The organism is Ruegeria sp. YTSC199, from assembly GCF_059609725.1.
Genome location: NZ_JBXWMF010000019.1, coordinates 1 through 57,364 on the forward strand (window position 1 = coordinate 1; position 57,364 = coordinate 57,364).

The following is a 57,364-nucleotide window of genomic DNA, read 5'->3' on the forward strand; positions in this document are numbered from 1 at the left end:
CGTCTCAACCGTCTTTCCAGTCCGTCAGGCCGTCTCTCCAACCCGTCAGCACCGCCTCAGCAGCGCCGGTGAAGGGGGTTCTAAGTATAACCAGCACTAGCCGCAAGCAGAAAAAACAAGAAATCTGCAAAAAATCGCGAAATCAAATTTAATTCAAATAAATCAATGTTTTGAATTGCTTCAAATTGAACCAAGCGCGCGTTTTTGTAAGGGGCACACCCCGAATCTCGGCTTTTACACAGAATTACCCACAGACTCGGTAGCGAGTCAGGCGGAATCGACCTCACGCGGCCGATTCAGCAAACCCGCACCCGGAAGACGCAACAGCAACAAGCCAATGATCAGGGACAAATAGACCAGCGGTTCGATCTGAAATCCCTTGGCCAGCATGACGTAGTGCAGCCCCCCCAGAACCGCTGCCGGGAAGACCAGACGTTGCAGACTGCGCCAACGAGGCCCCAGTTTGCGCAGGGACAGATTGTTCGATGTCACCGCCAGCGGCAGCATCAGGGTGAACGCGGCCATGCCAACCGTAATATAAGGACGTTTGACAATATCAGCCCAGATCTGGCTGGGCACTTGAACATCCAGAACCAACCACACCAGCAGGTGCAGGCTGACATAGGTAAATGTCAGTACGCCAAGGGCACGGCGGAACTTCAACAGGTTCAGCCCGAGGAACCGCCGCAGCGGAGAAATCGACAGCACTGCGATCAACAGTTGCAGCGCCAGTTCTCCGTACCGGTGTTCCAGCGCCTCGATCGGCTCCACGCCCAAGCCACCGGTCAGGGCCTGATAGAACAGCCACGGTGCCGGGAGCACCCCCAACAGATACACCGCCCAGACGGGAATACGACGCAATATCTGATTCACCCGTTGCATAGGCTTAATAGTATTCCGCCAGATCCATGCCCTCATACAGGCCCGCGACTTCTTTCTCGTAGCCATTGAACATCAGCGTCGGAACCCGCTTGGCAAAGAGACCACCGCCGATCTGACGTTCCGAGGCCTGAGACCAGCGCGGGTGATCCACGTTCGGGTTTACATTACTATAAAAGCCATACTCGCGAGGGTTGGACATGTTCCAACTGGTGGGCGGCTCGATATCGGTCAGGGTGATCCGCACGATCGACTTGATCGACTTGAAGCCGTATTTCCACGGAACCACCAGACGCAGCGGCGCGCCGTTCTGGTTCGGGATTGGACGACCGTAGATGCCGGTGGCCATGATGGTCAGCGGATGCATGCCCTCATCCAGGCGCAGACCTTCGCGATAGGGCCAGTCCAGAATCGGATATCGCACGCCCGGCATCTCATCGGGGATCACGGCAGTTTCAAAAGCCACGTATTTGGCGCCATCCTGCACGCCGACCATATTCAGCAGATCGGCCAGTTCGAACCCGTTCCACGGAATCACCATCGACCAGGCCTCGACACAGCGGAAGCGGTAGATGCGTTCCTCAACCGTCATCTCGGACATAATGTCTTTGAAGTCATACTCGCCGGGATTGTCGACCAGACCGTCGATCTTGATGCTCCAAGGTTCGGTTGTCAGCGCACCCGCATATTTGACCGGATCGTCTTTGCCGGTCCCGAACTCGTAATAATTGTTGTACGAGGTGATCTCTTCCCACGTGTTCGGTTCCAGAGCCTCCTGCGCCGAGGCCCCACGCGTCATCCCCGCCAGTCCGACTCCTGCCAGCCCGGCCATGACTTGCCGCCGGTTCAGAAACGCCACCCGCGGGGTGACGTCGGCCTGTGTCAGTGAATTGGTCCAGCGATGCGCCATGTATGTCTCCAGTCGTCAAACTTACTCGGGTATGAGGTAATCCGCTGATAGCACAGAGCCAAGGAAACAGGCGTCACGATTGAGAGACGAGATTGTAACGTATCGGGCGCGGCCACAGTTCCGCAGCTCCGTCAACGCGATTCCAAAATGACACATAGCGGCATGGCATTTGACATCGCTTTGGAAAAGCACTGGCGCAGCCTGTACGGCTTCGATACGCCGAAACATAGACGAATACCGATCAGAGATTATTGCAGTGCTGTTTGCCCAAGCCTTCCCTTTGTCCCTTTCCATTTTCTGGCGCATGGCGGTTGTCTTGCCGGTCATGCTTATCGGTCTAGCCATCTATAACCTGTTCGGAACCTTGGTTGGGCTATTGCTGGGCCTTATTTTCCCGCCATTTGCATTCATTGTAACCTTCCTGATCATGGCCTCTTCCAGCGTCGTCCCGACCCTGATCGGGACAAGGATGGGTCTGCAGGTCAAAGGTGTGAAACCCAGCACAAGCATCAAGGGGCTGTTCACCCCGGCGGTGATCTACGGCGCCGTCGAGGGCGTGAGCGTAACCCTCATCCTGGGCGTGGTTATTGCGGCCTCGGTTTTCGTGATTTCACCCGACGTTCTGCAGCAGAGTGAGGTCGCCGACCTGGCGCTTGAATATGTGGACCCGTCCTGGGCACTTCCGGGGTTGCTGGGGCTGCTTGCGGTCTTTTTGTCCATATGCTCGATCCGGGCCAGCCTGCTTGTGCCGATCACATCCGCTTCGATCGGGCGGGACCCGGACGGTATGCACTATACGCCTTTCCGGCATTTTCGGGCGTCGTTCGGCCCGTTGTTTGCGCTGACCATCTTCAGCTACGTGGGGATGTTCGTCCTGCATGCGCTTCTTATCGCGTTGTTGATTGCCATGGACTATTTCGGGTCGTTGCAGGCTGACCTGCAAGAGCTTGAAGACATGACAAAGGGCATGGCATCCATCCGGCCCATCTGGTCGCTGATCGGTCTGTTCGTCGTCTATATGCTGATTGGAACCTGGGTTTTCAGCCTGCAATGCGCAGGCGGCGTTCTGGGGTATCTGCGTTTGCGCGACACAGCTCCGAAACTGGCCGAGGTGATTGAGGCCAATCTAAAGCCCGAGCAAAGCGCCGAGGACGCCCCACGGATGAGCGCGGAAGACCTGCGCGCCCTGCGCAAAAGCCGCCAGACGGGCAACTATTAAAACCGATCTGCGCGCGCTCGGGGGCGTGACGGTGGCGGCACCTGCGGCCAACCCGGACTTTACAACGCTTGCAGCAAAAATGCAGGCTGATCCTCAGGAACTGAAGACGAAAGCGGATGGCCTGCGCATCCGAACAGTTGAAGAACCTCAGAGGGAGAAGACGAATGTGTGACATTTGCGTAATGAACGCCGTCAAGGACCGTATGCTGTCGCGGCGCGGGTTTTTCAAAGCCGCTGCTGCCACCGGCGTAGCCGCCGCAACCGGAGCTGCCGCGCCCGCGGCACTGGCTGCAGGTCACGGCGGTATCGAGGACATGACCCATCCGCTCAGCGCCGATTTCCCGACGTATTTCGGAGAGCCGGGATACGCGTCCGAACAGGTATTCAATTTCGCGGACCATGGCTTCAACGTGCAGCGAATGATAGTGAATGAACACACCGGCACGCATATTGATGCACCTTTGCATTTTTCCGTCGATGGGGCCTCGGTAGAGGAAATCCCGGTCTCGGATCTTGTCGCTCCACTCTGTGTCGTGGACATCGCGGCCCGCGCAGCCGAAGACGTGGATACGCTGCTCACCCCAGACGACCTGAGGGCGTGGATGTCGGCCAATGGCGACATTCCGGACGGCGCTTGTGTCGCGCTGTATTCCGGCTGGGCTGCCAAGGCCGATAGTGACGCTTATCGCGGGTTTGACGGTCAAGCACAGCATTATCCCGGTTTCCACGTTGAGGCTGCGCAGATGTTGATGGAAGAAACCGGCGCGCGCTCGATTGCATCGGACACCTTGTCTCTGGACCACGGCATTTCTACGGATTTCGCCACGCACTATGCCTGGTTGCCAACCGGCCGCTTTGGGATCGAAAACATGGCCAGTCTGGATCGGGTACCTGCCGCCGGCGCCACGCTGGTCATCGGCGCCCCCAAACATGTCGGCGGCACGGGCGGTCCGGCACGAATATTTGCACTGATATAAAGCCGTTTCAGGGCCCGCTTTCCAAGCTTCCAATATGACCAAGACCAAAGACCATCCTTTGCCAAACCTTGCCCTGATCAGCCCCGAGGCACAGGCTTTTGCCGCCCAAGCTTCGAGCCGCGATCTGAGCCTGCCCCTAAACGAATTTCGAGCCATGTTGCGCGAGCAAGGCGAAAAGGGGTGCGCTTTGGTTCTTGAAAAAACCGGCGTCACCCTGTCCGAGCAGACAATCGCAGGCGTTCAATGCATGATCATCACGCCACCTGAACCGCGTAATGGCCACAAACTTGTCTACCTGTTCGGGGGCGGCTTTACCTTGGGCAGCCCGTTCGAGGATCTGCCGATTTCCGCCTCGCTCGCGGATAAAACCCGTGCCGTTGTGATTGCGCCCCACTACCCGCTGGCCCCAGAACACCCCTACCCGGCAGCACTTGACGCCTGTACCGCGGTGATCTCTTCCGTTCTGGCCGGAACACCCAGCGCTTGCCTGTGCGGGGAATCCGCTGGCGGCAATCTGGCGCTGGCGGCGCTTCACCGGCTGCGTGCGACCAGCGGGCCGCAACCAAGGGCATTGGCCCTGCTGTCGCCATTTGTCGATCAGCACAATCCCGGTGACAGCGGCCGGGCGGATCGGGACCCGTTCCTCAACCAGACCGAGGTCGAGTTTTTCCGGTCCTGCTACGCACCGGGTAAAACCGACCTGACACATCCCGACATTTCACCGATCTATGGCCCGTTCGACGCCGATTTTCCACCCGTCTTCCTGACCAGCGGAACCCGCGATCATCTGCTGAGCGGTTGCGTGCGTCTGGATCATCTCCTGCGCAATGCGGGTGCGGACTGCACTCTGCGCATCTGGGAGGGCATGTGGCACGTGTTCGAATTTTACCCGGATATCCCCGAGGCGGAAGCGTCCCTGACGGAAATCGCGGAATTCCTGAACCAGCAATTTGCCGGGACATAAGAAAAAGACCCGCCGGGGTGGCGGGTCTTTCTGTTTTCGGGCCTTCGTTAGTGCACCACGGCGTCATCCGGGCGGGGCCGTTCCGACGTTCCCAGCCGGTCACCGATGATCAGGCCATCTGTTCCGGCCGTGACCGGAACGGTCTCACCATCCTTGATCTCGCCGGCCAACAAGGCTTCGGCGAGCGGGTTCTGCAAGGCGCGCTGAATCACGCGTTTCAGCGGACGTGCACCAAAGACCGGGTCATAGCCTTCATTGGCCAGCCATTCCTTCGCGCCATCGTCCAGCACCAACTCGATCTTCCGGGCGGCCAGACGTTTCTGCAGGCGTGCCATCTGGATATCGACGATACCATCCATATCGGCCCGCTTGAGCCGGTCAAAGATGATGGTCTCGTCCAGACGGTTCAGGAATTCTGGCCGGAAATGCGCCCGGACCGCATCCATCACATCGCGTCGCGCCTGCGCGCTGTCCGCTCCTTCGGGCAACTGGCTGAGCGCCTGAGACCCAAGGTTCGAAGTCAGAATGATCAGCGTCTGTTTGAAGTCCACGGTACGACCCTGACCATCGGTCAGAACACCATCGTCCAGAACCTGCAGCAGCACGTTGAACACATCCGGATGCGCCTTTTCGACCTCATCGAACAGCACGACCTGATAGGGTCTGCGCCGCACCGCTTCGGTCAGAACGCCGCCTTCGTCATAACCGACATAGCCCGGAGGGGCACCGATCAGACGGGCAACCGCGTGTTTCTCCATGAACTCGGACATGTCGATACGTACCATCGCGTTGTCGTCGTCGAACAGGAAGTTCGCCACCGCCTTGGTCAGCTCGGTCTTACCCACGCCGGTCGGCCCGAGGAACAGAAACGAGCCCAGCGGGCGACCCTCGTCATTCAGCCCTGCACGCGCACGGCGCACGGCGTTGGCAACGGCGGTCACCGCCGCATCCTGACCGATCACGCGGGAATGCAGATCGTCTTCCATCCGCAGCAGCTTTTCGCGCTCACCTTCCAGCATTTTCGAGGTCGGGATACCGGTCCAACGTTCGACCACCGAAGCGATCTGTTCCGGACGCACCGTTTCCTCGGCCATCATCTGGCTGCTTTCGGCGTTCTCAGCCTCGGTCAGCTTTTTCTCAAGCTCAGGGATGACGCCATAGGACAGCTCACCCGCTTTCGCCAGATTGCCTTCCCGCTTGGCGATCTCCAGATCAGCCCGCGCCTTGTCGAGCTGTTCCTTCAGATCCCGTGCGCCTGCGAGCTTGTCACGTTCGGCCTGCCATTGGGCGGTCATCTCGGCGGATTGCTCCTGCAGGTCAGCCAGATCCTTTTGCAAGGTTTCCAGACGATCTTTGGAAGCCGCATCATCTTCAAGCTTCAACGCCTCTTCCTCGATCTGCATCTGCAGGATCTGGCGATCCAGTTGATCCAGCTCTTCCGGCTTGGAGTCTACCTCCATCCGCAACCGCGACGCGGCCTCATCGACCAAGTCGATGGCTTTGTCCGGCAGGAACCGGTCGGTGATATAGCGATGTGACAAGGTCGCCGCCGACACCAGCGCCGAGTCCGAGATGCGCACTCCGTGGTGCAACTCGTACTTTTCCTTGATACCGCGCAGAATGCTGATCGTGTCCTCGACGGTCGGTTCGGTGACCATCACAGGCTGGAACCGACGCGCAAGGGCCGCGTCTTTTTCAACGTATTTGCGGTACTCGTCCAGCGTGGTCGCGCCGATACAATGCAACTCACCCCGAGCAAGCGCAGGCTTGATCAGGTTGGCGGCGTCCATCGCACCGTCGGATTTCCCGGCACCGACCAGCGTGTGCATCTCATCGATGAACAGGATGATCTCACCAGCGGCCTCGGTGACTTCGGTCAGAACAGCCTTCAGGCGTTCTTCGAACTCGCCGCGGTATTTCGCACCGGCGATCAGCGCGCCCATGTCGAGCGCCAGCAGCTTCTTGTCCTTCAGCGATTCCGGCACGTCACCGTTGATGATGCGCAGGGCCATACCCTCGGCGATTGCAGTCTTACCGACACCGGGTTCACCGATCAGAACCGGATTGTTCTTGGTGCGGCGTGACAGAACCTGCATCGAGCGGCGGATTTCCTCGTCACGCCCAATAATCGGGTCGATTTTGCCTTCAGCCGCAGCCTCGGTCAGATCGCGCGCGTATTTCTTGAGCGCATCATACCCTTCTTCTGCCGACGCACTGTCAGCGGTGCGGCCCTTGCGAATGTCGTTGATAGCCTCGTTCAGTTTCTGGGCAGAAACGGCACCAGCTTCCAATGCCTCCTTGGCCTTGGATTTCACCATGCACAGCGCCATCAACACGCGTTCGACCGGCACAAAGCTGTCGCCCGCCTTGGTGGCTATCTTTGCAGCCTCGTCCAGAACCTTGGCGGTCTGGCCGTCCATGTAGATCTGGCTCGCATCGCCGCTGACCTTCGGAATCTTGGCCATCGCGGCATCCAACGCTTCGACCACGCGATTGGGGGCGCCGCCAGCGCGTGTGATCAAGTTGCTGGCAAGCCCCTGATCATCATCCATCAATGCCTTTAAAATATGTGTGGGCTCCAACCTTTGGTGCCCCTCGCGCAGCGCTATCGTCTGCGCCGCCTGCACGAACCCTCGTGCCCGCTCGGTGAACTTGTTCAAGTCCATACTTTTCTCCTTCTCTCAAGCGCCCCGATTGTGATGCGCCCGCTTGGCGGCACGCGTCGGTCTAGGCCTCGCATTCAATCTGGTGAATTTCTAAACTCTTTCAAGACATAGCATACGCAAAAACCTCTGTGTTTTCTTCTCTCTCCACGCACAATGAGCCGGTTGCCGGAATCAACTCGAGGGAACACGTCGCAATGCCGGGAGAGCCCAAAAGGCCGAAATGACGGAAACTCATCAAAACCTTTGGCCTTGCCCGGAGATTCACGCTCAATTGGTTTCGCGTCCTTGACAGGAGAGTTTGGGTTGAAAGTTAGCGCCGTCACGATGGTTAAAAATGATCATTGGTACTTATCGAAATGGATTGAGTATTATGGCCAGCTGCTCGGAACGCAAAACATGAATATCATTGGTCATGGCAACGACGACGTTCATTCTGAACTGGCGAAAGACTGCTACCTGATCAGAATTCCGCGCAATCAGTTGCCGGGGGATTTTGATAAACAACGCTGCCGGATGCTCACCGATATCTGCGCTGTTCTTCACAATTCGCATGATTGGGTGCTATGCGGAGACCTGGATGAAATCGTGCTGTCGACACGGCCCGAGCAGACCTTGCTTCAGGTTTTGGAAAGCCAACTGCCGCAAAGCGTCGTGGGGGCGGTGGAGTTCGAGGTCGAGCCGCTGCCAGAGGACCGGATGCAGCTCAGGATTTCGACGCGCTGTTCCAAGCCCTTTGCCTTGAGCAAACCGATCAAGTTTTCCCTGGGCGCACACGGGGCCTTCCATCCTTGGGTCCACGCCCCCGAACTTGCGCGGATTCACTTTCCACTGGCCAACAGGACATCCATACAACAGCGATCTGACGCTCTGGAGGCCGATTTCGAGACGTTGCGCGAAGCACCGGTGCAGGACAGCAGTTACCGCCACAACGCTTTGATCAAGTGGGGGGCGCGCAACGCCGCAAAGTCAACTCGTCTGCGCAATGCGAGACAGTGACACGCCCGTTCCCCCGAGCAATACCGTGCTGAAAGCCGTGCCACACCTTACCAACTCGATGAAGATCGTCGAAGGCAAAGAATATCGTGTAACGCTGCGTAGGCTGAGGAGTATCAATATCCTGGCAGAAATGGCTGACAGGCTGACGTCGCTTTTTTCCTGGGATCGGTCACGCCCGGGGCGGTCTATCGCCGAGGAACGGTAAAGACTGAATAGCCTCCGGTTGCCGCCACCTGCCGCGCACCATACATCTCGACCAAGGATTTCGCCGCATCGCTTCCTGTCGGGCAGGATACAAGATCCGCGGCATCATCTAAGAAATCGATTGTAAAGGCTGTTTCCCCGGTCAGCTGACAATCGTCATCGGTTGAACGATATCCGCGCACAAGACGCAGATCATCATTTGTTGGTGACACGATGAAAGTGTCTGCAGCCTCTGTCTCCAGCGGCATGTCCTGACACGCCGCCAATACCAGAACGAGTCCAACTCCAATCCGTGCTTTCATATTCTCCCCCATCTGAAATGCGCCATTGAATGTCCGGCACCATATCACAGTCCGGTTTTTGCGGGTTGATTTTCATCACCCTTCGGTCCCGCATGGACAGAGGCGCCCGAACCCGCTAGGACGCAGACGTTTGCCAAAAAGGAGCTTGCCCCATGTCCGATGAACGCCTGATCGTTGCCCTTGATGTCCCGAACGCCCTGAAGGGTTTGGCCATGGCCGAGCGACTGGGCGACGCGGTGTCCTTCTACAAGATCGGGCTGGGGATGCTGACCGGTGGCGGTTTGGCCCTGGCCAATGAGCTGAAACAGGATCATGGTAAGCGCATCTTTCTGGACATGAAGCTGTTCGATATCGGCAACACGGTGGAAAACGCCGTACGGGGGCTGGCGCAGTTCGATCTGGATTTCCTGACCGTGCATGGTGACCCGCATGTGGTGCGCGCCGCCAAAGAGGGGGCTGCGGGCAAGGACCTCAAGATTCTGGCGGTGACCATCCTGACTTCGCTGAACCGGGACGATCTGGATGCCAGCCTGCTGAAACAGGGCGACGTGCAGGATCTGGTTGTCGAACGCGCGGCCAAAGCACTAGAAGCCGGCGCCGATGGTGTAATCGCCAGCCCGCAGGAAGCCGCCTTGATCCGCGCTCTGCCGCAGGCCGAGGGCCGCCTGATCGTCACACCTGGCGTCCGCCCGGCTGGCGCAGCCCTCGGCGACCAGAAACGTGTGGCCACCCCGGCCAGCGCCATCGGCAACGGTGCCGATCACATCGTTGTCGGACGCCCGATCTATCAGGCCGAGGATCCGAAAGCGGCCGCTGAGGCGGTTCTTGCAGAGTTAAATTCCTTGACACAGGACTGAAGCACCCCGCCAGATCGGCGGATTTTCGCGCCAAAAAGTGCCGTCAAATGGTTGACCTCGCGTCACTTTCCGGCTGATCCGCGCCAAATCGTCCCTGTGCCCGAAAACACACATGAAAAACTCGAGTTTTTCTTCTGTGACCTGGGTCCTATCGAAACCCGTGATTTTGAGCGATTCTAGGGTCGTGATACTCCCCGCGGACCGTCTCTTCCTGAGGTCCGTCACCTCCCCCCGCCTCTTCGCGGGGGGTCTTCTTCCGAACATCACTGTAACTTTTGCATCCGCTGGCACTTTGCGCAGCAGTCGGGGCTGGTATAAGTAAGCCGCTGATTGGATCGCACGGAAGGCGGGAAAATTGCATGCCCGGTCTCTGCCGAGATTGCCTGACCACATTTACCGACGAACGGCGCTGCCCTGCCTGCGGCAGCCCGCGAGTTAAAACACATCCGGAACTGTTCGATCTGACCATCGCGCATATGGATTGCGACGCCTTTTATGCCTCGGTCGAGAAACGCGACAATCCTGAACTGGCCGACAAGCCGGTGATCATCGGAGGCGGCAAACGGGGTGTTGTGTCCACCGCCTGCTATGTCGCGCGCATTCGCGGGGTGCGCTCGGCCATGCCGATGTTCAAGGCCCTGCACCTCTGCCCCGATGCCGTGGTGATCAAGCCGCGCATGTCGGTCTATGCCGAGGTCTCGCGCGAAATCCGCAAGATGATGGATGAACTGACCCCGGTGGTCGAACCGTTGTCATTGGACGAGGCCTTCATGGACCTGTCCGGCACCGAACGCCTGCACGGTGCACCGCCTGCCGTGATGCTGGCGCGGCTGGTGAAACGGATGAAAGATGAGCTGGGCGTGACCGGCTCGATCGGCCTGTCGCATAATAAATTTCTGGCCAAGGTCGCGTCCGACCTCGACAAACCGCGCGGGTTTTCAGTGATCGGTCAGGCCGAGACGGCGGACTTCCTGTATGACAAACCGGTGCGGCTGATCTGGGGCATCGGCCCGGCCGCACAGGAATCTCTGGACCGCGCAGGCATCCGCAGCTTTTCCGACCTGTTGCGCTGGGACCAAGAGGCGCTGACCGCGCGGTTCGGATCTATGGGTTACCGGCTGTGGCATCTGGCCCGCGGGCAGGACAAGCGACGCGTCTCGGCGCACGAGCCGATGAAATCGATCAGCAACGAGACCACGTTCTTCGAAGACACCGCCAGTCTGGACATTCTGGACGGCCACTTGTGGCGCATGTCGGAAAAGGTAGCCGACCGCGCCAAGGCCAAGGCGCTGGCCGGACGGGTCATCACGCTGAAACTGAAACGCGCCAATCACAAGATCATCACTCGCCGCCTGTCCCTGCGGGACGCGACGCAGATCGCCGACCGGATTTATCGCACCGCACGGGGGTTGTTCGATCAGGTCGGGGATCAAGGCCCCTATCGTTTGCTGGGCGTTGGCCTGTCCGATCTGTGCGCTGAATCGCAAGCGGACATATCAGGTGACCTGCTGGACCCCGGCGCCACCCAGAGGTCACAAGCTGAGCGGGCCACCGATGAGATCCGACGTCGCTTTGGCAGCGATGCGATTGTGAAAGGCCGCGCCCTGCGCTGAGGTCACTCGGCGGCCAGATGCAGAGATTCCTCGCCGATACCGGCAATGTCCCGAATGATCTCGCGCAGAATCTCCTGAAACGCAGCGAAGTTCTCATTCGGCTCGATTCGGACTTCGTCCATATACAGCGCCCGGTCGATCTCGATCTGCACCGCGTGCTGATCACGGGTGGGGCGGCCATAGGTCTGGGTCACGTAAGCCCCGGCAAACGGCGTGTTGCGTGCAACGTTAAGCCCGGCGGCGACAAAGGCCGCCTCGATCCGATCCACCACATCGACCGACGCCGACGCCCCGAACCTGTCGCCCAGCACAACGTCCGGCCGTCTGGTTCTTGGATTGCTGACCATGGCAACGGCCTCATGCGGCATCGAATGGCAATCGACCAGTATCGCCTGCCCGAACGCCTTGTGCGATTCGGCGAGCAGGGATTTGATGCGGGCGTGATACGGGCGCCAGATGGTGTCGATACGCAGGCGGGCCTCATCCATCGTCAGCTTGCCGCGGTAAATCGCACGTCCATTCGCCACCACGCGGGGAATCACCCCCAGCCCAGAAGCCACGCGCGGGTTGTGCCCATGACGGCGCGCGCCCTGAATCAGTGCCGGGTCCAGCTCTTCGGCGCTGCGGTTCAGGTCCAGATAGGCACGCGGCATCACAGCCGAGATCAACGGCGCGCCAAAATCAGCCGCCGCGGAAAACAACTGATCCACAAAGGCATCTTCCGAGGATCGAATCACGTTTTCGCTCAGAACTGAGCGGCTGAGCATGGTTTCAGGGTAATTCCGGCCACTATGCGGAGAGGAAAACACCACGCAGGACGTGCGGCTGGTGGGCATATCCAATACATAGGGCGTGTTCTGCATGGTGACTCCTTGTTCGGTTTCAACATAGACCGGAAAATAGTTCTACCAAACCCCTTGAACCCCTTTGCGACTCCTTTTATAGACCCCGCTACCGGCGCGGGGATCCGCGCCCCATTTCGTTATGGGGCAGGGCACGCAAAGGTTTCAGTGGGCGGTTAGCTCAGCGGTAGAGCACTTCGTTGACATCGAAGGGGTCACAAGTTCGATCCTTGTACCGCCCACCATCGTTTCACTGTTCCGGAATTCCGGGGCACCCGACTAACCCAGGCGCTGGCCACGTCCTTGATGAAGGCGCCGCAGATTGGAGACAGACCAATGAAGGTCAAGAACTCGCTCCGCTCGCTCAAGAACCGGCACCGTGATTGCCGGGTTGTGCGTCGCAAAGGCCGCGTCTACGTGATCAACAAGACGCAACGCAAGTTCAAAGCTCGCCAGGGCTGAGAATTGCACATAAATGTTTGAAAGAACCGCGCCTCTGAGCGCGGTTTTTTTTGTTTTTCAACTATAGATTTTTTTCTGTGCTCAGCCCCGTTGAAGGCAAGGCAAGTTTGATTTTGATATTTCGCGTTGTGATAGAGCGTTCTCGTGTTAACGTTCTCCGGATTTTCGATGACGGGAGGTCAACTTGGCCGACGGTGAAATACTCGGAACGACCCTGACCGATATGGTCGCGGATATTGGTAGGAGCGTGGCGCAAGCCGCCGAGCAACTGAGCCTCGACCAGTTGAACGCCCTAGAGAACTACCCGCAGGAACTTCGCGACATGGGCATCCCACCAGTCTTCTATCACATGCAGGATGTCGATGTGGAGTTGAAAGTCGTAATGGAGATTAGCAGTAAAACGGAAACAGGCAAGCGACCTGCAATCGTCTCCTTCTTCTTTGGACCGAAATTGACCCAGACCGATACGGTCGACACCAAAAGCGCATCGACCATGCGCATGCGCTTTGCTCCGGGCCCAGTAGATGACAGCAGGTCAACGGGGGGTACCGATGGCACGTAAGACGGTTAAGGCCCCCAAGAGGCCACCTATTGATGTACGTGTCACCGAATTGCCCGAAGCCTTTACGACACTGCTGCAGTCACTTGCTGACCGCCTTACCGCAATGGAGCAGCGCGAGGCCACTTTGCTTCAGACAATCTCGGACTTGGAGGATCGGATTGACGATCTGGAAGAAGGTGGCGGCGGCATGCTGATGGGCGCGGGGTCGCCGGTCATAAGCCCGTTGGCCGGGGGCCGGTCAGAGATGTCTTCGAGCGACGATGACACTCAGGTTGTCAACGCTCAGGAGTTTTCACAGGCGCTGGGCGAACAGATCCTCGCCGGTTCAGACGGCAGCAGCGAGTTTACCATCGACAACGTAAAGGTCGAGGCCGTGGTGGGGCTGGGCCAAGAAGGCAGTAAGGCCCAAATCGCAACCAACGCCAAGAAACAGGCGGTCAGCCAGAACGCATCGAAAGTTACTTTTTCGGTCCGAAGGCGGTCAAAAACGCAAATCATCGAGTGAACACAAATATTTCAAAAGGAGTTTGAACAATGAGTATCGGGCAGGAACTTCTGAACGTTCCCTTTGCAGAAATGGTTCAAAAGCTGGCACTTTCGGTCGCTGAGTCACAAAGCGAACTGGATCGTCATTCGACCGATATGGCCAAATATATGGCCGATCAGAAAATCAAGCTTCCCGATCTCTCCAATCCCGAGGGCCCCGCCAAGGAATTCAGCCTCGTGTCGATGGGATTCCTCCCCGCATTCTATGCGGTGCAGGAGGCCGAAATAGAAGTCAAAATGGCGATCTCAATGACCAAACAGAAAGAGACGTCTGGCAGCGCTTCGGTCAAAGGCGGCTGGGGGCCTGTGGCAGCGCAAGTCAACGCCAGCTATTCCTCGCGCTATGCCTATAGTCAGGAAGGTGCAAGCAAGCTGACCATCAAACTCGCCCCGGCCGATCCGCCGGTCATGCTGCAGAAATACATGGAAGCTGTAACACAGGTCATGCTGACCAAAGAACCACTGCTCGGGGAGGATCCAGATCCTGAGCCGGCGCCGTCGCCCGCACCGCCGCAACCGGAAGGAAGACAGAGCAGACAGCGTCGATCCTAACAGCAGCGCGTGCAGCATGAAAGGCCAGCGACGTTTTGACCAACTAAATTTGTCGGATTTCCTTGCATCCCTCTCAGAATCGTTTAATTGACCAAATCAGTCGGATTAATACCCGCCACGATTTTCAATGTTGGGACACATGATGCTGAAATCCTCTACCTGCGTTGCCGTCGCGCTTACGGCTTTGATCGCAACCTCTGCCGCTGCCGAAGGTGAGCTGAACCTTTATTCCTCGCGCCACTACGACACCGACGAGAACTTGTACGGTGACTTCGAAAAGGCGACCGGCATCACCATCAACCGTATCGAAGGCAAGGCTGATGAGTTGATCGCCCGTATGGAAGCCGAAGGGGCGAACTCGCCTGCCGATATCCTGCTGACCGTCGATACATCGCGTCTGGCGCGGGCCAAGAACGCGGGCATTCTGCAATCGATCGACAGCGCGGTTCTGGAAGAGCGCATTCCCGCCAATCTGCAGGACGTCGATAATGAATGGTTTGGCTTTTCCCAGCGGGGCCGCATCATCTTTTACGACAAAGAAAACGTGACCAACCCACCGGCCACCTATGCCGATCTGGCCAAACCGGAATACAAGGGCCTGATCTGCATCCGGTCGTCCAGCAACACCTACAACCAGACCCTGCTGGCCTCGATCATCACCCATGAGGGCCCCGAGGCGGCCAAGGCATGGGCCGAAGGCATCGTCGCCAACATGGCGCGCGACCCGCAGGGCGGCGACACCGACCAGCTGCGCGGCATCGTTTCGGGTGAATGCGACATCGCAGTGTCGAACACTTATTACTTTGCCCGCGCCATCCGCAAGGACGTCAAGGGTGTGTCCGCTGACATCGACTCGATCGGCTGGGTCTTCCCCAACCAGGACAGTACCGGCGCGCATATGAACCTGTCCGGCGCCGGTGTGGCGGCAAACGCTCCGAACAAGGATAACGCGACCCTGTTCCTGGAATACCTGGCCAGCGACTCGGCTCAGAAATACTTCTCGGCCGGCAATGACGAGTTCCCGGCGGTCGAAGGGGTCGAGCTTGTGGACTCTGTCAAGGCATTGGGTGAGTTCAAGGCCGATGAGGTGAACCTGTCTGAAGTTGCAAAGAACCTGCCCGAAGCACAGAAGATCTTCAACGAGGCTGGCTGGAACTGACTTAGATAAAAAAACCCCGAGCAGTGGACTGGGCGCAGAGATTTCTGCGCCCTTTCTTATTGCGTAGCGCGTATTTTTAGCCAATAATCTCATATACGAACGTGATTCCCATATTTGAGCCATGCTGGACGATCTCTCAAACCGCCTTGCCAACCGACTGAATGAGCTGCGCCGGGGCCACGGATGGTCGCTGGACCAACTGGCCGAACACAGTGGCATCAGCCGCGCCACCCTCTCGCGGATGGAGAAGGGGGATGTCAGCCCCACCGCGGAAACGCTGGGGCGGTTGTGTGCCGCATATAGCTTGCCGATGTCACGCTTGCTGATGATGGTCGAGGACAGTTTCGACCCACGCGCGCCCTTTGAACGGCAACCGGAATGGTGCGATCCCGAAACCGGGTTTACCCGCCGGTCGGTGTCTCCGCCTGCCACCGGTCTCAGCGCCGAGGTTCTGGAAGGCCATCTGCCGCCCGGCACGGTGATCACCTATGACACCCCGCCGAAGCCCGGCCAGGAGCACCATCTGATCATGCTGGATGGTGCCTTGATGCTGACGGTAGACGGGGTGGCGCATGATCTAAACGCCGGCGATTGCCTGCGCTATCACCTTTCCGGCCCGACCCGGTTTGAAACAACGCCCGCCCGAGGGGCGCGATACCTGCTGGTGCTGATATGATCGTGCGTCTGGACGACAGCGGCTTTAACGAAGCCTTGGAGGGTCTGACGGATATCCTGCACGCCTGTGTGCAGGACGGCGCCAGTATCGGGTTCATCCTGCCCTTCACTCTGGATCAAGCCCGCGCCTATTGGCAGAACCGTGTGCAGCCGAATACTCAAACCGGCGCATTAGATCTGTTCGTCGCCCGCGACGGCGGGCGCGTTGTGGGCACGGTGCAGTTGATCCCGGCGGCGATGCCCAACCAACCGCATCGCGCCGATGTGGCCAAGCTGCTGGTCCACCCAGAGGCCCGGCGCCGAGGGCTGGGGCGGGCCCTGATGGCCACGCTGCAAGACCGCGCCACCCAGTTGGGTCGAACACTGTTGGTGCTGGACACGCGCAGCACTGACCCGTCGCTCATCCTGTATCAAAGCCTGGGGTTTCAGGTCGCAGGAGAGATTCCGAACTATTGCCGAAACCCGCTCGAAAACCGGTTGGAGCCCACAACCTATATGTTCAAGGATCTGAGCTAGGCCGAGCTTCTTCGCACATTGGCGGCGAAGCAATAGCCGATACCATGCACCGTCTTGATGAATGTCGGCGCGGCGGGATCGGGTTCGATCTTCTTGCGCAGCCGCGCCACATGCACGTCTATGGTTCGATCACCAACAATGGTCTCACGCCCGCGCGCCTTGTCCAGCAGTTGATCCCGGGAAAGGACCATATGCGGGTTGGTCACAAAAGCCAGCAGCACATCGAATTCCGTGGTCGTCAAAGGCGTGGCTTCGCATGCACCGGTTGCCGTCAGGGTGCGTTCATTCACGTTCAGCACCCAATCGCCGAATTTGATCTGAGACGTCTCGGCCCCATTGGCCCCTTTCTCTTCGGGCCGGGTCCGACGCAGAACAGTGCGGATGCGAGCCAGCACCTCGCGCGCCTCAAAAGGTTTGGTGATGTAGTCATCGGCCCCAAACTCCAACCCGACAACCCGGTCGAAAATCTCATCCCGGCCCGACAAAACGATGATCGGAATGTCGGAACTCACCCGCAGCTCGCGTGTGATATCGAATCCGTTGCGCCCGGGCAGGCCGATATCCAGCAGGATCAGGTCGATCTCGGATTTCTCCAGAATCGCATCCATCGCATTTCCGTCTGCGGCACAGCTGACCCGGCAGCCCTGCTTTTCAAGATAGCGCTGCAGAAAGGACGTGATCTGTGAGTCATCATCGACGACAAGGATATGTTCTTTAACCATAATCGAGTCCAGGCGGGCTTGTTGAGCTGGCGCAAAACAGTTGTAGCTGCTGCCGCCCGGCCCTTGCAAGAACGTGGCTGACCTGTCCAACGGTGTCAGAATCGCAGGAACTGCAACCCGTGGCCCAGCGGCAATGCTTCGGTTTCAGCCGGAATGACAGCCAAGCCATCCGCTTGCGCCAGCAACGCGACCCGACCGCTATAGGACGGCGCCATCAGGCGCAACCGAGGGGTGCCGTCGGGCGACGTGCCCTCGATCACGACCGGGCGGTATTCCTGACGCCCGGCGCGACGTTCCAGCGGCTCGGCCAGAACCGCCTGTTCCGGCGTGCGCGAAGCGTGGTGCAGACCGGCCCGGCGCGCCATCATGTGCGATCCGATTATCTGCCAGGTCACATAAGCCGAGACCGGATTGCCCGGCAAACCAACATAGAGCGCGTCGCCCCGGCGGCCGAACATGATCGGTTTACCCGGCTTCATTGCAACCTTCATCACATCGGTCTGACCGCCGATTTCGGCAAACAGGCGCGGCATGTGGTCTTCGTCACCAACCGATACGCCGCCCGTCGTGACGATCAGATCGGAGGTATCGCAGGCCGCGCGCAGCACCTGCTCCAACCGCTCGGGATCATCTTCAACAGGGCCCTTGTCGGTCAGGTCGATCCATGGTTTGTCCAGCAGCGCGCGCAGCATATAGCGGTTCGAATTGTAAATCTGACCGGGCCCCAAAGCCTCGCCCGGCTGGCGCAACTCGCTACCGGTCGAAAAGATCGTGACCTTGAGCTTGCGATATACTCTGACCACGCCATACCCGGCCGAGGCCAGCGCGGCAGCCTCGCGCGCGGTGATCTCACATCCGCGCCGCAAGATCGGTGCACCGGCTTTCAGGTCCTCGCCCGCGCGGCGGATATGCTGGCCGGGCTTAGGACGGCGCGTAAAACGAACACCGTCAGCGGTGGTCTCGCAATCCTCCTGCATCAGCACGGCGTCGAAATCCGCTGGCACCAGGGCGCCGGTGAAAATCCGTAGCGCTGTGCCTGCGGGCGCATCATGGGCACCGCTGTCGCCCGCGGCCACGCGCCCGGCGACCGGCAGGTCAAACACTGGACCATCGCCCAGTTCCGTCGTTCGTACCGCATAGCCATCCATGGCCGAGTTGTCGAAGGCGGGCATGTCCACTTTGCTGGTGCAATCCTCGGCCAGCACCCGGCCGATGGCGTCGATCAGCGGCAGCGTCTCGGTACCGGCAACCGGATCGGCCACGGCCAGACCCCGGGTCAGAGCTTCGGACACCGTCAGATACATATGAGCATGCCGGTCGCAGGCGCATCCATCAGCCATTTTGATCCTCCAGTTGTTCGAACAGCTCTTCAAATCCGGCACGTTCCGCCTCGCCTAACTTGGGCAGGTAGGCGCGCGCCTCTTCCAGGTTCGAGCTCGGGTCGCCCACGATCAGCAGCATAACCATGCCATGCCGCCCATGCACGCGGCAACGGATGCCGTAGACGCCCTCTTTGTCAAAGGTCAGATCCATCTCGGGCTTGCCGCGAATCTCGAACGCGCGCGCACCTACAGGGATCATACGAATGATCGACGTCACCGTATGCCGCCCCGTCGAGCCTTTGAAACGAACGGTCGATCCCGCCGGAACGTGCAGCATCTTTGGCTCGAACCGGAAGGCGTGGGCCGGAGTGTCTGCGTTTAGGTCTATGATCTGGTGCACTACGGCGACCTCGGGGATGTCCTCGGCCTGTGCGGCGGGGGAAAATACCATCGCCCCTGCAATAATCGCTGCACTCAAATTCAGCGAAATCTTCATCTATCCCTCCGGGTTCAAGCCGCTTGCGAGGGATTTCCCAGCAGATCGGCTAACGCGCTGATCATCACCGGCCACTGGGCGCGGCGGTCTTCGTCGCGCAGCCCGGTCAGCAATTCGCGCCCAATGGACACCACCGCCGGGGAACTGTCATTGACATAGGTCACGATTCGCTGCTCGGGGTTGGCCAGCAGGAAGGGCACGATGGCCGCTCCCGCCTGATCCGGCGCCATCTCGGACAGCCGCCGCATAGCCGCCTGACGCACCGGGGCCGATACATCATCCAGCAGGCTGCGCGCGACGTCCGGGGCGCCATCCCATCTGGTCAGGACGTGCATGGCGTCGATGCGGAACGGGGTATCCCCGGTTTTCACCATCGCCCGCAATTTGCCGCGCAACGCGTCCTGCGGCGGCAGGTTCGCCTGTTGCAACAACTTCAGGGCTTGCAGCGAAAGGGCCGAATCCGTGTGCGACAGGCCCTGGGTAATCAGATCGACAAGCTGGCGTTCATCCAGTTCCGGGCCGTGACGCACCACGGCGACGCCCAACGCCGCAAAGGCTTGCTGGGCGATCTCGGTCTCGGGGTCATTGGCGATCTGTGCCAGCATGATCTGCATTCCCTTCACCTCACCCAGCAGGCGGATGGCGGACATGCGGGTTTCACGTTCCAGCGCCTCGGCATTGTCGTCCAGCGCGACCCGGCGGCGTTTGGGATGGCGAGTGGCCTTGGCCAACAGCGCCTGTTCGCGCGGGGTCAGGGGCTGGACTTCGTCCCCCTCGGCCTCCTGTGTCATCTCGGCGGCAATGGCATCATGGCCAAGAATCGCGCCGAGGCTGGAAGTCGGGCCGTTTTCGCCCCCCTCGGACACATCCAGCCCCGCCGCTTCCAACCCGGCGATGTCGGTTTGCGGCGAATCTGCGGGCTGTTCTTCCGAAACGGGCATCGGGGCGAGCGCAAAAGAAAGCAGCAATTCCCGGCCCTGCTGCTGATTCACTTGCGGGCGGGTCTCATCGGTGACGATCATCGCCAATGACGCCACGGCCTTCAACCGCACCGACCGGAAGGGCGAACGGCAGGCGCGCTGCAACCACTCGGCCGCCTCGCGCAGAGGAGATGTTGCCAGCGCATCGACGATGGCCCATTGAATGCGCTCGGCCTTGAGATCATCCACATCCACCGAGAACAGCGCATTCAGACGATCCGTCACAAGCTCGGGGGCCAGTGCCGCCAGCAGGCCCAGTGCCTGCGCCGAAACCTCAGCCTGTTGGCCGGTGGCAAGGAAATCCAGCACCTGCCAGCGCAGGTCCTCTTGATTTGCAATCGGCGTGCTGCGGTCCAGCCGCTCGATCAACGTCAGCTGCACCTTTGCTCCGGGGTCGCGCATCATGCGATCCAACAGTTCGGGCTCCGAAAAACCGGACTGGTTCAGCGCCGCGATGCGAATCTCTTCCACCGTGTCGGTCAGCGCCTGTTCGAGCAATGCCGCATCGTTCGGCATAAGTGCCTCATAGGCGATCTGGCGCGCGGCGCCGTCCTTGTCGGCAACGGCCTTGCGCAGAATGGCTTCGGCCTCGACCCCATCAATCATCGCCAGCGTCCGTAAGGCGCGATGGCGCAGGCGGCGGTTTGAAGTTTGCGCGAACACGCCCAAGGTCGGGACCGAGGGTTCACCGATCCGGCCCAGCGCCTCACAGGCCACATCACCCAGTTCCTGCCCGTCTTCGTCCATTAGTGCCAACACGATGGGTTCAATCGCCGCCGTGTCGCCCATCTGGCCCAAAGCCTTGATCGCGGCGATCTGAGTATCGAGCCAGTCGTCCCATTCGTCCTGATGCAGTTCGTCCTCGTCCCACGTGATATCCTCGCCGCGCCCGGTCACGAGGGTGCGCAGATAGGGAGCCGCGCCTTCGGATTTCAGCTCGGCCAGCGCAGTCACGCAGGCCAGTTTGACCTCGCCGCAAGGGTCGTGGATCAGGTTTTCCAGCAATTGCGGCGCGGCCTCCCGCACGCCCAGCGCGCCCAGCGCCTGAGCCGCGTCCTGACGGACATCTTCGTCGTCGTCCAGCAGCGCCTCGACCAAGGCCGGGCTGTTCTTTGCGCCGATTGCGGTCAGCGCCTGAATGGCGCGCAGGCGGATCACCTCAAATTCGGATTTTGCGAACTCTGAGAACAGGCTGGTGGCCTCATCACGCAGAGCGGTATCGGAATGCATGTTCATATCAGGTCTGCCATGTTTGCGGTTGGGTGGATTGGGTGAAAGTGGAAGGCAGGTTTCCCAACCGATACCTGCCTTCCAGGCGAGCCGGGGACGCCCGACCCAAGGCCCCTTCTGCAGTGGGACCGAACCCGGAGGGCGGCATGGCGTCCGCCCCCCGGAAAGCTGTCATCAGGCGATGTCGCGCGGCGCAAAGGACATCGTGCGGAACGAGGTCTTGTAGGGGCTCGGCCCCAGTTTGCGCAGCTTGGCAACGCCCATCTTGTAGTTGTAGTTGCCGCTGATCCAGTCGACGATCCGGCCCTCAAGCGCGTTGGCCGGCTGCTGCATGTGCAGGAAGTCCATGTAGACAACGCTTTTCTTGATGGCGGGCGTGACCATGGCCACGGCTGTGATCGCCGCTTTGGTCAGTTCGATATGCCCGTTCTCCATCAGTTTCGAAAACTGGAAATCATCTCCTTCCACACCCAACAACGTATGCTTGTTGCCCGGAACGCGTTCCGAATACACCATCACATAGTCGCCGCTTTCGATACCGCGCTCGGCAGCATCATCAGGGTGGATTTCAACCCAGTTTTCCGGCCAGCGCTGCACGATATAGGGGCGGCGGCGGTCATCAAAACCGGACTGCCAGCGTTCGTTGATCCGACCGGAGGTCGCCCAAAGCTCGCCTTCGTCCTTGTTGGGTTTCAGCCATTCCCAATAGTCCGAGAACAGGCCCCAGGGCGATTTCTGGATGTTGCACTTACCGGTCTGGCTATTGAAATGCGTCAGCTTCTTGTTGAACACGTCCTTACCCGCTGCGCCGGTGTCGGGCAGTTTGCGGGTTGTGTCGTGCAGACGCTTGGTTTCAATCAGCGTGACGCCATCGGCATCCAGCATGACCGGGCATTGGACACCATCCGTTCCGAATTCACGAACTTTCTCGTGCAGGCCTTTGCCCTCTTTTTTGGCCAGTCGGTAGACCGCGTGGAAGTCCTTGCGCGACCCGCGTGTAAAGCGCACAGCCTCTTCGGCGACCTCGTTCGAGCTCTGCCAGTCGAACCCGTCAAAGCCCATCCGCTGTGCCAGCTGTCCGATGATCCACCAGTCGGGTTTCGCCGCACCGGGGGCATCGTAGAACTTCTGATACAGACGCAGGCGGCGTTCGCCGTTGGCGCGCAGGAAGTCCTCTTCACCCCATGTGGCTGCCGGGAACACGATGTCGGCATAACGGTTGCCGATCGGGTCCTGCAAGTAGATGTCTTGGTTGATCACCACCATACCGCCGCTGTCAGCGCGCGCCTTCAGCGTGTCGATCATCTCTTGCTTGTCGAAGCTGGCGATCTGGTGCGGGTTGCGGACGGTCAGTTCCTCGAACTTGTCGGCTAGCTGTTGCGAACCGCACATGGACTGGATCCAGGTGGTGCCGATCACATGGGCCATACGGGTATGACCTGCGATCAGATACCGGTCGGTATCCATGGCGCGGCGACGACGGCCCGGCAGTTTCTCGGGCGACTTGTTGCGCGGGTATTTCCCGCCTTTCACGCCGCCCCGCTGGTGCCCCCCGGCCCGGCCAATGACCTGACCCGGACGTCCGCCACACCCACAGATGATGCCCAGCGCGGAAATCGCCTGCGTGTTGCCGGTGTTGTTAGACCAATAGAACCCTTTCTCGATCATGATCGAGGTTTTCGGGCGCGAGCCGTCATCCTTGGGTTTGGCGAGCCATTCTGCAGCCGTATAGATTTTCTGCACGTCGATCTCGGCCATGGCCGCGGCGGTTTCTGGCGCGAACTCGTCCTGCGACAGCAGCCACTCTTTCCAGTCCTCAAAGCCCTTGGTCTGGAACTTGCCCCAGGTTGTGCGCCACTGCCATGGCGTGTTGCGGGTGCCCTGACCGAAGCCCGACGAGCTTTCCCATTTGTTGTTGACCCAATTCTTGATCCAGTCGCTGTCTTCCCAGCCATTTTCCACAATGACGCGGGCAATGGCGTTGACAACCAACAGGTCGGTACCGGGCAGAACGTCGATATGCAGACCGCCCATCTTTTCCGCATGGGCCACACCAGCAGACCGGCGCGGGATCAGATAGATCTCTTTCTGGCCGTTCTGCATCCCCTTCATCATCCACTGGGTATAGAGGATGGTTTTGGTCTCATACGGGTCGGTGCCGCAAACCAGAAGGGTTTCCGCATCACGCCAGTCCTCATAGGACGGGCCGAAATTGTCGAAACCCGCATCCCGGAAACCGGGAGTCGAGGTCACGTCGGACGGCGTATCGTGGAAGGTAAAGTTCGCCGTGTTGATATGGCGTAACGCGTATTTCGAGATCGCGTAGGTATTCTCGATATACTGGTAGCTGAATGTCTTCACGCCATAGGCATTGGTGCCGTGTTTGGCGGTGACGTGATTGCCCACCTCAGCCGCCACATCCAGCGCCAGATCCCACGGAACCGGCATCAGTGTGCCATAGATCCGCATCAGCGGCGTCTTCAGACGGTCGCGTGTGGGCGTCTGCGGGTTATAGCATTTCTGCGCGATACACCCTCCCCGCAAAGAGCTGTCTCCGTCGGTGTTGACGGTCTGGTTGTCTTTGTCGGGGATAATCACCACGTGGTGCGGCTGACCTTTGTGCAGCACGATATTGTGCTGGTTCGGGGCCACCCATGCACCCAGAGGTGCCACCGGGAAATCCTCGCCAAAGGCGTTTTCATCTGCGCCAGGCCCACCGGACTTGGCCGTCACAGGCCAGCGGTAGACTTTGTAACCACAGGCCACGATGCAATAGTCGCAGGCGGTCGAGATAACTTCGGCTCCCTTGGGCGGCAGCGGAACGTTGGTTTCGGGTACGTAATACGGGGTTGCCATGATTCCGTTTCCCTTATGCAATGAGGTTGTCGTAGCGGCCGTAGATCAGGCCGAACATGCCAACGGCGTAGATATCGTCACCGTCCAGCTCCAGAAGGACTTGCGGCAGCGACTGATACGCCTGACCTGACACTAGAATGCCGTGCCGGGTCACGTCGTAAGTCGACAGGTGCAGCGGGCACGGGCCCAGCACCTTGTGATCCGCCTTGTAGGTGTCGTACAGCGATCCGCCCTGATGCGTACATGTCAGGTTGAAGGCCACCACGTCCCTTTGCGGACCGATGCCGCCGCCGCTTTCCACGCCGGTCTTGACAAGGATCGAGTCCGAATAGTCACCCTCATCCGGATAGTAGAATTCGACCGGAACGTCCTGTTCCAGCTCGGACAGTTTACCGATCAGCTTGCGCGGATAGGTGGACACGAGGGCGGGAACCTGTTCGGCCTGACCGTGGCGCGTGGGCATGGCCACCATCACGGCAAAGGTCGTGGCACCTGAGGCGAACAGGAACTGGCGGCGGTTCACGGTGCAGGCCTTCTTGGCCTCGCCCGAACAGCTGCATCCGGTTGCGTTATGATCTGTCATGACGCTTACTCCTCTGCTGCAACCGCTGGAAGCGGCTGGTAATCCGGCAGGTCGGGTTCCTCGATCAGGATCTCCTCGCCAGACAGGGATTTCAGGAAGGCCACCAGATCCGCCTTTTCCTGATCATTCAGGCCAAGGGGTTGGATCAGCTGGGATTTATTGGCCGAGAACTCATTCTCTCCGCCGCCCTGGTTGTAGAATTCGACTACATCCTCAAGCGTCTCGATCATGCCGTTGTGCATGTAGGGTTCAGTATAGAGGGTGTAGCGCAGCGACGGTGTGCGGAACTTGCCCTTGTCGGCCTTTTCCTTGGTGCGGAAATAGAAGCCAGGGTCGTCCTTAGTGTGGCGATACATCTCTTCTGTCGAGCCTTTGGCGTAAAGCTCATACCGGAAGGTAACCTGTGCCAGACCGTCATCCTGCCAACCGTCATAGGCGGGCACGCCGGTGTTGTAGTATTTCTCATCCGACAGCAGCGCGCCGTTATGGCATTCGGAACACTGCGCCTTGCCCGCGAACAGCTCCAGCCCGCGTTTCTGTTCCTCAGTCAGCGCCGCATCATCCCCACGCAGATAATTATCGAAGGGGGTGTCGGTCTGAATGATGGTGCGTTCGAACGCGGCAATGGCGCGCCATGCGTTCGAGATACGTGGCCACTGATCGCCGAAGACGTCGTTGAAGCGATCGACGTATTCAGGAACGAAGGCCAGACGGGCCTCCATCATGTCGGCCTCACCGTTCCCGGCTACCGCACCACCCGCTGCAGATTTGGCCTGGCTTTCGAGGCTCTTGGATGAACCTGCCCAGAACAGCTTGCCGTAATAGGCCGAGTTCACGATGGTCTGGCTGTTGCGCCAGTGGGTTGTGCCAGGATAGCCAAATGAAATCGGCGCCTCGACATCCCATCCGATATAGGGATTGTGACAGGCCGAGCAGGGCGTCGACGGGTTGCCCCCCACACGCGGATCGAAAAACAGCATTTTGCCCAGTTCGATCTTGGCGTCGGTCTGCGGGTTGTCCAGCGGAACGGGCGGCTCGCCCAGCGCCACCAGAGGCGCATCCGGGTCAGGGTCTGCCCCGCCGATGCCGGCCTCAATCTCCATACTGGTTTCCGCAATGACCTGCGAACCAAGGACGGCAAACAGGGCAGCGGTGGCGATTGTGCCTTTGAAGTAAGACGAAAGGTCTTTCATGGGTCCACTCCTCAGTTTGTCGCGTCTTGCCAGTTCTCGATCGGCGCATAGTCCGTATCGATTCCCTCGGCGACGAAGTCGGGGCCGGTCAGCGGCTCGCCGGACAGCGCCTTGAGGAAGGCCACCAGCTGGGCTTGCTCGGTCTCGTTCAAATTCAGCGGTTCGATACGCGGATCCTTGTTTTCATCGTCACCACCACCGGCGTTGTAGAAGGCCACCACGTCCTCAAGCGTCGCCAGCGTGCCGTTGTGCATATACGGCGCGGTATAGGTCAGCTCACGCAGCGTGGGGGTCATGAAGGTGCCGAAAGTGTCGGCGGTGTGGGTGCGGATATAGGCGCCTGGATCGGCGCGCAGGTTCATGTAGTTCGCGACGCCCAGAAACTTCATCATGGTCACGAAGGTGATGTGACGTTCGGGGGTCGCCCAGATATCGGGATTATCGCCGACGCCGATGTTATGCGGGAGGTCATCGGTGAACCGCTCGCCGGAGTGGCAGGAGTTACAGCCGCTGGCGTTGAACAACTCGTACCCCGCCTTGGCTTCGTCCGTCATCTCGCCGGTGTCGAACGGTGCCCCGCGCGAGATCAGCGTTTTCAGATATTCAGGGATCGCGTTACGAACCCCGCCGTTGGACGGCTCGCCAAACCCGGCAGCTTCGAACATCTCGACATAGACCGGGTCCTGTTTGATGCGTTCCTGCATCAGACGCATGTCCATGTTCATGGAATAGGTTTCGGTGATGCTTTCGCGGGTCACGTCATTGAGGTTGGTGCCGATGCGCCCGTCATGGAACCACGCGGCGCGCTTTGCACTGTTGATCAGCGTTGGCACGTTGCGGAAATGCAGGTTGCCCGCGTAAGCGTCCGACAGGGCCTGCCCATCGGTGAAACCGTATTCCGGCTGGTGACAGCTGGCGCAGGACAGCTCGGTATCGCCCGAAAGTCTCGGATCAAAAAACAAACGTTTGCCAAGGGCCGCCTTGGCTGGGTCGAACTCTATGGCTTCTACCGGGCCCGGCTCATCCGCCTGGGCCTGGTGAACCGGGACCACAACGCCCATCGTCAGCAGCGAAACTGTCGATAGCGCCGAGAACCATGTTCTGGCTTTGGTCATCATCTGAAAGCCCCTTTTTCGCTATTCCGATCTCTCGGTTGGCCGAGAACCGGCTACACGAACCATAAGGTGCAGTTGTTTCGTAGTGATTTGATACAGGTTAAGGTTTGTGAAAAGATGTTAAATTTTGTAACGAAACGCCAAGAGCTAACGCACGGATAATCCGCGCAAGATCCTGAACCTCAACGGGTTTTTGAACACGGATCGTGGGGTCGCCTGCATCCGGAGTGTCAGCGTCGTCGAAATAGCTGCTGACCAGGATCGTCGAAACTCCGGGACGCAGGGATCGGGCCGCGCCGATCAGGTCAGTACCCTTCAGACCCGGCATCATAAGGTCAGTGACGATGACATCATAACCGTCCGGTGCCGCGCGGAATGCCTCCAGCGCCCGCTGCGGATCGGAATATGCCTCGACCTGATAGCCATAGCGGGTCAGTAACCGGCGCGTGACGTACAGGACGTTTTTATCATCATCCACCAGCAGCACATGTTCATCCCCGGCCACCGCACGAAGCTCGGCCTGCTGTTCGGGGCTGAGCGCGGGCATCATCGGGTAGAACAGACTGAATCGGGTGCCCTTTCCGGGTTCCGAGTACAGCTCGACCCTGCCATGGGATTCCTCGACACTGTTATGCACGATGGTCAGCCCCAACCCGGTGCCCTTTCCCACTGGTTTGGTCGAAAAAAATGGCTCGAACACCTTTTGCTGTACCGCGTCGCTCATCCCCGGGCCGGTGTCCGAAACATCCAGACGGATCACGCCAACCGCCTCGTCGGGCAGGTCATCGAGTACATCGTCATCCGCCCGGCTGATCCGCAGAACCACCTCGCCTGGCTGATCGCCCATCGCCTCGAACGCGTTGTGGCACAGGTTCAGCAGGGTCTGGAAAAACAGTGTGGTGTCGAAATCGGAAAAGGCCGCGTCGATCTCAATATCAAAGCGGGTTTCAACGCTGGGCGGGGCCGAGACTTTGATCAACTCCAACGCCTCTTGTGTGGCTTTCACCAGATCGCCGCGCTGCGGGTTTCGCGGGCGCTGGCGGGCAAAGGTCAGCATCTTACGCACCAGCGCCTGCGCCCGCCGCGCCGCGATGCGGATATGACTGACCGAGGTCTGGACATCCTCGTTCCCGTCGGCATCCAGTTCGATCAGATCGGCGTTGCCGATGACACTCATCAGCACGTTGTTGAAATCATGCGCGACCGAGCCCGCGAGGATGCTCACGGCCTCCATCTTCTGCACTTGGGCAAATTGTTCGCGGGTGCGTCGGGTTTCGGTGATGTCTTCGCCGATACCAATGTAATGGGTAACGGTGCCGTTCTGATCCACAAGCGGGAAAATCGCCGTCGAGACCCAGTAATGCGTCCCATCCTTGCGCAGGTTCCTGAATACACCGTACCAGCTTTGGCCCTGTTTCAAACGGCCCATCAGGTCCTTGTAAACCCCCTGACCGGAATAGCCCGATTGCAGCAACTTAGGCGAGTGGCCATAGACCTCGTCCGCAGTATACCCACTGAGGTCAAAGAACTTGCGATTGGCATATTCGATATTCAAATCGGTATCCGTAATCAGGATCGAGGCCGGGCTTTGTTCGACCGCGCGGGCCAGTTTGCGTTCGGCCAGTTCAACCTGTTCGCGCAGGGTAAGCTCCGCCTGCAGGCGGCTATTGGTGCGCAGGATATTGGTAATCAGCAAGGTGGTCAGAATGGCGATCACCCCGACAAGGACAATCAGCCCAACCAGCAGTACCGAGAAATTGCGCACCAGCCGCTCACCGTCTGAAAACGCCCGCACCATGCCCGAGAGGCTGAGGTCACGCTCTTTGACCCACAAATTTTCCAGCGCCGTCAACGCCGCCAGCGCGCCGCTGTCATCGACTCTGACCCGCGCGTCGATCTGTTCGGCGGTCTGGCCTGCTGCGATACCTTCTTCAATCAGAGGTATGTTGCCAGTGTATTCCAGAGCAACCGCTTCGATCTGTAGCAAGGCGTCCAGTTCAACCTGCGACGGGTCCGAGTTGCTATAGGCTTGAATCGTCCCCAACAGTCGGGCCGATTGCTGACGCAGGATCGGGCCATAGTCCGGGTCCTGCCGCAACACATAGTTCTTGAAGTTGTGGATCAGCCCGCCATAGCCGAAATCCGCACGGATATCTGAAATCCAGTAACCACGCGGCGTGGTTTCCGCCGAATAGCTTTGCCAGGCTTGGCGCATCTCGCCAATGCGGTTTCCGGTTTCGCGCGACATATACAGAAACACTGACAGAATGATCACCAGCGCGATGCCGATTGCAAAGGCCACGGCAAGCGACCGCCTAGGATAACCTTCGACCATTTGGGGAACGTCTTTCATGCCTGCACCCTGACCTGAAAAGCCTTCAGGCTCAGGGTGTGTCATGAATTGTGCAGCCGCACCACTAGTGTTGGTGCCGCAGGGGTTTAGTTCGGCCCCTCTTTTTCAGCCAATCCGTTCACATCGGCCGTGAAATCGGCCAGCATCGGAAGATAGCTATCCCCGCGCCCCGAGGCCTCCATTGCCGCAAATGCATTTCGCAGAACGGCCTGCACTGGGGTCACGGCACCCACATCGTTGGCAAGGTTCGCCAGATACCGCATGTCCTTATGCGCATTGGTGATGGTGAACCTGTGAGCGTTTGCATCTCGTTCCAGCGTCCACTTCATGAAGGTTTCATAGAACCCGTTCGACAACCGGCCGGGGCGGATCACCGAATCCACCTGCTCCGCGCTTAGCCCGGACTTGCGGGCGACAGCCAGCGCCTCGGAATATAGCGCAGCGTATCCCAGCGAGATGAAGTTGTTGATCAGCTTCATTTTGTGACCCAACCCAACGTCGCCCATGTGCACGACCAGACCGGCCCAGCAGTCTAGGACAGGCTTGATGCACTCGAAGGTTTCCGGCGCAGCACCGACCATGGCGTCCAAAGTACCGGCCTCGGCCTCTTTTGGAGTACGCCCAAGTGGCGCATCAGCCAGATCCATGCCAGCGGCCCGAAGATCTGCAGCCAGCTGCAAGGTTGAGACCGGGTCGGAGGTTGAGCAATCCACAACGATCAACCCGGCCTTAGCCGACGCCAGAATCCCGTCATCTGCCCGAACCAGTTGTTCAACCTGTGGGCTGCCGGAAACACACAGATGGATGATGTCACATTGTTCGGCCATCTGTTTTGGCGAGGTGACTTCGGTCGCGCCACGTTGCACCAGATCATCAACTGGTTGTCGATTGCGGTGCCCCATGACAACAAGAGAATAACCATGTTCAAGGATATTCTTCGCCATGCCATGCCCCATCAGGCCAACGCCGATGAAACCGATAACGGGTTTTTCCATAAAGTGCCCCTTTCCCATGTCAGGGCTGCATTTTCTCAGGTATTCTCAATACAGACCCCGTCGCCCCACGTGTAGTGGTGCAACCACTTGCCAAGGTCAACGGTATCAATGTTTCGTAACTTTGGGCAGGGCGCACCAGGGTCAAGACACCGCCTTGGAAGCACCAGCGCTGAGCTAGAAGTCCAGCCCGATATCGATGGTGCGGTAGGAATGGGTCAGCGCGCCGGACGAGATATAGTCCACACCGGTCGCCGCGACGGCAGCCACCGTGTCACGGCTGATATTGCCCGAAGCTTCGGTCACGATCCGGCCGTCCACCAGCGCAACAGCTTCTCTCAGCATTTCCGGCGGCATGTTATCCAGCAACACCACATCGGCCCCGCCGACCTCAAGCACTTCGGCCAGTTGTTCCAACGTGTCCACCTCAATCTCCACCTTCATCATGTGTGAGGCGCGGGCCTTGGCGGCCTCAAGCACCGCCCGCACGCCACCAGCGGCAGCGATGTGGTTGTCCTTGATCAGGATCGCATCTGACAGCGAGAAACGATGGTTGAAACCGCCGCCATGCAGGACGGCCTGTTTCTCGACAATGCGCAGGCCGGGCGTCGTCTTGCGGGTACAGGTAATGCGCGCTTTGGTGCCTATGGTTTCACCAACCAGTGCGGCTGTAGCCGTCGCCACACCGGTCATGCGCCCGGCAAAATTCAACGCCACCCTCTCGCCCGACAGGATCGAGGCGGCACTGCCTTTGATCTCCATCAGCGTGTCACCCTTGGCGCACCGCTGACCGTCCGCACGAAGGGTCGTGATCTGCAGCAACGGATCGACCAGACGGAACGCCAGCGCGGCCACTTGCATGCCGGAAACCACCGCATCCTCACGCGCGTTCAGCCGGGTGTTATAGGTGGCATCTGCCGGGATCACGGTCAGCGTGGTGACATCACCATTGGCCCCCAGATCCTCCATCAGCGCGGACCGCACCATGGGTTCAAGGATCATGTCGGGCAAAGCCGGATAAATCATGCTGCGTCCTTTGCAATGCGGTCCCGCAAGGCCATCGCCTGAGTCAGTTTCAGGGCCGACCGTTGGCCGGGGCCGGGAATAAGGTCAGGGAAATCGGATCGGTAATGCGCACCGCGGCTTTCCTCGCGCAACAAAGCGGCAGCGGCGATCAAAGTGGCGGTGGCGGTCATGTTGAGGAACACTGCGGACTCGGAGTGTTTGTCTTCAAGCGCAGCTATTTGTGTCAAGGCGCGGCGCAGGCCTTGTTCGTCGCGCACCACACCGACATGTTCGGTCATGGTGCGGCGCAAGGCGGCGACATCCTGATCCAACGTAAATTCCTCACCAGGGATCAATTGGGCATCAACCTCGGGCGCGTCCTGCGTGGTCACCACATCCGCAATGTCCCGCGCGCAGGAGCGGGCAAATACCAGTGCCTCGAGCAACCCATTAGAAGCCAGGCGATTGGCCCCGTGCAATCCGGTCGAGGCTGCCTCACCACAGACCCAAAGCCCGGTCAGAGAACTGCGTCCCGCCAGATCTGTCTGAACCCCGCCCATATGGTAATGCGCCGAGGCAGTCACCGGGATCGGGTCGCGCGCTGGATCAACGCCATTGCGCAGACAGGCTTCAGTCACTGCGGGGAATTGGGATGCAATCTCTGCCCCGATAGCATCGCGGGTGTCCAAGGCGGGTCGTTTTCCCACCTGCGCCTGCAGGTAGACGGCGCGGGCAACTGTATCGCGCGGGGCCAGTTCAGCATCGGGGTGGATATCAGGCATGAACCGATGGCCGTCGCGGTCGATCAGAACGGCGCCTTCGCCGCGCAGGGCCTCGGTCGCCAACGGGGTCGGGTCTTCTCCGAAATCAATCGCGGTGGGGTGAAACTGAACAAACTCGGCATCGGCGATCCGCGTGCCGGCACGAGCGGCCATGCCGATCCCCTGCCCCCGGATACGCGCCGGATTGGTGGTCTGTGCATAGAGGCCAGAAGACCCGCCGGTGGCCAGGACATGCGCCGCCCCACGCAACAGAACGGTTGGCGCCGTGGCCGTATCTGCATTGGTCAGATAAACACCAGTGACCGTCGTGCCGTCGCTTTCCAGCCCAACGGCTTGCGCGCCTTCGATCACCTGAACCGAAGGCGTCTGGCGCAATTCCTCGATCAGCGCGCGCATGATCTCGGACCCGGCCTGATCGCCCTTGACCCGCACCACCCGCGCCGCCGAATGCGCCGCCTCGCGCGATTGCACAAAGCCACCGTCGGCGGTGCGGTCGAACCCGGTTCCGAGGTCGGACAGGTCGAGAATATGCTCGGGCGCGGCTTGGGTAACGAACTCGGCCACTTCGCGCAGGACCGAACCGGCGCCTGCACGCATGGTATCCTCGGCGTGGGCTTCGGGGCTGTCCGTCCGCGCCATCGCCGCTGCGACACCGCCCTGCGCCCAGGCCGAACTTGCGCCGGATCCCAGCGGTTCGGGCGAGATCATCACAACCGGACAAGGGGCCAGCTTCAGCGCGGTGTAAACCGCCGCCAGCCCGGCCCCTATGATGACCACTCGCGGCGTCTCAACGGTCTGCATGTCGTCGATCAAATACCCAGTTGACGAGAGAGGTCGATCATGCGCTGCACCGAAAGGCGCGCCTTGTCTGCCACGTCCGCATCAACCTCGACCTGTCCGGTCATGGTATCCAAAGCGAATAGCACTTTTTCCAGCGTGATCTTCTTCATGTAGGGGCACATATTGCAGGGGCCGACAAACTCGACCTCGGGCAACTCATCGGCAATGTTGGACGCCATCGAACATTCGGTGATCAGCAGCGCCTTTTCCGGTTTCTCATCGGTTACATATTTGATGATCCCGCTGGTCGAGCCCGAGAAATCCGCCTCGGCCACAACATCCGGTGGGCATTCGGGATGCGCAATCAGACGCGTGCCCGGGTTCCATTCGCGGAAGTCACGCAGGTCGTGGGCCGAGTACTGCTCGTGCACGATGCACGACCCCTCCCACCAGACCACGTTCTTCTGTGGCACGTCGCGGGCCACGTTCTGAGCCAGATACTGGTCGGGGGACATGATAACGGTGTCACTGTCCTGCGCGGCCACGATCTGCGCCGCGTTGGACGAGGTACAGCAGATATCAGAGGCCGCTTTGACCTCGGCCGTGGTGTTCACATAGGACACAACCGGCGCGCCGGGGTAGCGGCGACGCATTTCCTCGATGCCCTCTGCGGTGATCGATTCCGCCAGCGAGCACCCGGCCTCCATATCCGGCATCAGCACCGTCTTTGCAGGGCTGAGGATCTTAGACGTTTCGGCCATGAAATGCACACCGCATTGCACGATCACATCCGCCTCGACTTCTGTTGCCTTGATCGCCAGTTGCAGGCTGTCGCCACCGAAATCGGAAATGCCGTGATAGATCTCGGGCGTCATGTAATTGTGGCCCAGAATGACCGCGTTACGCTGGGTCTTCAGATCGTTGATCGCCTTCACGTAAGGCGCGTAGATCGCCCAATCGACGGGCGAGACCACCCGGGACATGCGGTCATAGATATCACTCATGCTTGCGGCAAGCTCGGGCGACGGGGCTAGGTCATACTTTTCGGAAAGATGCGCGCGCTGCGCGGGTAGGTCGAACACGGGACTGTTTTTCTGCCTGATGAACTCGTGACACTGTTCATATGGGGTTTGTGGCGGATTTACCACCGCCCAGATCAGAAGAATGTTCTGATAATGTCGGCGTCGGCGGAATTATCTTGCCGAACCGCGCAATTCTCAGCCCTCACTCTCAAACCCGGTAATGACGGTCATGATTGCCGCGACCAACTATTCGACTCGCTGCGATTCAGAGGCATCCAGATGGGGCTGCGAGAATCGACCTCTGTCATTGTAGAAATAGCGGCCCGACGCGTTTAAGAATTCCGCGGACAGGGCCGCCCTAACCAAGAAACCGCGCCGACCCCGATGTCATTGCACGGCCAATGCCGTCGGTCACTCCTGTGATCAGAGATGTTCTGGACATCACGGTCATCTTAACCGCAACTCAGCAGGACGTTCCTGCCGGGTTATCACGCGTTTCGTTTGAAGACGCGGAACTGAGCCGGAGGTTCAGATCCCATGATGCAGCTTTTCCAATCTGGCGTTCACCCGAACGCGAAAACACATAATCACGCAAAGTGCGCAGCTAAGTCCAAGCCGGGCGTAGGATGCCGCGAACGCGTTGGCTCATGCCTTCAGGCACATCAAATGAACCTTGCGAAAAAGTCCAGGGTGAAGTTTCTCCCGCCCTCCCTCCGTTCGCACAGAGGGCAAAAATGGACGACCTTTACACCGCCTGCAACAGGCTTATCCCGCCGCTACCGAGGAAAACTCTCCACCACCGCTCTCATATAAGCCTTCAAGCTACGGCTCATTCCTGCCTTTGGTCATCAGTTGTTAATGTTGCGCAGCAGCTTGTCGAACCTGCCGTGTGCTATAGGCGCGAAATCCAATGTCAGCTGAATTCACAATCTTCGGACATAGCAGGCTTTTGGTTTAAGTACTAAGAACATTCATCGAAAAGGAACGCTCCAAACTCAAGGCCGGGTTACGACAAAGTTCGGTACTATCCCTGCCTTTTTGATCGCTGTTTCAACATCATGCCCTGCAAAGAACCCAAATCCTGAGATCAGCGCCGACATTACTCCCGCGTTGCGTGCGCCCAGAATGTCGGTGTGCAAGCTGTCGCCAACCATCAAAATTCGGGACTTGTCGATGTGCCCGAGGCGTTGGAAAGCAAGATCATAGATGTTGCCGAAAGGCTTTCCAAAGAACTGAGGGTCGACACCCGTCCGGTCTGCCAGCCGGTGCGCAAAAAGACCGGGCTCTTTGGAAAATCCGTACTCGCGAGGAGCAACAATATCTGGGTTTCCGACCATTACCGGGCGGGGACGCTCTAGCAAGGCGGTCTCCAACATGGCTTGACGCGTTTCAGTCCAAACCGCTGACCCGATCATCAGGAATCCGTCGACAGTTCCGTAGGGTTCTGGGTCATCCTCCAGATAGGATAGTTTCAACCCCTCCAAGTCACGAAGACCAGCGCTGGGTGTCGCCATCAATCCCCAATGCAACCCACTTTGACCGTTTAACTCCGACAGCAACGTGGCCCGGCTCGTGATTACGTCCTGTGGCGCGAAGTCGTAACCAAGCCTGGTGTATTTCTCCAAAAGTGCGGCGTGCGGAAACCCCGCTGCATTTGACACGACCAGAACACGCTTGCCAGCGGCTTTCAGTGACCTGACCCGATCTGGTGTATCTGGGATCGCCGTATCACCAATATTTAGAACTCCGAAAGCGTCGAGTAGGAACACGTCGAACTCATGAGCTATGTCATCAAGCGTTTCAACCTGACGATACTTCACATCACTAGGTCTAGCTTCGGGAAGTCGGTGGCGTACAGCCTCATAGGCATCGAAAGCGTCCTGCGCAGAGAACCCGGTCAAATGATCGCCCCTCGAACCTTTGCCGAGACCCATTCGCTAATCAAAACCGCAACGAGAATTACAATCAGGATCAGGCTGACTTGGGGCCAGGCCAGAACGTTGAGCGAGGCTGACAATTGCAACCCGATGCCCCCGGCTCCTACCAGCCCAAGCACCGTGGACTCGCGGATGTTGATATCCCAACGGAAGACAGCAATGCCTGCGAAAGCGGGTAGGATTTGCGGAACGATTCCGTAAGCCATGACCTGCCAACGCGAAGCACCGGTTGCCGTGATCGCTTCGACCTGAGTGTGATCAATTTCCTCAATTGCTTCATAAAGAAGCTTTGCGCAAAACCCGATGGAACGGATGGCGATTGCAATTACACCAGCGAAGACGCCAGGACCAATGATCGCGATTAGTAGAAGCGCCCAGATCAATGAGTTGATTGAGCGGGTCGAGACAATGACCAACAGGGCAATGGGCCGGATGAACAAAGCCGATGGCGTGGTGTTGCGGGCTGCCAAAAAGGCCACCGGTACTGCCATGAACAAAGCGATGATCGTACCCAAGGTAGCGATGTTCAGCGTGTCCCAAATCGGGCGACCAAGCTGGGTGATGTAATCCCACTTGGGAGGGGTTGCGCGGGTCCAGATATCGTTGGCGATGCGGGGCGCGTCCCAGACGAAAAACCAGGTCGTCGATTCCGAGATAAACTGCCAGCAGTAAACAAAGACAGCCACACCCAAAAGCCAGCCAAACCAGCGAACAAGACTTTGACCCGTCGTCCGTCTGCGCCAGATCTGCGTATCGTTTTGTTCAAGGACCGGCATTATTGAACCCTCGCGCGGATAATTCCCGAAAGGTATTCAAGTGCCATGACGATCCCGATGATGAGGATGAGAATGGCCGCTGCTGTGTCGTACTCATACCGATCGAACGCAGTGTTCAACGTCGCGCCAATTCCGCCGGCGCCCACCAGACCAAGAATTGCGCTTTCTCGGAAATTGATGTCGATCCTGTACATGGAAAGGCCCACAAGTCGCGGCATAACCTGTGGCTGAACGCCATAGTTGATCCATTGCGGCCAACGCGCGCCAGAGGCCTTGATTGCCTCGGCCTGAACCTTGTCCATCGCTTCAATGTCTTCGGCCAGAAGTTTTGAGAGAAATCCAATGGTGGCGAAGGAAAGGGTCAGAAATCCGGCCAGCGGACCAAAACCGAAGATAGCCACCAGCAAAATGGCCACGATGATTTCTTGCAAGGCTCGACTGATGGCAACAATGCCCCGGCAAATCATGTAGACTGGCAATGGGGCGATATTGCGTGCCGCGCCCAACCCTATCGGGATCGAAATCAGGATGCCCACGACCGACGCAGCCACGGTCATAATGATACTCTCCAGAAGACCGCTCCAAATGTCTGACCACCGCGAAACGAAGTCCGGGCTTGTAAACGCAAGTACAAATGCCCACCCCCGATCCAGCCCTTCATAGACACGGCCCCAATCAACATCGATGGTCATGAAGGCCGCGATCAGGTAAGCGAAAAAGCCCAGGATCAATGCCCAGCGGAGCAAAGGGTGTTTTACAAAGGCCGGTTTACGCCAGCCTGTTCCCAGCATGTCGTCTAACTCTCGATGGCTCATTCTGCAGCCTCGACATCTTCATCTTCGTCCACTTTTTCGATGGTCGCTTCCCAGTCTTCCTCCCCATAAATCTCGGTCAGCTTTTCGGGGGTAAGGCCTGTTGGAAGACCATCATACACAATTTCGCCAAAGCGGAGGCCCACCACGCGAGGAACAAACATTTGGGCAAGCGCCACGTCATGGATATTGATAATGGCCGCCAGCCCGCGCTCCTGACATAACTCGGTGATTAGGCGCATAATCTGACGGCTGGTCTTTGGGTCCAGCGACGCAGTTGGCTCATCGACCAGCAACAATTTCGGGTTTTGAATCAATGCACGGCAGATGCCGACCCTTTGGCGTTGACCACCCGACAGTTCATCTGCCCGTTTGTCAGCCATGTGCAACAACCCCACCCGATCAAGCAGGCGGAAAGCCTCGTCGACATCCGACTGCGGATATCGCCGCAGGAAACTGCGCCAGAATCCCACATATCCCAGCCGTCCCGACAATACGTTCTCCATCACCGTGAGGCGTTCGACCAAGGCATATTCCTGAAAGATCATGCCCATTTCGCGGCGCGCTTTACGTAAAGCGCCCGATCCGAGTTTGGTCAGGTCCACGTCATCCAAAAGGACACCACCGCTTGTGGGTTCAACCAACCGGTTAATGCACCGGATCAAGGTCGACTTGCCCGCGCCCGAGGGCCCAATCAACGCTAGCACCTGTCCTTTGGGCACCTCAAGATCGATGGCTTTCAGCGCCTGATCTCCGGTCTTGTATGTTTTCGTCAGCTTTTGAAGACGCAGCATAAAATGCCCCAGATTAGGTTGAATAACGGGCCCTTTCGGGCCCGCAGTATTGGCCAAGGGTCACTGGCAGGCGTAGGAGACGCCATTTGCTGCGTCAATTTTACGAATGACATCCCAGAATTCCTGATAGGTCATCTCAAGGAACTGGCCTTCGTTCGATTTCGAAAACTCGGCTTCAAGTGTCGTGCCCTCCCAGTCGAAGTTGAAGAAGGCATTGCGGATTTTCTCCTGCAGCTCGGGCGTCAGGTTGTAAACGGTGCCAAACCCAGTGGTCGGGAAAGTCTGCGATTTATAGATCGTAACAACATCATCTTCGTTGATCACGTCGCGCAAAATCATCCGCGACTTTACCGAGTTGGCGATTGAAGCTGCCAGGTAATCCTTGTTGGCAACACCCAGGATCGAATTGTCGTGCTTGCCCGAGTAGACAGGTTCGAAATCGCGTTCCGGCAGAAGATCAAAGTCGCTCTTCAGGATTGCCGAGGGCGCTTTGAAGCCCGAGTTGGATGTGGGCGACGTAAACGCCAGTTGCTTTCCCTTGATGTCTTCAACTTTTTCGATGCCCGAACCCGGAAAGGTGATGATTTCCATCTCATAACCGAAATTACCGTCTTTCGAAGCCATGATCGTGAACGGCCGGAACCCCGCACAGTTTACCGCCAGAGGGTTGGAACCGGTGTTGAAGCCCGCAATATGCAGACGTCCCGAACGCATCGCTTCGATCTGGGCTGCGTTGTTCTGAACCGGGAAGAAGACGACGTCCTTGCCAGTTTCAGCTTTTAAATGCTCCAGAAAATCGGACCACGCCGTTTTGTATACGGCGGGGTCTTCAACCGGCGTGTAAGCAAAAATCAAGGTGTCAGGATCTATTTGCTGGGAAGGATCTGTGGGGATATCTGCGATCAGATCTCCGTCGGCGTCACAAAAACGCTCGTCCAAGTCACCGCGCGGACAATCCTGCGCCGACGCCGTCCCGCTCAGCGACATAAGCGCAATTGCAGATGCCCCAATCAATAGTTTGATATCGATCTTCATGTTTTCCTCCCAGTCATGCGCGGTCCTTTTTTCGATCCGCTGTTAATCAGTCATGTCATTCCTGCCCGGCGACGAGAACATCTACCTCGGCGCCCTCAATAGCGTTACGCAATTCTCCTGTTGGTTTTTTGTCGGTAACTATGGAATCCAGACCGTTAAGGTCGCCCACTTGAGATAGACCTTTGCGGCCGAATTTCCCGGAAGCAATAAGAAGATGCCGCTTCTCGGCACGCGTCAGCATCATCCTTTTTACTGCAGCAAAACCCTGCACTGTCTCTGAGGGACCTTCGGTTGAGAACCCTGAGGAACCGATCATGCATCTGTCGACATTGAAACGGGACAGAAATTCCAGCGTCTCGGTTCCGATCGTTGCAGATTCAGTTGCCAAGTATTCCCCTGGGCATAACAGGACTTGGGCAGCCCCATGGCCAAGGGTCATCGCAACGGGAATTGAATTGGTGATCACCGTGCAATGAGTGCCGAGATAAGCCAACGCTCGTGCCATCTCGATGGTGGTCGAACCGGAATCAATCATGACCGTTTCGCCGCCCTGAATCAGTTCTGCCGCGCTAACACCTATCCGCTCTCGTTCCTCAACCTGCGCGTTTGTCCGTTCATCCAAGCCGGGGAAGTGACCTTGCGCGGGGGCTGATGCCCCCCCGTGTGCACGCGCGATCAAACCGTCGTTCGACAGGGCGTCGAAATCCCTGCGTACCGTCTCGTTAGAGACGTTAAACCGCTGTGCCAGTTCGTTGATGCGAACGTGCGGGCGTAGCTTCAACTCCAACAGTATCTGTTGGCGCCGGTCGGATTTCTTGACCCGGCTCTGGTTCCTTTCAGACTTTTTGCCGCGCGTTTTAGTATTGGACATCCGACGACCCGACTCGGTTTCGAAGTCTACCTTTGTGGGCTTTCGGGCATTTTGCAATAATTTTTGTTGCATAACCCTCGGAAGGTTGTGAGAATTCGAGAGATTCCAAGTGTTTCAAAGCGCAGAGCGAAAAATGCACAGGCTGATCAAATTCAGAAGCAAAATCGAGGTAATGTTTTAACTGGCCAACTTGCTAATAAGACAGCTTCCTTTCGGTTTTTTTGATCGTGCGGCATTGAGGGACAGCATGAGCGACAGCGAAACAGCAGATCAGATTGCGGCGCTTCCGATGCGCTGGGACAAGACTGGCAAGTTGCGTGTTCTGATGGTCACTTCGCGGGATACTGGCCGGTGGGTTATCCCAAAGGGGTGGCTAATGGACGGCAAAAAGCCATGGCATGCCGCGGAAATAGAAGCTCAGGAAGAAGCGGGGGCGGTCGGTACCATCTCGAAGCGACCAATCGGATATTTTTTCTACGACAAGAGATTTGAGGGCAAAAGCAGCGTACGCTGCCGCGTCACCCTTTATCCTCTGGTCGTTGAAAAGCTGAAGCGACACTGGAAGGAAGAAGGTGAGAGGACGCGTCACTGGTTTTCTCCGGCAAAAGCCGCAAAGCTGGTCGAAGAAAAAGACCTGTCACAACTGCTGAAAGATCTAACAGACAATCAAGAAGTCAAAACTGTCGTGAAAAAGCTTCGAAAGGCTGCTTGAGGAAGGGCGCAAAAGAACCGGGAAACCCGGACGCATTAAGCACAAAGGGAGGAAAATATGAGGAAATTGACATCGACTGCGGTTGGATCGGTGATTGCCCTAACCGCGTCACTGTCGGCGGCACAGGCCGACAAGCTGACACTCTATTGTTCGGCGCAAGAAGATTGGTGCCAACTCATGGCACGCAGCTTTGAAGACGCGACTGGCATCGACGTCAACATGACTCGAAAATCGTCAGGCGAGACCTTCGCACAAATCCGCGCCGAAAGTTCGAACCCGAAAGGAGACGTTTGGTGGGGTGGTACGGGTGATCCGCATTTGCAGGCCGCCGAAGAAGGCCTGACCATGGAATACATGTCGCCAATGCGCGACCAGCTTCACGATTGGGCGATATCCCAGGCTGAAAGCGCGGACAACAAGACGATCGGCATTTATTCAGGTGCGCTTGGGTATGGCTACAATGCCGACCTTGTCGCTGCAAACAACTTGCCCGAACCTGCCTGTTGGGAAGACCTGCTGAAGCCCGAATACAAGGGACACGTTCAGATGGCGAACCCGAACTCTTCAGGGACGGCCTATACAACGCTGGCCTCAATGGTGCAGATCTTTGGTGAGGATGAAGGCTTTGAGTTCATGAAAGGCCTGCATTCGAACATCAACCAGTATACCAAGTCCGGCTCTGCGCCGATCAAGGCCGCCGGTCGTGGCGAGAACACGATTGGTATCGTCTTCATGCATGACGCCGTAAAGCAGGCCGTGTCGGGGTTCCCGATCAAGGTCGTCGCACCATGCGAGGGTACGGGGTACGAAATTGGCTCAATGTCGATCATCGACGGCGCCCGCAACGAGGAAGAGGCGAAAAAGTTCTATGACTGGGCCCTGTCGCCCGAAGCTCAGAATCTTGCCCTTCAGGTCAACGCGTTTCAGGTGCCATCAAACAAGGGTTCGGAGACCTCGGAAAGCGCACCTGATATGAGTCAGATCAAGCTGATTGACTATGACTTCAAAAAGTATGGTTCCTCAGACGAACGGAAGCGTCTGCTGCAGAAATGGGACGAAGAGGTTTCGGTTCTGCCGCAGTAAATGACTGACACTACATCAAAAACGACCCATCCGGTCCTGATCTTCTGGATCATCGCCGGGTGGGTCGGATTCTGCCTGCTGCCCTGGTATATGGTCGACGGCGGCCTGTGGTCGTTCGAATGGCTCTTGGGCGGCTACCCATTCGATGAGGATTATGCCCCCGCAGCTTTTCTGATTGGACAAGGTGAGAAACTTTGGCTCGCTCCACTCCTGATCGCTCTCGCCCTACCGCTTTTGGTGTTGAAACGTGCCAAATCTGACCCGATTTATGCCCGCATTCTGGTACTCTCCGGAGCGCTCGGCTTCGGTTGGCTGATCGTTCAGGGTTTCAGCATTGGCATCAGAGGTTTCAACTTCGACTGGTTGGAATCGATGTTTGGCGAACTTGGCGACCGTCAGTTCGGCATGGGCTACGGCGCAATGATCTGCGCCTCGAGCTTTCTGTTCCTGCTCACTCAAGGTATCGCGGCGAGGGGTGCAATTAATGGTGATGTCTTCGTCGTAAGCGCTATTGGCGGTGTGATTACCATCGTCACAGCTTTTGTCTTCTTCCCCATCGCCAAGATGCTTTTCGCTGCGTTCATCACCGAAGACGGCGCTTATTCCATTGCGGTTTTCTTCTCGAAGTTCTTCGACGACCGGTTGTGGGGGCTGGGGTGTTTTCAAGGTGCCCGATGCGGTGCGGCCTGGAACTCACTTTTCCTTGCCATCCTCGTTGGCTTCATTACAACGATCCTCGGCCTATGCTTCGCGTTGGTCGTGACGCGCTCGGGTTTCCGCTACAAACGCGCGTTACGGGCATTGACAGTTCTCCCGATAATCACTCCACCGTTCGTGATCGGCCTCGCGCTCATCCTTCTTTTTGGATTGTCCGGCTCTGTCACCCGGTTCTTTGCCGAATTACTCGGCACACAGCCGACGCGGTGGCTTTACGGAATGCCAGGCATCCTGATCGCGCAGACACTCGCGTTCACGCCAATTGCGTTTCTCGTGCTGATCGGCGTGGTTGAAGGCGTTTCTCCCTCGATGGAGGAAGCGGCCCAGACCCTGCGGGCCAGCAGATGGCAGACGTTCAAGACGGTTTCCTTGCCCCTGATGCGGCCCGGTCTTGCGAATGCATTTCTTCTGGGCTTCATCGAAAGCATGGCCGACTTCGGCAACCCGCTTGTATTGGGTGGGAATTTCGACGTGCTGTCGACTGAGATATTCTTCGCCATCGTCGGCGCTCAATACGATCAAGGGCGGGCTGCGGTTCTGGCAATGGTGCTGCTGTTCTTTACCCTTTCCGCCTTTTACGCGCAGCGCGTCTGGCTGGGAAAGAAGAGCTACACAACAGTCACCGGCAAAGGCGATGCGGGCGTGCACCCGCTGATGCCAACCGGCCTTGCGGTGCCTGTACTGCTCATCGCCCTGGGCTGGGCACTATTCACAATTATTGTCTATGCGATGATTATCTATGGCAGTGTAGTCGAGCTGTGGGGGGTCGATAACTCGCTGACGATCAAGCACTACATCACCGCATTCTCAGTCCGATTTGAAGAAGAGGGAATTCGCTGGACCGGAGCCGCCTGGGACAGTTTCTGGACGACCATCACGATCGCGGCCATTGCTGCACCATTGACTGCCGCCGTAGGGCTGGTAACGGCCTATCTGCTGACCAGGCAAAGCTTTGCAGGCAAGAACGCTTTCGAATTTGGAACAATGTTGTCCTTCGCCATCCCCGGCACGGTCATCGGCGTTAGCTACATCCTTGCCTTCAACGTTCCGCCAATCGAAATCACTGGCACAGGTGTCATCCTCGTTGTCAGCTTCATCTTCCGCAATATGCCGGTTGGCGTTCGCGCTGGCATCGCGAGCATGTCGCAGCTGGACCGCAGCCTTGATGAATCTTCCCTGACCCTTGGCGCAAACTCGTGGCAGACGTTCCGGAATGTCATCCTCCCGCTGTTGCGCCCTGCGATACTGGCTGCGCTTGTTTACAGCTTTGTTCGTGCCATGACGGCAATCTCAGCCGTCATCTTTCTGGTCAGCGCGGAGTATGACATGGCAACCAGCTATATCATCGGTCGGGTCGAGAATAACGACTATGGCCTTGCTATCGCCTATTCGACGACGCTGATCTTTGTGATGCTCGCGGCGGTCGGCTTATTGCAACTTCTCGTGGGCCGGGTCCAGATTGGCCGACGCACGCAGCACGGAACGGAGACATCGCCATGACCGACACCAAAATCGGTTCCAAGGCCGCCCCGGTACGGTTTGAGAACGTGTCGAAAGTGTTCGGCAAGGACGTGGTTGCTGTCGATAACATCAACCTCCACGTGGACGCAGGAAAGCTTGTTACGCTGCTTGGTCCGTCAGGCTGCGGAAAAACAACGACACTGCGCATGATTGCAGGGTTGGAGATGGCAAGTTCGGGCAAGATCCTGATCGGTGATCGGGACGTGACAAAACTGCCAGCCACCGACCGTGATGTATCTATGGTGTTTCAGTCTTACGCGCTGTTCCCTCATATGAGCGTGTTGGAGAACGTGAAGTATGGCCTCACATTCTCGGGCTTTGCGAAGGATGAAGCGCGCAGTCGCGCCTTGTATGGCTTGGAGTTGGTTGGCCTTCAGGGGTTTGACAACCGCCTTCCCTCAGAGCTATCCGGCGGCCAGCAACAGCGTGTTGCCGTCGCACGCGCACTGGTGCTTGAGCCGCAGGTGCTGCTGTTCGACGAGCCGCTGTCCAACCTCGACGCCAAGCTTCGCCGTCAGGTGCGTGAGGATATTCGGGCGATCCAGCAAGACCTTGGCCTGACAGTTGTTTACGTCACACACGATCAGGAAGAGGCACTGGCGGTCTCGGATGAGATTGTTGTTATGCGCAATGCAGCGATCGCTCAGATGGGTACACCGCGCCAGCTTTACGATGCCCCAAATGACCGGTTTGTTGCCGATTTCATCGGTGAGGCAAACCTTTTGGACTGCCAAATTATTGATATCGACAGCGACAGAGCAACCATCGAAATCGAAGGCTACCGCCACTCGCTCCCAAGCCGCGGTTTGTCCGAAGGCTCCGCAACCATCGCCGTGCGACCCTCACGTTTGGTGATTGGCTCAAGTCAAGGGATTCCAGCTACTGTGGCCAAAGCGACCTATGTGGGCGTTCGGATGGAATACACGCTGACAGGTGAATTTGGTCAGGTGTTTGCCGTCCATGATGATGTTGATGCGCCGCTTGAACCCGGCACCGAAATAAGGATGGGTTTTGCTGACAAAGGGCCGGTTCTTTTGCCGGACTAAATGCCGAAGCTTTTGATCATCACACACCCCGAGGTCTCTATCGATCCGGCCGTCCCGATAACAGATTGGGGGCTGAGTGTGACGGGCCGTAAACGCGCTACTGAATTTGCTTCCAGTGCAGTCTTCTCAAAGGTCTCGCAGATTTGGACCAGCGATGAGCGAAAGGCCCGCGAAACGGGCGAGGTTCTTGCTGCACCACGAACGCTACCCGTAAGTTATCACTTGGGTCTTGGTGAGAACGACCGCAGCGCAACCGGTTATTTACCTCGAGACGATTTCGAGGCGGCAGCTGATGCTTTCTTTGCTCAGCCGGAAGTCAGCTATCGCGGTTGGGAAACAGCTGTCGAGGCGCAGCTACGCATTCATCGAACAGTCACCAAGATTGTCCAAATGCATGACACAGGGGATCTTGCAATCGTGACACACGGAGCAGTTGGCACATTGCTGTGGTGCGCACTTTCGGATTGCCCGATCGACCGCAAATACGACCAGCCCTCACAAGGCCATTTCTGGCAGGCAGATATATCGACGCTGAAACCTCATACGGGTTGGGGTCCGTTAGCATAGACGTTAATCGCTCCAAGCGCTCTCTGCGATCTCAAGCAAGGTCTCGAACACATCTGGTGTACCCACGATTACGCGCCCGCCGACTCGGATCATCTCGTCAGCATACTGATCCTCAACAACGCCACCCGCTTCCGAGACCAGCAATTGCCCAGCCAGACAATCCCAGGCATTCATGTGTTCTTCCACGTATCCCAGGAGGCGCCCGGCAGCGACGTAGGCCAATGACAGCGCTCCGCTGGCGTTTCTGTGAAACATAGCCCCGTGCTCGATCAGGTTCTCGACAATAGGTAAAACATGCCGGGTCTCGATCCGGTTCGAATATCCCACGGCGACTGTTCCGTCCCGCAGCGCCACCCCTGACGCGACGCGCATTGGTGATCCGTTAAGCGTCGCACCTTCTCCACGCATCGCTACAAAGGTCTCATCCACATTTGGATCACGTATCACACCGACCTCAGTATGCCCTTCCGTGACACCAGCCAGAACAATAGTCCATGCAGGTATGCCGTTGACGAAATTCGTAGTCCCATCAATTGGGTCAATCACCCAGTCAAAACCGCTCTTACCAACAGCAGCGCCGTGCTCTTCACCGAAAACTCCATCATTGGGCCACGCCTCTGCAATCCTCTGACGAATAAAGGTTTCAACGTTCTTGTCCGCCTCACTGACCCAGTCCTGGGTGCCTTTTTGATCAACGACAAGATTACCCCGATCCGCGAAATACTCTTTGGCAATTGCCCCAGCCTCCTCGCAGATTGCGATGGCAAAATCTCTGCGTTCTGAAAGTCGAGACATGGGTGGTCCTTTTCCAGTTGGAGAGTCGCCTTGAACATTGCAGGCTAACCGAATGCCTGGCAATCACAGAGTTGTTTTGACTGTTTTCGGATGATGTTTCGGCACCGCTAACCGGGTGATGTCAGTGTTGGCGGATTCTTCTGCAAGCAGCCTTTAGGCCGGTGGAGATTGCGGACGCGCAAGCCCTAGCTGAAGCATTGAAACCCAACGCCTCCGAACCGCTTTCACCTGCGGCCCATAGGGGTCCTCGGCAACTCTAATCGATGCTGCGCTGGAGCTGCGCCAAAGCGGCCACACGAAGGACACCACCTTGAGCAGGAGCTGTGGTTCTTTCCTGCTTAGGAGATTTGATGGCAACGAGCTTGGGTTACATACCAGAAAGCCCCGCATTGGTGTTCAATAGAAACTGGCGGAAAATCGGGCTGCTTGCCGCCCCAATGCCACGGGCGTTTTCCCCAACCGCTGCGGCCTCCACGACCGGAGGAATCAAACCGCGTTTGTCTTGATTGATTAAATAACGGCGAACCCTTGATACCAGCTCTTCCCGAACTTCCGGCGGGAACGCGCCATCGATGAAAATGGCTTCAAAGTCGATAACAGCGCAAATTGAAAGGGCGGCCTTGGCCAATTCCTGCGCCGTAGTGCCAATCCAAGGTTCGACATAGCGAGAAATGCTGCTCCAATCTTGCGGCTTCTTCCACAGAATTCCCGGATCGACGCCCGCTTCGATCAACCGGTCCTCGAGCAAAAACAGCGATGCCGTGTCGATCAGTTGCTGGCTTTCACCCAAAGGACCTGTCGTGCGCATGGCGCCCAAGGCACCGGCATTGCCTTGGTTGCCCTCAAACACGGTTCCATTCAACGCAACACCACCGCCGATCATTGAGCCAATGAAGAAGTAGAAGTAGTCGCGATATTCTGCCCCACGCCCATAGAGATGCTCTGCGTGACAGGCGGCTGTCGCGTCATTAACCACAAAAACTGGCAAGTCGCTGAACTTGGCGACCTCGGTAAAGAAATTCACGTTTCTCCAGGACCGGAATTTTTTTGCCGCAAGCCCAGACAGGTCATGCCATTTCCAAAGCTCGAATGGGGTTCCGATTCCGATCCCGCAAACGCGGTCGCGAAGCCTCTGAGGCTCGTGGGACAGAAGCGTTTTCAAACCAGACTCCAAAAACCCGAAAATGACCTCAGGTAGCGGATAGTCATAAGTCGTTGAAAGTTGGCGACGCGGCGTGCCCTTAAAGTCGATCAAAAGAAGATCGGCGCTGCGCCGCCCGATCTTCATCCCAACCGACAAGATGCCTTCCGGGTTTAGCTCCATTGGGATCGAGGGCTTTCCCACTTTCCCGCGCAGTGGAGTTCCACGCTTGAGAATCGCATCCTTTTCAAGCTTGCGCAGAATGATCGATACAGTCTGAGGAGACAGGCCCGTTAACCGCGCGACGTCGGCGCCTGCGGCGGGCCCATGCCGTTGTAAAACTGTCAAAATCAGACGCTCGTTGTGATCACGAACCCCACTTTGACTTACCCCACCGGTCAAGGTATTGAGTGCCTCTCTCTCCATAATCTTAAACATAACCGCCTTGTTTTCTTATGAAAAGATATCCGGGCAAATTAATAAATAAACTTTATTTATTTATTGACAGGAAGGCTAGAATCACGGTTTCTTGAAAAAGACCTTCATTGGAGGATGAGGGCGGGTCTCGCAGGCATGCCATGCGGGGCAACACATTTTTCTGGGAGGACAACATGAAAAGCCTATTCAAGATTGCCGCATCTGCGACCGTGCTCACGATGGCAGCTGCGTCTGCTCACGCGGCCGGGGAAACTGTTTGCCTGATCACGAAGACAGATACCAATCCATTCTTTGTAAAGATGAAGGAAGGCGCCACGGCCAAGGCCGAAGAGCTTGGCATGACCCTGAAGGCTTTTGCCGGCAAAGTTGACGGCGACCACGAAACCCAGGTTCAGGCCATTGAAACCTGCATTCTCGACGGCGCAAAGGGAATTCTCCTGACCGCCTCTGACACAAGTTCGATTGTCCCCGCTGTTCAGCAGGCGCGCGACGCTGGCATCCTGGTTATTGCATTGGACACACCACTGAGCCCGATCGATTCCGCTGACGCAACCTTTGCGACAGATAACTACAAGGCTGGTCTGTTGATTGGACAATGGGCAAAGGCAAAAATGGGCGATGCGGCGGCGGGCGCCAAAATCGCAACGCTGGATCTGAACGTTAGCCAACCAACGGTGGACGTATTGCGCAATCAGGGCTTCCTCGATGGCTTCGGTGTGGACCTGGCAGACCCCAATGTCATCGGCGATGAATCGGATGCGCGACTGGTCGGCAGCGACGTGACCGACGGCAACGAAGAAGGTGGGCGCCGCGCCATGGAGAACCTTCTGGCCAAGGACGCTACGATCAACGTTGTTCACACGATCAACGAACCGGCTGCAGCAGGTGCCTACGAGGCTCTGAAGTCCATTGGACGTGAAAACGATGTGCTGATCGTTTCGGTCGACGGTGGCTGCCCAGGTGTACAAAATGTGCAGGCCGGAGTTATTGGCGCCACAAGCCAGCAATATCCGCTGTTGATGGCTTCGCTTGGAGTCGAGGCTGTCAAAAAGTGGGCCGATGAAGGAGTGAAGCCTGAAAACACGCCTGGTAAAGACTTCTACGATACCGGTGTCGCGCTCATAACGGACCAACCTGTTGATGGCGTGGAATCAATCTCGGTCGCCGAAGGCTTGGAGCTCTGCTGGGGCTGACGCAGACCTAATTGATGAGGCGCATGAGAGCGCCTCATCAATCCTTTCACCAGCAAACTGAAACTTCCTGTACACTGACCTCGTGGGCGCAATGCCAGCCACGAAAAGGGGGAGATATGTCTGAATCAAACCAAGGCGCCCAGGGATTTGAATCCGCCGCCAGCAGAACAGAGTCTGTAGCCGAGTTCGAAGATCATCGGCGTGGCGTATTGGGGAAGTTGCAGCATCTGCTCCATGTTAACCCATCCTTTGTGCCGCTTATTGTCCTTGTCGGTGCGATATTGATTTTCGGCCTGCTTTTGGGCTCAAAATTCTTCTCGCCTTTTGCAATGACGCTGATCCTTCAGCAGGTTCAGATCGTCGGCATCGTGGCCGCAGCACAGAGCCTTGTTATTCTGACAGCAGGTATCGACCTGAGCGTCGGTGCGATTATGGTGTTTTCTTCTGTCATTATGGGGCAATTCACATTTCGCTACGGCATTCCAGTTCCGATAGCGGTCGTGTGCGGCCTTGGTGTCGGTACCCTAATCGGCGCACTCAACGGTTGGCTTGTCAGCCGTGTTAAACTTCCCCCTTTTATTGTCACACTTGGAATGTGGCAGATCATTCTGGCCACAAACTTCCTGTATTCCGCGAACGAGACCATTCGCAGTCAGGACATCGAATCCAACGCTCCTTTCCTTCAGTTCTTCGGAACCAAGTTCAGCATCGGTGGAGCGACCTTTACGGTAGGCGTCATTTTCATGCTCGCCCTGATTTTTATGTTGGCCTATGCGCTTAAACACACAGCCTGGGGCCGACATGTCTATGCGGTCGGCGATGATCCCGAGGCCGCCGAGCTATCCGGTGTCAACGTTCATCGAACGCTCATGTCCGTCTACATGTTATCCGGCTTGATCTGTGCCTTCGCCGGCTGGGCTTTGATCGGCCGCATCGGATCTGTCTCACCGACGTCCGGCCAATTGGCCAACATCGAGAGCATCACCGCTGTTGTGATCGGAGGCATCTCTCTGTTCGGCGGGCGGGGCTCTATTCTGGGGTCGCTGTTCGGTGCGTTGATCGTTGGCGTATTCACACTTGGGCTGAGGTTGCTTGGCGCGGACGCTCAGTGGACCTTCCTGCTCATCGGACTTCTCATCATCGCAGCGGTCGCGGTCGACCAGTGGATCAGAAAGGTATCGGGCTAATGTCAGACACAACTCCAGTCGTCCAAGGGCGCGGGATCGTGAAGCGTTATGGCCACGTCACCGCCATCGATCATTCCGACTTTGAGCTGCGTCAGGGAGAAATCCTTGCGGTTATCGGGGACAACGGCGCGGGCAAGTCCTCTATCGTCAAAGCGATCTGCGGCGCCACAATCCCGGATGAGGGCGAGATCCTCATCGAAGGCAAAAAGGTCAACTTCACCTCTCCGATCGACGCCCGGAATATGGGGATCGAGATCGTCTATCAGCAACTTGCCATGTCCCCGGCCCTGTCCATTGCGGACAACATGTTCATGGGGCGCGAGATCCGCAAACAGGGCTTCATGGGCAAATACCTGCGTCAGCTCGATCGGCCTGCCATGGAGAAATTCGCCCGTGAAAAACTGACCGAACTTGGACTGATGACCGTTCAATCCATCAACCAAGCGATTGAAACTCTGTCTGGCGGCCAGCGCCAAGGCGTTGCCGTTGCACGCGCAGCTGCCTTTGCAACCAAGTTCATCATCATGGACGAGCCGACGGCTGCATTGGGGGTCAAAGAGAGTCGCAAAGTTCTCGAACTCATCCAGGATGTGCGCGCACGTGGGATTCCGATCATTCTCATCAGCCACAACATGCCCCATGTGTTCGAAGTCGCCGATCGCATCCATGTACACCGGCTGGGAAAAAGGCTCTGCACGATCGATCCCAAGGATTACACAATGTCCGACGCGGTGGCCTTCATGACAGGCGCTAAGGAACCCCCGAAAGAGGACGCCGCGTGATCGAGCAGGACGTAGAGCGCGTTTGTGAATTAGTCTCCTCCCGGAGGCGGGCCGGGGTTCGGACGATTGTCGCAATCGCTGGCCCCCCTGCATCCGGCAAGTCGACCCTTGCAGAAACCGTTGTTCAATCGCTGAACGGGCAACAGAGTTCCGCGGTTCCATTGGCCACGCTGGTTCCTATGGATGGCTATCATCTGGACAATCGCGTGCTTGAAGCGCGTGGTTTGTTAGCACGAAAAGGCGCACCGGAAACCTTCGACGGTTATGGTTTTTGCAATGAAATCAGAGGGCTGCAGTCTGCGCGACATGTGTCCTTTCACCCCAAATTCGACCGCCAGATGGATCTGGCCATTGCCAACGCGATTGCTGTTCACCCAGAAACTCCGACTGTCGTCGTTGAGGGAAACTACCTTCTGATGGATAGCGCCCCGTGGAGTACACTGGCAGATGTCTATACCGCAACGGTTTTTGTCAGCCAAACTTTGGAAGAGCTCGAGAACAGGCTACAACACCGCTGGATCAGGCATGGGCTTGACCCAAAGACCGCGCTGCAACGCGCGAAAACGAACGATCTCCCCAATGCTAAACTTGTCATCAGAGATAGCAGGAAAGCCGATCTGACATTGAAGCAGAATTGCACCGAATTCGGAATGCGCTACGCGTTCTGATCCAGCGTGTTGGATTTAGAACTTCCCGCTGATCGCCGGAGCTATTGAACGGGTTCAAGTGCAATCAAAATCACTCCATACACGACGAGGGAAACTCATGAGAGTTTTCGCGGACACTGCAGAAGTAAACAACATCAGTGATCTGTTATATAAGCTGATATCCCTGCATCGAAAAAACTAGCGGGTTCGTCGTGAACAGGTCTATGGAGTTGGACGCGTGGTTGGCGGCAATACATAACAAACCGATCATCCATGCCTCAATCTCTTTTCACAGGCCCGCCCGCGTCAAGGCGGATCGAATGCGATTACGACGGTCTTCGTGTTTAAGCCCCAACGACTTGGCAAAGACTTCAGTAGAGAATTTGCTATCTCTTGCCTTAATTTCGTTGGCGATGCTTCGTGCTGCCTCCATCGCCTCGCTTTCAACGTGGCAAACAACGAGGAGCGGTCTGCCTGGATAAAAGTCAGGTTGTTTTTGGACGATGTATTCGGCTTCTGCGCGAGCACGTTGCACATCCCCACTGAAGAAGTAGCTCAGGATTTTTATGGACGAAAACCAACCGGGGTAATTCTTGATGTCGGAAGTACTCTTGAGAATTTCTTCTAACGCCTCCTCATGCTGCCCTGCCATTAGCAAAGCATAGGCCAATGTTGCTCGGGTTGCAGCGTTTCCAGGCTCTCGCAAGAACCCCTGCCGAGCTGCTTCAACTGCGCCCTCATGATCGCCACGAGCGATCCGTATGGCGCGTAAAAGGGAATTGGGTCGGCTATCAGTCTCACCCGTCGCATTTCGCGTGGCTTCAAAGTCTTCTTCTGCCGCGAGAAGTAATTCTTGCGCCTCATCTGGAGAAGACCACAACGCCTTTCGAGCACGGCAATAAGATCGGGCAATTCTGGGTGTCGGGAACTCGGGATCGTGCTGGAATGCTTCATTCCAAATTTCAATGCACTGATCCATGGCATCCGGCGAATACCGTTGGAAAATGTTGAAAGCCTGAGCGCTCAATCGCCAAGCTTCGAAGTTGTTTGTACCGAGTTGCCACCTGTTGGTGTAGCTCCCCGCCCCCAATTTAGTGTGGACGCTGATAACAATGGTCTGTGCCAGTTCATCCTGCAGGTCGAAATAATCCTCTGCTTTTCTGTCAAATCTCTGCGCCCAAACCTGAACTCCGGAAAACTGGTCCACGAGTTTCGCTTGAATCCGCAGGCGTTCTGCCAGGATGCGAACACTTCCACTCAACCGGTATCTTGGCAGTTCCACCGCTTTGGTCTCATCGACAACAACGAGTTGCTCGACGGTCCCTATCGCAACTGCGATATCTTCTACGAGACCTGCCGCAAATCCGTCTATTGCATCGTCATTTGACGGCGAACTGAACTGGGCAATCGAAATCGTCGGCTTAATGTCCCCTCGACGTTCGCCTTCTGAGTTGCTCAGCGATGAACGCCATCTGTAGACACGAACGGGTTTCTTTATGTTTTTGACCTCGTAAGGTCCGCTGTCTACAAATTCGTGCGCCCATTTTGCACCCAACCCCTGGAATGCAAAACTGGAAATGCACAATCCATCCGGGTCAGCAAGTGCTTCTAACCGTGATGCGACATTCACTCCATCGCCGAAGATGTCTCCTTCCTCGGCGATAATATCACCAAGATTTATGCCAACCCGCAGCCGGATGCGGCGGTCTTCTGGCTGATCTTGTTCTCGGGATTTGTTGTTTTCAAGTATGTCAGTTGCGGCTTGGACGGCATTTACTACAGAAGGGAATTCGGCGAGTACGCCATCACCCATATACTTCACCACTCGTCCGTCTTGCGACGCGATCTCCGGCTCGATCACCTCCCTTTGCAGTCGGCGGATTCGCTGTAGACTACCTTCTTCGTCCTCGCTCATAAGCCTGGTCGAGGCGATCACGTCAGCCGATAAAATTGCAGCCAGTTGGCGCTTCAAAACGGTTCTCCTTGGTGGTGCAAGCCAATTCAGGTGCGTGCTCGAACGCCAGGACCATCGACCTATCTCTATCATCGGCGACCAGTAAATTCACGGATAGTCTGGCGTGGACGCAGCCTTCGACTTTGATTCAATCCTACCTCGCCCCGCTCTTAACTTTATTTGCGAGTCGAAGCCCCTTTCGGACAATGATGGGGCATCATGGAAGGGCTCACTCACGGCCAAATGCAGCGTAAGCTGATTGAGTGTAGCAATCTGGGACAGTATTACCCGGCAACCTCAAGCGTCATTTGTTTCAGGTGTCGCATATCCGTACCACAACAACCGCCAAACACCCGAATAGACGGGTTTTCCCGCACGACATCCGCAATTTCTTTGCCGAGCCGTACGGGATCTCCTGCATCCAAGTCCTCGGCCTCATCAAGTTCTGCGTGTGAACAACTTGATGCATTGGCAACAACGCCTTTTAGTCTTGGGTGCGCGTTGAGCGCATCGGCGAAGTGCGTGGGGTGTGCGCAATTCACCATGTAGAACAGAGCCGCGCCGTCTGTTTCTGCCTCGATCTGGTTTACCGCATCAATGAGCTTTGTCCCGTCAGCCAAACAGCCATCGGTTTCGACCACCAAAGACATAATGATCGGCAAACCAATGTCTCTTGCAGCCAGAACACAACCGGCAGCCTCGCTTGGGCGGTTGAACGTGTAGGCAGTCACCAGATCAACACTGGTTTCCTTCAGAACAGCAAGTTGCACACCGTGGTACTTTCGCGCCTGTTCAACCGTCATGGACGGGATGTCAGCATAAGGGTCGTATCTTGGCCCAACGCAGGCGGAAACCAAAACGTCGTCCCGACCGGCGGCTTTGCGCACCTCTTCCATCAGTGCGACACCATCCTTGTTTACTTCACGAAGGCGTTCAGCATCGTAACCCAAAGGAGCAGCACGGTCGGCATTTGCCATCCAGGTTGGTGCGTCAAGTATGCAGCCTACACCCATTTCGCCAGCCAATTGAACCAGCGCACGCATTTGCCCGGCCAGAACTGCCCGGGTGTCAGGCTTCTCCAGCAAGGGAAACGATGCAAATCCCGGGAGCTCGATACCGTAGTTAAAGATCAGGTCCGTACCTGTACCTGCATAAACAAGGAAGTTCTTGTCACTCTCGTGTGGGAGTTTCCGCGCCATTCTGCACCCCTCATACACCGTTGCTGCGCCGCATTCACATTAACAGTGATCAGTTCTTCTGCAAAACCGGGGCGTTTTGCTTGTCCCTTCGGACGCTTCGTCCATCTGCAGGATTGTGTAAGCCCATTTAGGCGCAGATCCCCGGAGTATCTGATCAAGCGTGGCTATATCGTTCCGGCCCCCAGCCGATTCTCCGGAACGCGGAATAGCAAGCTGAAGCTGACACAGTAAGAGGACCATTTCGTCCTTTTTGAGTGGAGGAGAGGGCATGAGTGATAATGTTGAAGGTGGATGCAAATGTGGGTTGGTGCGAAACTCTGGGTTCACTCTGACGCTGCGATGTTTCGGTGCCACTGCCGAGATTGCCAACGACTCACCGGCTCAGAGCACTCAGAGAGGGCGCCACTTGCGGCCAAGGCACTCTCAATTGGTGACGCACTCATGACATTTGAAATGACAGGAGGATCAGGGCGGTCGCTCTTTCGCGGGTTCTGCCCAAACTGTGGATCACCGCTGACCCGGAGAAGCGAACAGATGAGCGGCTGCATCTACGTCCATGCGGCATCAATGGACGATCGCTCCAAGTATATTCCGGTGAAATCGATTCAGCGCGAAGCAACTCAGCCATGGGACGAAGCAGTGATTACAACCGAGGGAGCAGGCACATGATAACCTCGCATTTCTTTGTTTGCTTCCGCCTGAACACGCATTGCCAAATCCGCTCGTATTGCATCGCGCCGTTCTTTCGGCTGACGCTTGAGAAGCGATGCCGCACGCACTGCACCCCCATCAAAAACATCAAAAAGCATCTGAGGATCTGAAACACACAATTCACTTGCAACATCGATTAGCCGCACATTGCCAAAACCGGCACCTTCAACCATCGGTTTGGCAATTTCGCTATCCACGAGCATGTGCGCATCCGGGCCCGCAGGCAGAGAGATGGATGGGTCGGCCTGGCGTTCAACAGCATCGAACAGCCAGCCAAACGCGCCATCTGATCCTTTGCCACGCCAAATTGAGAAGGCAACTCTACCGCCCGGTTTCAGAACTCGGGCCACTTCCCTGAGGCCGCGTGCTGGGTCAGGAAAATGTGGGACGCCGAACCCAATTGTGACTGCATCAAAGACATCATCTGGAAACTCCATTGCCATCGCGTCACCCTGAACGAACCGCGCGGTTGGAACGGCTGATTGGGCAAGTTCAATCATCGGTCCAGAGAAGTCCAAGCCGGTCACATCTGAGCCCCGGGCGACAAGCTCTGCTGCCACGACACCGTGTCCGGTGCACAGGTCAAGTGCTTTGCAATTTGGCCCCGCAGCGACTTCGTCCGCAAGCTTTCTGGCAACCAGACGTGTCGCCGTTTCAAAGCCGTCGGCATACCCTTTGGCTATGGACGGATCCGCCCATCCTTGGCGTTCCATCTTCTCAAAATCCGCTGTATCAGTCACTTCACCACCCCAAAGCCCCAAAATGTGACAAGAATACACTCAAGCGAAATTCGGACCAGATTTGTTTTACTCAACCCCGTCAGGTTCGATCCAGACATTCGCCATGCTATCAATGAAGGCCTGATCTGCACCAAGGAACGATAGTTGAAAGTAGTTGTGATCGATATTGGATCCATCCAATGTCGATTATTAACTTGCAGTTTCCGGAGTGACCCGATGGACATAGCCCGCTTCTCCGAACGCCTTATGGGTATGAAAGACGAGGTTTGGTTGCGGCATACAAACCCCTGGTCGGTTTGGACCCGCGTACTGACACCGTTGCCCCTTATGGCGTTGGCGATCTGGAGTCGGGTGTGGGTTGGCGGTTGGGCGTG

53 protein-coding genes, 1 tRNA gene and 1 pseudogene (1 of these 55 cut by a window edge) are annotated in these 57,364 nt (G+C 57.4%); 25 read left to right on the forward strand and 30 right to left on the reverse strand.

Annotated features, from left to right (window positions below):
* Positions 1-267: 267 nt before the first annotated feature.
* Positions 268-882, reverse strand: coding sequence for a protein-methionine-sulfoxide reductase heme-binding subunit MsrQ (gene msrQ, locus AC2FEE_RS17415; RefSeq protein WP_496866599.1), 615 nt, complete (start codon positions 880-882; stop codon positions 268-270).
* Positions 883-886: 4 nt separating this feature from the next.
* Entirely contained in the window at positions 887-1,789 is a 903-nt protein-coding gene (gene msrP / locus AC2FEE_RS17420; protein WP_496866600.1) for a protein-methionine-sulfoxide reductase catalytic subunit MsrP, read from the reverse strand.
* Positions 1,790-2,069: 280 nt separating this feature from the next.
* On the opposite strand from msrP, the gene AC2FEE_RS17425 reads away from it, so the two are divergent.
* The 3 genes from AC2FEE_RS17425 (at position 2,070) to AC2FEE_RS17435 (ending at position 4,949) form a co-directional block, all read left to right on the forward strand.
* Positions 2,070-3,008 carry a hypothetical protein gene (locus tag AC2FEE_RS17425; protein ID WP_496866601.1) on the forward strand — a complete coding sequence of 313 codons (939 nt, stop codon included), beginning with the start codon at positions 2,070-2,072 and terminating at the stop codon, positions 3,006-3,008.
* A gap of 164 nt (positions 3,009-3,172) precedes the next feature.
* Complete coding sequence (locus tag AC2FEE_RS17430) at positions 3,173-3,985, forward strand: cyclase family protein (RefSeq protein WP_496866603.1); 813 nt, start codon at positions 3,173-3,175, stop codon at positions 3,983-3,985.
* A gap of 34 nt (positions 3,986-4,019) precedes the next feature.
* Complete coding sequence (locus tag AC2FEE_RS17435; protein ID WP_496866604.1) at positions 4,020-4,949, forward strand: alpha/beta hydrolase; 930 nt, start codon at positions 4,020-4,022, stop codon at positions 4,947-4,949.
* Between the two features lie 47 nt (positions 4,950-4,996).
* Here the strand turns inward: AC2FEE_RS17435 and clpB are convergent, their stop codons facing one another.
* Complete coding sequence (gene clpB / locus AC2FEE_RS17440; RefSeq protein ID WP_496866606.1) at positions 4,997-7,615, reverse strand: ATP-dependent chaperone ClpB; 2,619 nt, start codon at positions 7,613-7,615, stop codon at positions 4,997-4,999.
* Between the two features lie 303 nt (positions 7,616-7,918).
* Between clpB and AC2FEE_RS17445 the strand changes: the two genes are divergently transcribed.
* Positions 7,919-8,611: a glycosyltransferase family protein gene (locus AC2FEE_RS17445; RefSeq protein ID WP_496866607.1), complete on the forward strand. Its 693-nt coding sequence runs from the start codon at positions 7,919-7,921 to the stop codon at positions 8,609-8,611.
* Between the two features lie 185 nt (positions 8,612-8,796).
* On the opposite strand, the gene AC2FEE_RS17450 is transcribed toward AC2FEE_RS17445, so the two are convergent.
* On the reverse strand, positions 8,797-9,117 hold the full coding sequence (locus AC2FEE_RS17450) for a hypothetical protein (protein ID WP_496866608.1): 321 nt from the start codon (positions 9,115-9,117) through the stop codon (positions 8,797-8,799).
* A 152-nt stretch (positions 9,118-9,269) separates the two neighbouring features.
* Between AC2FEE_RS17450 and pyrF the strand changes: the two genes are divergently transcribed.
* On the forward strand, positions 9,270-9,974 hold the full coding sequence (pyrF, locus tag AC2FEE_RS17455) for an orotidine-5'-phosphate decarboxylase (RefSeq protein WP_496866609.1): 705 nt from the start codon (positions 9,270-9,272) through the stop codon (positions 9,972-9,974).
* 359 nt (positions 9,975-10,333) lie between these two features.
* Complete coding sequence (locus AC2FEE_RS17460) at positions 10,334-11,587, forward strand: DNA polymerase IV (RefSeq protein ID WP_496866611.1); 1,254 nt, start codon at positions 10,334-10,336, stop codon at positions 11,585-11,587.
* A 2-nt stretch (positions 11,588-11,589) separates the two neighbouring features.
* On the opposite strand, the gene AC2FEE_RS17465 is transcribed toward AC2FEE_RS17460, so the two are convergent.
* On the reverse strand, positions 11,590-12,450 hold the full coding sequence (locus AC2FEE_RS17465) for an N-formylglutamate amidohydrolase (protein ID WP_496866612.1): 861 nt from the start codon (positions 12,448-12,450) through the stop codon (positions 11,590-11,592).
* 149 nt (positions 12,451-12,599) lie between these two features.
* Between AC2FEE_RS17465 and AC2FEE_RS17470 the strand changes: the two genes are divergently transcribed.
* The 8 genes from AC2FEE_RS17470 (at position 12,600) to AC2FEE_RS17505 (ending at position 16,901) form a co-directional block, all read left to right on the forward strand.
* A tRNA-Val gene (locus tag AC2FEE_RS17470) sits at positions 12,600-12,674 on the forward strand.
* 91 nt (positions 12,675-12,765) lie between these two features.
* Positions 12,766-12,891: a type B 50S ribosomal protein L36 gene (gene ykgO, locus AC2FEE_RS17475; RefSeq protein ID WP_005648635.1), complete on the forward strand. Its 126-nt coding sequence runs from the start codon at positions 12,766-12,768 to the stop codon at positions 12,889-12,891.
* A gap of 184 nt (positions 12,892-13,075) precedes the next feature.
* The gene (locus AC2FEE_RS17480; RefSeq protein WP_496866613.1) at positions 13,076-13,453 is read left to right on the forward strand and encodes a hypothetical protein; all 378 of its coding nucleotides are present in this window, start codon (positions 13,076-13,078) and stop codon (positions 13,451-13,453) included.
* Positions 13,443-13,958, forward strand: a complete 516-nt coding sequence (locus AC2FEE_RS17485; RefSeq protein WP_496866614.1) for a hypothetical protein — start codon at positions 13,443-13,445, stop codon at positions 13,956-13,958. The genes AC2FEE_RS17480 and AC2FEE_RS17485 overlap by 11 nt, the downstream gene beginning before the upstream one ends.
* A 29-nt stretch (positions 13,959-13,987) precedes the next feature.
* A complete protein-coding gene (locus tag AC2FEE_RS17490) occupies positions 13,988-14,551 on the forward strand; it encodes a hypothetical protein (protein ID WP_496866615.1) in 564 nt (187 codons plus the stop codon).
* 142 nt (positions 14,552-14,693) lie between these two features.
* Complete coding sequence (locus AC2FEE_RS17495) at positions 14,694-15,710, forward strand: Fe(3+) ABC transporter substrate-binding protein (RefSeq protein WP_496866617.1); 1,017 nt, start codon at positions 14,694-14,696, stop codon at positions 15,708-15,710.
* A gap of 121 nt (positions 15,711-15,831) precedes the next feature.
* On the forward strand, positions 15,832-16,386 hold the full coding sequence (locus AC2FEE_RS17500) for a helix-turn-helix domain-containing protein (RefSeq protein WP_496866618.1): 555 nt from the start codon (positions 15,832-15,834) through the stop codon (positions 16,384-16,386).
* Positions 16,383-16,901 (forward strand): GNAT family N-acetyltransferase, encoded by a 519-nt coding sequence (locus AC2FEE_RS17505; RefSeq protein ID WP_496866619.1) that lies wholly within the window; start codon positions 16,383-16,385, stop codon positions 16,899-16,901. Before AC2FEE_RS17500 ends, AC2FEE_RS17505 begins: the two co-directional genes overlap by 4 nt.
* Here AC2FEE_RS17505 and AC2FEE_RS17510 read toward each other — a convergent pair.
* The 20 genes and pseudogenes from AC2FEE_RS17510 to AC2FEE_RS17605 all read right to left on the reverse strand — a co-directional run.
* Positions 16,898-17,623 (reverse strand): response regulator, encoded by a 726-nt coding sequence (locus tag AC2FEE_RS17510; RefSeq protein WP_496866620.1) that lies wholly within the window; start codon positions 17,621-17,623, stop codon positions 16,898-16,900. The two genes, AC2FEE_RS17505 and AC2FEE_RS17510, sit on opposite strands and share 4 nt — an antisense overlap.
* 95 nt (positions 17,624-17,718) lie before the next feature.
* Positions 17,719-18,963, reverse strand: a complete 1,245-nt coding sequence (locus tag AC2FEE_RS17515; RefSeq protein WP_496866622.1) for a molybdopterin molybdotransferase MoeA — start codon at positions 18,961-18,963, stop codon at positions 17,719-17,721.
* Complete coding sequence (locus AC2FEE_RS17520; RefSeq protein WP_496866623.1) at positions 18,956-19,441, reverse strand: plastocyanin/azurin family copper-binding protein; 486 nt, start codon at positions 19,439-19,441, stop codon at positions 18,956-18,958. Before AC2FEE_RS17520 ends, AC2FEE_RS17515 begins: the two co-directional genes overlap by 8 nt.
* 14 nt (positions 19,442-19,455) lie before the next feature.
* The gene (locus tag AC2FEE_RS17525) at positions 19,456-21,651 is read right to left on the reverse strand and encodes a HEAT repeat domain-containing protein (RefSeq protein ID WP_496866624.1); all 2,196 of its coding nucleotides are present in this window, start codon (positions 21,649-21,651) and stop codon (positions 19,456-19,458) included.
* A 174-nt stretch (positions 21,652-21,825) separates the two neighbouring features.
* The gene (locus AC2FEE_RS17530) at positions 21,826-24,507 is read right to left on the reverse strand and encodes an arsenate reductase (azurin) large subunit (RefSeq protein ID WP_496866625.1); all 2,682 of its coding nucleotides are present in this window, start codon (positions 24,505-24,507) and stop codon (positions 21,826-21,828) included.
* A gap of 13 nt (positions 24,508-24,520) precedes the next feature.
* Positions 24,521-25,090 (reverse strand): arsenate reductase (azurin) small subunit, encoded by a 570-nt coding sequence (locus AC2FEE_RS17535; protein WP_496866626.1) that lies wholly within the window; start codon positions 25,088-25,090, stop codon positions 24,521-24,523.
* A gap of 5 nt (positions 25,091-25,095) precedes the next feature.
* Positions 25,096-26,283, reverse strand: coding sequence for a cytochrome-c peroxidase (locus AC2FEE_RS17540; protein WP_496866627.1), 1,188 nt, complete (start codon positions 26,281-26,283; stop codon positions 25,096-25,098).
* 11 nt (positions 26,284-26,294) lie between these two features.
* Positions 26,295-27,398 (reverse strand): cytochrome-c peroxidase, encoded by a 1,104-nt coding sequence (locus AC2FEE_RS17545; RefSeq protein WP_496866628.1) that lies wholly within the window; start codon positions 27,396-27,398, stop codon positions 26,295-26,297.
* A gap of 100 nt (positions 27,399-27,498) precedes the next feature.
* On the reverse strand, positions 27,499-29,751 hold the full coding sequence (locus tag AC2FEE_RS17550; protein WP_496866629.1) for a hybrid sensor histidine kinase/response regulator: 2,253 nt from the start codon (positions 29,749-29,751) through the stop codon (positions 27,499-27,501).
* A gap of 86 nt (positions 29,752-29,837) precedes the next feature.
* On the reverse strand, positions 29,838-30,746 hold the full coding sequence (locus AC2FEE_RS17555) for an NAD(P)-dependent oxidoreductase (protein WP_496866630.1): 909 nt from the start codon (positions 30,744-30,746) through the stop codon (positions 29,838-29,840).
* Between the two features lie 174 nt (positions 30,747-30,920).
* Complete coding sequence (gene nadC / locus AC2FEE_RS17560; RefSeq protein WP_496866631.1) at positions 30,921-31,769, reverse strand: carboxylating nicotinate-nucleotide diphosphorylase; 849 nt, start codon at positions 31,767-31,769, stop codon at positions 30,921-30,923.
* Positions 31,766-33,331: an L-aspartate oxidase gene (locus AC2FEE_RS17565; protein WP_496866632.1), complete on the reverse strand. Its 1,566-nt coding sequence runs from the start codon at positions 33,329-33,331 to the stop codon at positions 31,766-31,768. The genes nadC and AC2FEE_RS17565 overlap by 4 nt, the downstream gene beginning before the upstream one ends.
* 8 nt (positions 33,332-33,339) lie before the next feature.
* The gene (gene nadA / locus AC2FEE_RS17570) at positions 33,340-34,392 is read right to left on the reverse strand and encodes a quinolinate synthase NadA (protein WP_496866633.1); all 1,053 of its coding nucleotides are present in this window, start codon (positions 34,390-34,392) and stop codon (positions 33,340-33,342) included.
* Between the two features lie 935 nt (positions 34,393-35,327).
* Positions 35,328-36,266, reverse strand: a complete 939-nt coding sequence (locus AC2FEE_RS17575; RefSeq protein WP_496866634.1) for an HAD-IIA family hydrolase — start codon at positions 36,264-36,266, stop codon at positions 35,328-35,330.
* Positions 36,230-37,045, reverse strand: coding sequence for a phosphonate ABC transporter, permease protein PhnE (gene phnE / locus AC2FEE_RS17580; protein ID WP_496866635.1), 816 nt, complete (start codon positions 37,043-37,045; stop codon positions 36,230-36,232). The genes AC2FEE_RS17575 and phnE (AC2FEE_RS17580) overlap by 37 nt, the downstream gene beginning before the upstream one ends.
* Entirely contained in the window at positions 37,045-37,860 is an 816-nt protein-coding gene (gene phnE, locus AC2FEE_RS17585) for a phosphonate ABC transporter, permease protein PhnE (protein WP_496866636.1), read from the reverse strand. The genes phnE (AC2FEE_RS17580) and phnE (AC2FEE_RS17585) overlap by 1 nt, the downstream gene beginning before the upstream one ends.
* Positions 37,857-38,651, reverse strand: a complete 795-nt coding sequence (gene phnC, locus AC2FEE_RS17590) for a phosphonate ABC transporter ATP-binding protein (RefSeq protein ID WP_496866637.1) — start codon at positions 38,649-38,651, stop codon at positions 37,857-37,859. Before phnC ends, phnE (AC2FEE_RS17585) begins: the two co-directional genes overlap by 4 nt.
* Before the next feature lie 60 nt (positions 38,652-38,711).
* Positions 38,712-39,686, reverse strand: a complete 975-nt coding sequence (gene phnD / locus AC2FEE_RS17595; protein ID WP_496866638.1) for a phosphate/phosphite/phosphonate ABC transporter substrate-binding protein — start codon at positions 39,684-39,686, stop codon at positions 38,712-38,714.
* A 55-nt stretch (positions 39,687-39,741) separates the two neighbouring features.
* Positions 39,742-40,308, reverse strand: a complete 567-nt coding sequence (locus AC2FEE_RS17600; protein ID WP_496866685.1) for a DeoR/GlpR family DNA-binding transcription regulator — start codon at positions 40,306-40,308, stop codon at positions 39,742-39,744.
* 81 nt (positions 40,309-40,389) lie between these two features.
* Positions 40,390-40,629 (reverse strand): annotated as a pseudogene (locus AC2FEE_RS17605) (DeoR family transcriptional regulator); the annotation flags it as partial.
* Positions 40,630-40,804: 175 nt separating this feature from the next.
* Between AC2FEE_RS17605 and AC2FEE_RS17610 the strand changes: the two are divergent.
* The 5 genes from AC2FEE_RS17610 to AC2FEE_RS17630 are packed head-to-tail and all read left to right on the forward strand — an operon-like array spanning position 40,805 to position 46,203.
* The gene (locus AC2FEE_RS17610; RefSeq protein ID WP_496866639.1) at positions 40,805-41,269 is read left to right on the forward strand and encodes an NUDIX hydrolase; all 465 of its coding nucleotides are present in this window, start codon (positions 40,805-40,807) and stop codon (positions 41,267-41,269) included.
* A gap of 57 nt (positions 41,270-41,326) precedes the next feature.
* Positions 41,327-42,352 carry an ABC transporter substrate-binding protein gene (locus tag AC2FEE_RS17615; protein ID WP_496866640.1) on the forward strand — a complete coding sequence of 342 codons (1,026 nt, stop codon included), beginning with the start codon at positions 41,327-41,329 and terminating at the stop codon, positions 42,350-42,352.
* Positions 42,353-44,569, forward strand: a complete 2,217-nt coding sequence (locus AC2FEE_RS17620) for an ABC transporter permease (protein ID WP_496866641.1) — start codon at positions 42,353-42,355, stop codon at positions 44,567-44,569.
* Positions 44,566-45,636 carry an ABC transporter ATP-binding protein gene (locus AC2FEE_RS17625; protein WP_496866642.1) on the forward strand — a complete coding sequence of 357 codons (1,071 nt, stop codon included), beginning with the start codon at positions 44,566-44,568 and terminating at the stop codon, positions 45,634-45,636. Before AC2FEE_RS17620 ends, AC2FEE_RS17625 begins: the two co-directional genes overlap by 4 nt.
* Positions 45,637-46,203, forward strand: coding sequence for a histidine phosphatase family protein (locus AC2FEE_RS17630; RefSeq protein WP_496866643.1), 567 nt, complete (start codon positions 45,637-45,639; stop codon positions 46,201-46,203).
* Positions 46,204-46,206: 3 nt separating this feature from the next.
* Here AC2FEE_RS17630 and AC2FEE_RS17635 read toward each other — a convergent pair whose 3' ends face one another.
* Positions 46,207-46,998: an inositol monophosphatase family protein gene (locus AC2FEE_RS17635; protein WP_496866644.1), complete on the reverse strand. Its 792-nt coding sequence runs from the start codon at positions 46,996-46,998 to the stop codon at positions 46,207-46,209.
* 367 nt (positions 46,999-47,365) lie between these two features.
* A complete protein-coding gene (locus AC2FEE_RS17640; RefSeq protein WP_496866686.1) occupies positions 47,366-48,565 on the reverse strand; it encodes an ROK family transcriptional regulator in 1,200 nt (399 codons plus the stop codon).
* A 230-nt stretch (positions 48,566-48,795) separates the two neighbouring features.
* Here AC2FEE_RS17640 and AC2FEE_RS17645 point away from each other — a divergent pair, with 230 nt between their 5' ends.
* The 4 genes from AC2FEE_RS17645 to AC2FEE_RS17660 all read left to right on the forward strand — a co-directional run bounded on the left by AC2FEE_RS17645 (position 48,796) and on the right by AC2FEE_RS17660 (position 52,407).
* Positions 48,796-49,770 carry a sugar ABC transporter substrate-binding protein gene (locus tag AC2FEE_RS17645; RefSeq protein WP_496866687.1) on the forward strand — a complete coding sequence of 325 codons (975 nt, stop codon included), beginning with the start codon at positions 48,796-48,798 and terminating at the stop codon, positions 49,768-49,770.
* A 116-nt stretch (positions 49,771-49,886) separates the two neighbouring features.
* Positions 49,887-50,957, forward strand: coding sequence for an ABC transporter permease (locus AC2FEE_RS17650; RefSeq protein ID WP_496866688.1), 1,071 nt, complete (start codon positions 49,887-49,889; stop codon positions 50,955-50,957).
* A complete protein-coding gene (locus AC2FEE_RS17655; RefSeq protein ID WP_496866645.1) occupies positions 50,957-51,739 on the forward strand; it encodes an ATP-binding cassette domain-containing protein in 783 nt (260 codons plus the stop codon). Before AC2FEE_RS17650 ends, AC2FEE_RS17655 begins: the two co-directional genes overlap by 1 nt.
* Entirely contained in the window at positions 51,736-52,407 is a 672-nt protein-coding gene (locus AC2FEE_RS17660; RefSeq protein ID WP_496866646.1) for a nucleoside/nucleotide kinase family protein, read from the forward strand. Before AC2FEE_RS17655 ends, AC2FEE_RS17660 begins: the two co-directional genes overlap by 4 nt.
* A 268-nt stretch (positions 52,408-52,675) precedes the next feature.
* Here the strand turns inward: AC2FEE_RS17660 and AC2FEE_RS17665 are convergent, their stop codons facing one another.
* Complete coding sequence (locus AC2FEE_RS17665; protein ID WP_496866647.1) at positions 52,676-54,358, reverse strand: adenylate/guanylate cyclase domain-containing protein; 1,683 nt, start codon at positions 54,356-54,358, stop codon at positions 52,676-52,678.
* A 266-nt stretch (positions 54,359-54,624) separates the two neighbouring features.
* Complete coding sequence (locus AC2FEE_RS17670) at positions 54,625-55,539, reverse strand: homocysteine S-methyltransferase family protein (RefSeq protein ID WP_496866648.1); 915 nt, start codon at positions 55,537-55,539, stop codon at positions 54,625-54,627.
* Between the two features lie 339 nt (positions 55,540-55,878).
* Between AC2FEE_RS17670 and AC2FEE_RS17675 the strand changes: the two genes are divergently transcribed.
* A complete protein-coding gene (locus tag AC2FEE_RS17675; RefSeq protein WP_496866689.1) occupies positions 55,879-56,208 on the forward strand; it encodes a GFA family protein in 330 nt (109 codons plus the stop codon).
* On the opposite strand, the gene AC2FEE_RS17680 is transcribed toward AC2FEE_RS17675, so the two are convergent.
* The gene (locus tag AC2FEE_RS17680; protein ID WP_496866690.1) at positions 56,160-56,963 is read right to left on the reverse strand and encodes a class I SAM-dependent methyltransferase; all 804 of its coding nucleotides are present in this window, start codon (positions 56,961-56,963) and stop codon (positions 56,160-56,162) included. The two genes, AC2FEE_RS17675 and AC2FEE_RS17680, sit on opposite strands and share 49 nt — an antisense overlap.
* A gap of 243 nt (positions 56,964-57,206) precedes the next feature.
* Here AC2FEE_RS17680 and AC2FEE_RS17685 point away from each other — a divergent pair, with 243 nt between their 5' ends.
* On the forward strand, positions 57,207-57,364 hold the 5' portion of the coding sequence (locus tag AC2FEE_RS17685; protein WP_496866649.1) for a DUF6653 family protein. The gene runs 355 nt beyond the window's last position; the window shows 158 of its 513 coding nt (coding positions 1-158); it begins with the start codon at positions 57,207-57,209; its stop codon lies off the right edge, out of view.

What these genes read in the sequence shown, in the direction of transcription:
- msrQ (WP_496866599.1), bottom strand. Translation starts at nt 882, where the DNA reads ATGCAACGGGTGAATCAGATATTGCGTCGTATTCCCGTCTGGGCGGTG.
- msrP (WP_496866600.1), bottom strand. Translation starts at nt 1,789, where the DNA reads ATGGCGCATCGCTGGACCAATTCACTGACACAGGCCGACGTCACCCCG.
- AC2FEE_RS17430 (WP_496866603.1), top strand. Translation starts at nt 3,173, where the DNA reads ATGTGTGACATTTGCGTAATGAACGCCGTCAAGGACCGTATGCTGTCG.
- AC2FEE_RS17435 (WP_496866604.1), top strand. Translation starts at nt 4,020, where the DNA reads ATGACCAAGACCAAAGACCATCCTTTGCCAAACCTTGCCCTGATCAGC.
- clpB (WP_496866606.1), bottom strand. Translation starts at nt 7,615, where the DNA reads ATGGACTTGAACAAGTTCACCGAGCGGGCACGAGGGTTCGTGCAGGCG.
- AC2FEE_RS17450 (WP_496866608.1), bottom strand. Translation starts at nt 9,117, where the DNA reads ATGAAAGCACGGATTGGAGTTGGACTCGTTCTGGTATTGGCGGCGTGT.
- pyrF (WP_496866609.1), top strand. Translation starts at nt 9,270, where the DNA reads ATGTCCGATGAACGCCTGATCGTTGCCCTTGATGTCCCGAACGCCCTG.
- AC2FEE_RS17460 (WP_496866611.1), top strand. Translation starts at nt 10,334, where the DNA reads ATGCCCGGTCTCTGCCGAGATTGCCTGACCACATTTACCGACGAACGG.
- AC2FEE_RS17465 (WP_496866612.1), bottom strand. Translation starts at nt 12,450, where the DNA reads ATGCAGAACACGCCCTATGTATTGGATATGCCCACCAGCCGCACGTCC.
- ykgO (WP_005648635.1), top strand. Translation starts at nt 12,766, where the DNA reads ATGAAGGTCAAGAACTCGCTCCGCTCGCTCAAGAACCGGCACCGTGAT.
- AC2FEE_RS17485 (WP_496866614.1), top strand. Translation starts at nt 13,443, where the DNA reads ATGGCACGTAAGACGGTTAAGGCCCCCAAGAGGCCACCTATTGATGTA.
- AC2FEE_RS17490 (WP_496866615.1), top strand. Translation starts at nt 13,988, where the DNA reads ATGAGTATCGGGCAGGAACTTCTGAACGTTCCCTTTGCAGAAATGGTT.
- AC2FEE_RS17495 (WP_496866617.1), top strand. Translation starts at nt 14,694, where the DNA reads ATGCTGAAATCCTCTACCTGCGTTGCCGTCGCGCTTACGGCTTTGATC.
- AC2FEE_RS17500 (WP_496866618.1), top strand. Translation starts at nt 15,832, where the DNA reads ATGCTGGACGATCTCTCAAACCGCCTTGCCAACCGACTGAATGAGCTG.
- AC2FEE_RS17505 (WP_496866619.1), top strand. Translation starts at nt 16,383, where the DNA reads ATGATCGTGCGTCTGGACGACAGCGGCTTTAACGAAGCCTTGGAGGGT.
- AC2FEE_RS17510 (WP_496866620.1), bottom strand. Translation starts at nt 17,623, where the DNA reads ATGGTTAAAGAACATATCCTTGTCGTCGATGATGACTCACAGATCACG.
- AC2FEE_RS17515 (WP_496866622.1), bottom strand. Translation starts at nt 18,963, where the DNA reads ATGGCTGATGGATGCGCCTGCGACCGGCATGCTCATATGTATCTGACG.
- AC2FEE_RS17520 (WP_496866623.1), bottom strand. Translation starts at nt 19,441, where the DNA reads ATGAAGATTTCGCTGAATTTGAGTGCAGCGATTATTGCAGGGGCGATG.
- AC2FEE_RS17525 (WP_496866624.1), bottom strand. Translation starts at nt 21,651, where the DNA reads ATGCATTCCGATACCGCTCTGCGTGATGAGGCCACCAGCCTGTTCTCA.
- AC2FEE_RS17530 (WP_496866625.1), bottom strand. Translation starts at nt 24,507, where the DNA reads ATGGCAACCCCGTATTACGTACCCGAAACCAACGTTCCGCTGCCGCCC.
- AC2FEE_RS17535 (WP_496866626.1), bottom strand. Translation starts at nt 25,090, where the DNA reads ATGACAGATCATAACGCAACCGGATGCAGCTGTTCGGGCGAGGCCAAG.
- AC2FEE_RS17540 (WP_496866627.1), bottom strand. Translation starts at nt 26,283, where the DNA reads ATGAAAGACCTTTCGTCTTACTTCAAAGGCACAATCGCCACCGCTGCC.
- AC2FEE_RS17545 (WP_496866628.1), bottom strand. Translation starts at nt 27,398, where the DNA reads ATGACCAAAGCCAGAACATGGTTCTCGGCGCTATCGACAGTTTCGCTG.
- AC2FEE_RS17550 (WP_496866629.1), bottom strand. Translation starts at nt 29,751, where the DNA reads ATGAAAGACGTTCCCCAAATGGTCGAAGGTTATCCTAGGCGGTCGCTT.
- AC2FEE_RS17555 (WP_496866630.1), bottom strand. Translation starts at nt 30,746, where the DNA reads ATGGAAAAACCCGTTATCGGTTTCATCGGCGTTGGCCTGATGGGGCAT.
- nadC (WP_496866631.1), bottom strand. Translation starts at nt 31,769, where the DNA reads ATGATTTATCCGGCTTTGCCCGACATGATCCTTGAACCCATGGTGCGG.
- AC2FEE_RS17565 (WP_496866632.1), bottom strand. Translation starts at nt 33,331, where the DNA reads ATGCAGACCGTTGAGACGCCGCGAGTGGTCATCATAGGGGCCGGGCTG.
- AC2FEE_RS17575 (WP_496866634.1), bottom strand. Translation starts at nt 36,266, where the DNA reads ATGGGTCTCGGCAAAGGTTCGAGGGGCGATCATTTGACCGGGTTCTCT.
- phnE (WP_496866635.1), bottom strand. Translation starts at nt 37,045, where the DNA reads ATGCCGGTCCTTGAACAAAACGATACGCAGATCTGGCGCAGACGGACG.
- phnE (WP_496866636.1), bottom strand. Translation starts at nt 37,860, where the DNA reads ATGAGCCATCGAGAGTTAGACGACATGCTGGGAACAGGCTGGCGTAAA.
- phnC (WP_496866637.1), bottom strand. Translation starts at nt 38,651, where the DNA reads ATGCTGCGTCTTCAAAAGCTGACGAAAACATACAAGACCGGAGATCAG.
- phnD (WP_496866638.1), bottom strand. Translation starts at nt 39,686, where the DNA reads ATGAAGATCGATATCAAACTATTGATTGGGGCATCTGCAATTGCGCTT.
- AC2FEE_RS17610 (WP_496866639.1), top strand. Translation starts at nt 40,805, where the DNA reads ATGAGCGACAGCGAAACAGCAGATCAGATTGCGGCGCTTCCGATGCGC.
- AC2FEE_RS17615 (WP_496866640.1), top strand. Translation starts at nt 41,327, where the DNA reads ATGAGGAAATTGACATCGACTGCGGTTGGATCGGTGATTGCCCTAACC.
- AC2FEE_RS17620 (WP_496866641.1), top strand. Translation starts at nt 42,353, where the DNA reads ATGACTGACACTACATCAAAAACGACCCATCCGGTCCTGATCTTCTGG.
- AC2FEE_RS17625 (WP_496866642.1), top strand. Translation starts at nt 44,566, where the DNA reads ATGACCGACACCAAAATCGGTTCCAAGGCCGCCCCGGTACGGTTTGAG.
- AC2FEE_RS17630 (WP_496866643.1), top strand. Translation starts at nt 45,637, where the DNA reads ATGCCGAAGCTTTTGATCATCACACACCCCGAGGTCTCTATCGATCCG.
- AC2FEE_RS17635 (WP_496866644.1), bottom strand. Translation starts at nt 46,998, where the DNA reads ATGTCTCGACTTTCAGAACGCAGAGATTTTGCCATCGCAATCTGCGAG.
- AC2FEE_RS17640 (WP_496866686.1), bottom strand. Translation starts at nt 48,565, where the DNA reads ATGGAGAGAGAGGCACTCAATACCTTGACCGGTGGGGTAAGTCAAAGT.
- AC2FEE_RS17645 (WP_496866687.1), top strand. Translation starts at nt 48,796, where the DNA reads ATGGCAGCTGCGTCTGCTCACGCGGCCGGGGAAACTGTTTGCCTGATC.
- AC2FEE_RS17650 (WP_496866688.1), top strand. Translation starts at nt 49,887, where the DNA reads ATGTCTGAATCAAACCAAGGCGCCCAGGGATTTGAATCCGCCGCCAGC.
- AC2FEE_RS17655 (WP_496866645.1), top strand. Translation starts at nt 50,957, where the DNA reads ATGTCAGACACAACTCCAGTCGTCCAAGGGCGCGGGATCGTGAAGCGT.
- AC2FEE_RS17670 (WP_496866648.1), bottom strand. Translation starts at nt 55,539, where the DNA reads ATGGCGCGGAAACTCCCACACGAGAGTGACAAGAACTTCCTTGTTTAT.
- AC2FEE_RS17675 (WP_496866689.1), top strand. Translation starts at nt 55,879, where the DNA reads ATGTTTCGGTGCCACTGCCGAGATTGCCAACGACTCACCGGCTCAGAG.
- AC2FEE_RS17680 (WP_496866690.1), bottom strand. Translation starts at nt 56,963, where the DNA reads ATGGAACGCCAAGGATGGGCGGATCCGTCCATAGCCAAAGGGTATGCC.